The 56981-nt window shown below is 68.1% G+C and carries 55 protein-coding genes, 1 tRNA gene and 1 other RNA gene (1 of these 57 running past the window's edge); 35 read left to right on the top strand and 22 right to left on the bottom strand.

All coding sequences use genetic code 11. The features are described 5' to 3' along the window. Positions 1-870, top strand: partial view of a MerR family transcriptional regulator gene (locus ACWELJ_RS04965; RefSeq protein ID WP_452364866.1) — the 3' portion only. Its footprint begins 66 nt before the window's first position; the window shows 870 of its 936 coding nt (coding positions 67-936); its start codon lies off the left edge, out of view; its stop codon occupies positions 868-870. A gap of 92 nt (positions 871-962) precedes the next feature. Then, positions 963-2474, top strand: coding sequence for a multicopper oxidase family protein (locus ACWELJ_RS04960; protein ID WP_452364865.1), 1512 nt, complete (start codon positions 963-965; stop codon positions 2472-2474). A 43-nt stretch (positions 2475-2517) separates the two neighbouring features. On the opposite strand, the gene ACWELJ_RS04955 is transcribed toward ACWELJ_RS04960, so the two are convergent. Then, positions 2518-2916: a hypothetical protein gene (locus tag ACWELJ_RS04955; protein ID WP_452364864.1), complete on the bottom strand. Its 399-nt coding sequence runs from the start codon at positions 2914-2916 to the stop codon at positions 2518-2520. An 81-nt stretch (positions 2917-2997) separates the two neighbouring features. After that, positions 2998-3399 carry a hypothetical protein gene (locus ACWELJ_RS04950; RefSeq protein ID WP_452364863.1) on the bottom strand — a complete coding sequence of 134 codons (402 nt, stop codon included), beginning with the start codon at positions 3397-3399 and terminating at the stop codon, positions 2998-3000. A 311-nt stretch (positions 3400-3710) separates the two neighbouring features. Here ACWELJ_RS04950 and ACWELJ_RS04945 point away from each other — a divergent pair, with 311 nt between their 5' ends. Then, positions 3711-4589, top strand: coding sequence for a DMT family transporter (locus tag ACWELJ_RS04945; protein WP_452364862.1), 879 nt, complete (start codon positions 3711-3713; stop codon positions 4587-4589). Here ACWELJ_RS04945 and ACWELJ_RS04940 read toward each other — a convergent pair. After that, the gene (locus ACWELJ_RS04940) at positions 4586-5746 is read right to left on the bottom strand and encodes an AI-2E family transporter (protein WP_452364861.1); all 1161 of its coding nucleotides are present in this window, start codon (positions 5744-5746) and stop codon (positions 4586-4588) included. The two genes, ACWELJ_RS04945 and ACWELJ_RS04940, sit on opposite strands and share 4 nt — an antisense overlap. Before the next feature lie 195 nt (positions 5747-5941). Here ACWELJ_RS04940 and ACWELJ_RS04935 point away from each other — a divergent pair, with 195 nt between their 5' ends. The 3 genes from ACWELJ_RS04935 (at position 5942) to ACWELJ_RS04925 (ending at position 10196) form a co-directional block, all read left to right on the top strand. Continuing rightward, the gene (locus ACWELJ_RS04935) at positions 5942-6601 is read left to right on the top strand and encodes a phosphate signaling complex PhoU family protein (protein WP_452364860.1); all 660 of its coding nucleotides are present in this window, start codon (positions 5942-5944) and stop codon (positions 6599-6601) included. A gap of 226 nt (positions 6602-6827) precedes the next feature. Continuing rightward, complete coding sequence (locus ACWELJ_RS04930; RefSeq protein WP_452364859.1) at positions 6828-9218, top strand: MFS transporter; 2391 nt, start codon at positions 6828-6830, stop codon at positions 9216-9218. A 93-nt stretch (positions 9219-9311) separates the two neighbouring features. After that, positions 9312-10196, top strand: a complete 885-nt coding sequence (locus tag ACWELJ_RS04925) for an SGNH/GDSL hydrolase family protein (RefSeq protein WP_452364858.1) — start codon at positions 9312-9314, stop codon at positions 10194-10196. Between the two features lie 12 nt (positions 10197-10208). Here the strand turns inward: ACWELJ_RS04925 and ACWELJ_RS04920 are convergent, their stop codons facing one another. After that, positions 10209-12173, bottom strand: a complete 1965-nt coding sequence (locus ACWELJ_RS04920; protein ID WP_452364857.1) for a molybdopterin-containing oxidoreductase family protein — start codon at positions 12171-12173, stop codon at positions 10209-10211. Positions 12174-12388: 215 nt separating this feature from the next. On the opposite strand from ACWELJ_RS04920, the gene ACWELJ_RS04915 reads away from it, so the two are divergent. Together ACWELJ_RS04915 and ACWELJ_RS04910 are read left to right on the top strand one after the other, a co-directional pair. Then, the gene (locus ACWELJ_RS04915; protein ID WP_452364856.1) at positions 12389-12766 is read left to right on the top strand and encodes a hypothetical protein; all 378 of its coding nucleotides are present in this window, start codon (positions 12389-12391) and stop codon (positions 12764-12766) included. Positions 12767-13006: 240 nt separating this feature from the next. After that, on the top strand, positions 13007-13774 hold the full coding sequence (locus ACWELJ_RS04910) for a DUF6319 family protein (protein WP_452364855.1): 768 nt from the start codon (positions 13007-13009) through the stop codon (positions 13772-13774). An 80-nt stretch (positions 13775-13854) separates the two neighbouring features. Here ACWELJ_RS04910 and ACWELJ_RS04905 read toward each other — a convergent pair whose 3' ends face one another. Next, positions 13855-15372 carry a diguanylate cyclase domain-containing protein gene (locus ACWELJ_RS04905; protein WP_452364854.1) on the bottom strand — a complete coding sequence of 506 codons (1518 nt, stop codon included), beginning with the start codon at positions 15370-15372 and terminating at the stop codon, positions 13855-13857. A gap of 272 nt (positions 15373-15644) precedes the next feature. Between ACWELJ_RS04905 and galK the strand changes: the two genes are divergently transcribed. After that, complete coding sequence (gene galK, locus ACWELJ_RS04900) at positions 15645-16757, top strand: galactokinase (RefSeq protein WP_452364853.1); 1113 nt, start codon at positions 15645-15647, stop codon at positions 16755-16757. A 104-nt stretch (positions 16758-16861) separates the two neighbouring features. Here the strand turns inward: galK and ACWELJ_RS04895 are convergent, their stop codons facing one another. The 5 genes from ACWELJ_RS04895 to ACWELJ_RS04875 form a co-directional block, all read right to left on the bottom strand. After that, on the bottom strand, positions 16862-17584 hold the full coding sequence (locus ACWELJ_RS04895) for a hypothetical protein (RefSeq protein WP_452364852.1): 723 nt from the start codon (positions 17582-17584) through the stop codon (positions 16862-16864). Between the two features lie 134 nt (positions 17585-17718). Beyond that, on the bottom strand, positions 17719-19074 hold the full coding sequence (locus ACWELJ_RS04890) for a PepSY-associated TM helix domain-containing protein (protein ID WP_452364897.1): 1356 nt from the start codon (positions 19072-19074) through the stop codon (positions 17719-17721). Positions 19075-19424: 350 nt separating this feature from the next. Beyond that, positions 19425-20000, bottom strand: coding sequence for a hypothetical protein (locus ACWELJ_RS04885; RefSeq protein ID WP_452364851.1), 576 nt, complete (start codon positions 19998-20000; stop codon positions 19425-19427). A gap of 143 nt (positions 20001-20143) precedes the next feature. Then, positions 20144-21799 carry an acyl-CoA synthetase gene (locus ACWELJ_RS04880; RefSeq protein WP_452364850.1) on the bottom strand — a complete coding sequence of 552 codons (1656 nt, stop codon included), beginning with the start codon at positions 21797-21799 and terminating at the stop codon, positions 20144-20146. A gap of 226 nt (positions 21800-22025) precedes the next feature. Next, a complete protein-coding gene (locus ACWELJ_RS04875) occupies positions 22026-23681 on the bottom strand; it encodes an acyl-CoA synthetase (protein ID WP_452364849.1) in 1656 nt (551 codons plus the stop codon). A 469-nt stretch (positions 23682-24150) separates the two neighbouring features. Between ACWELJ_RS04875 and ACWELJ_RS04870 the strand changes: the two genes are divergently transcribed. Continuing rightward, complete coding sequence (locus ACWELJ_RS04870) at positions 24151-24957, top strand: SDR family oxidoreductase (protein ID WP_452364848.1); 807 nt, start codon at positions 24151-24153, stop codon at positions 24955-24957. Between the two features lie 9 nt (positions 24958-24966). Here the strand turns inward: ACWELJ_RS04870 and ACWELJ_RS04865 are convergent, their stop codons facing one another. Then, on the bottom strand, positions 24967-25914 hold the full coding sequence (locus ACWELJ_RS04865; RefSeq protein ID WP_452364847.1) for a serine hydrolase: 948 nt from the start codon (positions 25912-25914) through the stop codon (positions 24967-24969). 200 nt (positions 25915-26114) lie between these two features. Here ACWELJ_RS04865 and ACWELJ_RS04860 point away from each other — a divergent pair, with 200 nt between their 5' ends. Together ACWELJ_RS04860 and ACWELJ_RS04855 are read left to right on the top strand one after the other, a co-directional pair. Continuing rightward, a complete protein-coding gene (locus ACWELJ_RS04860) occupies positions 26115-26732 on the top strand; it encodes a GNAT family N-acetyltransferase (RefSeq protein ID WP_452364846.1) in 618 nt (205 codons plus the stop codon). Continuing rightward, entirely contained in the window at positions 26720-27085 is a 366-nt protein-coding gene (locus ACWELJ_RS04855; protein WP_452364845.1) for a VOC family protein, read from the top strand. The genes ACWELJ_RS04860 and ACWELJ_RS04855 overlap by 13 nt, the downstream gene beginning before the upstream one ends. Before the next feature lie 6 nt (positions 27086-27091). Here ACWELJ_RS04855 and ACWELJ_RS04850 read toward each other — a convergent pair whose 3' ends face one another. From ACWELJ_RS04850 to ACWELJ_RS04840, 3 genes are read right to left on the bottom strand one after another with little or no spacing between them, the layout of a single operon-like run. After that, on the bottom strand, positions 27092-27607 hold the full coding sequence (locus tag ACWELJ_RS04850) for an O-acetyl-ADP-ribose deacetylase (RefSeq protein WP_452364844.1): 516 nt from the start codon (positions 27605-27607) through the stop codon (positions 27092-27094). A gap of 54 nt (positions 27608-27661) precedes the next feature. Further along, entirely contained in the window at positions 27662-28324 is a 663-nt protein-coding gene (locus ACWELJ_RS04845) for a YdcF family protein (protein WP_452364843.1), read from the bottom strand. A 14-nt stretch (positions 28325-28338) separates the two neighbouring features. Further along, positions 28339-29103, bottom strand: a complete 765-nt coding sequence (locus ACWELJ_RS04840) for a GntR family transcriptional regulator (protein WP_452364842.1) — start codon at positions 29101-29103, stop codon at positions 28339-28341. Positions 29104-29324: 221 nt separating this feature from the next. On the opposite strand from ACWELJ_RS04840, the gene ACWELJ_RS04835 reads away from it, so the two are divergent. Both ACWELJ_RS04835 and ACWELJ_RS04830 read left to right on the top strand, forming a co-directional pair. Beyond that, the gene (locus ACWELJ_RS04835) at positions 29325-29723 is read left to right on the top strand and encodes a hypothetical protein (protein WP_452364841.1); all 399 of its coding nucleotides are present in this window, start codon (positions 29325-29327) and stop codon (positions 29721-29723) included. Positions 29724-29841: 118 nt separating this feature from the next. Continuing rightward, a complete protein-coding gene (locus ACWELJ_RS04830) occupies positions 29842-30423 on the top strand; it encodes a hypothetical protein (RefSeq protein WP_452364840.1) in 582 nt (193 codons plus the stop codon). Between the two features lie 239 nt (positions 30424-30662). Here the strand turns inward: ACWELJ_RS04830 and ACWELJ_RS04825 are convergent, their stop codons facing one another. Together ACWELJ_RS04825 and ACWELJ_RS04820 are read right to left on the bottom strand one after the other, a co-directional pair. Beyond that, positions 30663-31913 carry an acyl-CoA dehydrogenase family protein gene (locus ACWELJ_RS04825; RefSeq protein WP_452364839.1) on the bottom strand — a complete coding sequence of 417 codons (1251 nt, stop codon included), beginning with the start codon at positions 31911-31913 and terminating at the stop codon, positions 30663-30665. A 27-nt stretch (positions 31914-31940) separates the two neighbouring features. Further along, the gene (locus ACWELJ_RS04820; protein WP_452364838.1) at positions 31941-33329 is read right to left on the bottom strand and encodes an acyl-CoA dehydrogenase family protein; all 1389 of its coding nucleotides are present in this window, start codon (positions 33327-33329) and stop codon (positions 31941-31943) included. 235 nt (positions 33330-33564) lie between these two features. Between ACWELJ_RS04820 and ACWELJ_RS04815 the strand changes: the two genes are divergently transcribed. Continuing rightward, the gene (locus ACWELJ_RS04815; RefSeq protein WP_452364837.1) at positions 33565-33819 is read left to right on the top strand and encodes a hypothetical protein; all 255 of its coding nucleotides are present in this window, start codon (positions 33565-33567) and stop codon (positions 33817-33819) included. 98 nt (positions 33820-33917) lie between these two features. Here the strand turns inward: ACWELJ_RS04815 and hisN are convergent, their stop codons facing one another. Together hisN and ACWELJ_RS04805 are read right to left on the bottom strand one after the other, a co-directional pair. Further along, positions 33918-34703 carry a histidinol-phosphatase gene (hisN, locus tag ACWELJ_RS04810; RefSeq protein WP_452364836.1) on the bottom strand — a complete coding sequence of 262 codons (786 nt, stop codon included), beginning with the start codon at positions 34701-34703 and terminating at the stop codon, positions 33918-33920. Between the two features lie 110 nt (positions 34704-34813). Continuing rightward, entirely contained in the window at positions 34814-35410 is a 597-nt protein-coding gene (locus ACWELJ_RS04805) for an NADPH-dependent FMN reductase (protein ID WP_452364835.1), read from the bottom strand. 146 nt (positions 35411-35556) lie between these two features. Between ACWELJ_RS04805 and ACWELJ_RS04800 the strand changes: the two genes are divergently transcribed. From ACWELJ_RS04800 to ACWELJ_RS04755, 10 genes are all read left to right on the top strand, one after another. Further along, entirely contained in the window at positions 35557-36414 is an 858-nt protein-coding gene (locus tag ACWELJ_RS04800) for a helix-turn-helix transcriptional regulator (RefSeq protein ID WP_452364834.1), read from the top strand. 102 nt (positions 36415-36516) lie between these two features. Further along, the gene (gene prfB, locus ACWELJ_RS04795; RefSeq protein WP_452364833.1) at positions 36517-37635 is read left to right on the top strand and encodes a peptide chain release factor 2; all 1119 of its coding nucleotides are present in this window, start codon (positions 36517-36519) and stop codon (positions 37633-37635) included. A 48-nt stretch (positions 37636-37683) separates the two neighbouring features. After that, a complete protein-coding gene (locus ACWELJ_RS04790) occupies positions 37684-38532 on the top strand; it encodes a mechanosensitive ion channel family protein (protein WP_452364832.1) in 849 nt (282 codons plus the stop codon). Then, positions 38510-38686 (top strand): hypothetical protein, encoded by a 177-nt coding sequence (locus ACWELJ_RS04785; RefSeq protein ID WP_452364831.1) that lies wholly within the window; start codon positions 38510-38512, stop codon positions 38684-38686. The genes ACWELJ_RS04790 and ACWELJ_RS04785 overlap by 23 nt, the downstream gene beginning before the upstream one ends. Before the next feature lie 57 nt (positions 38687-38743). Continuing rightward, the gene (gene ftsE, locus ACWELJ_RS04780) at positions 38744-39433 is read left to right on the top strand and encodes a cell division ATP-binding protein FtsE (protein WP_452364830.1); all 690 of its coding nucleotides are present in this window, start codon (positions 38744-38746) and stop codon (positions 39431-39433) included. Further along, positions 39433-40338 carry a permease-like cell division protein FtsX gene (ftsX, locus tag ACWELJ_RS04775; RefSeq protein ID WP_452364829.1) on the top strand — a complete coding sequence of 302 codons (906 nt, stop codon included), beginning with the start codon at positions 39433-39435 and terminating at the stop codon, positions 40336-40338. The genes ftsE and ftsX overlap by 1 nt, the downstream gene beginning before the upstream one ends. 60 nt (positions 40339-40398) lie before the next feature. Next, a complete protein-coding gene (recQ, locus tag ACWELJ_RS04770; RefSeq protein WP_452364828.1) occupies positions 40399-42459 on the top strand; it encodes a DNA helicase RecQ in 2061 nt (686 codons plus the stop codon). Positions 42460-42491: 32 nt separating this feature from the next. Then, complete coding sequence (locus tag ACWELJ_RS04765; RefSeq protein ID WP_452364827.1) at positions 42492-42812, top strand: hypothetical protein; 321 nt, start codon at positions 42492-42494, stop codon at positions 42810-42812. A gap of 126 nt (positions 42813-42938) precedes the next feature. After that, positions 42939-43011 (top strand) — tRNA-Glu (locus ACWELJ_RS04760). Between the two features lie 364 nt (positions 43012-43375). Then, positions 43376-44053 carry a slipin family protein gene (locus tag ACWELJ_RS04755; protein WP_452364826.1) on the top strand — a complete coding sequence of 226 codons (678 nt, stop codon included), beginning with the start codon at positions 43376-43378 and terminating at the stop codon, positions 44051-44053. 40 nt (positions 44054-44093) lie between these two features. Here ACWELJ_RS04755 and ACWELJ_RS04750 read toward each other — a convergent pair whose 3' ends face one another. Next, positions 44094-44378 carry a putative quinol monooxygenase gene (locus ACWELJ_RS04750; protein ID WP_452364825.1) on the bottom strand — a complete coding sequence of 95 codons (285 nt, stop codon included), beginning with the start codon at positions 44376-44378 and terminating at the stop codon, positions 44094-44096. Between the two features lie 170 nt (positions 44379-44548). Between ACWELJ_RS04750 and smpB the strand changes: the two genes are divergently transcribed. The 10 genes from smpB (at position 44549) to ACWELJ_RS04700 (ending at position 54568) form a co-directional block, all read left to right on the top strand. After that, positions 44549-45025, top strand: coding sequence for an SsrA-binding protein SmpB (gene smpB / locus ACWELJ_RS04745; protein ID WP_154787106.1), 477 nt, complete (start codon positions 44549-44551; stop codon positions 45023-45025). A 103-nt stretch (positions 45026-45128) separates the two neighbouring features. Next, positions 45129-45501, top strand: a transfer-messenger RNA (tmRNA) gene (gene ssrA / locus ACWELJ_RS04740). A gap of 218 nt (positions 45502-45719) precedes the next feature. Beyond that, positions 45720-46115 carry a hypothetical protein gene (locus tag ACWELJ_RS04735; protein WP_452364824.1) on the top strand — a complete coding sequence of 132 codons (396 nt, stop codon included), beginning with the start codon at positions 45720-45722 and terminating at the stop codon, positions 46113-46115. A 311-nt stretch (positions 46116-46426) separates the two neighbouring features. Beyond that, positions 46427-47353: an ABC transporter permease gene (locus ACWELJ_RS04730; RefSeq protein ID WP_452364823.1), complete on the top strand. Its 927-nt coding sequence runs from the start codon at positions 46427-46429 to the stop codon at positions 47351-47353. After that, positions 47350-48234, top strand: a complete 885-nt coding sequence (locus ACWELJ_RS04725) for an ABC transporter permease (RefSeq protein WP_452364822.1) — start codon at positions 47350-47352, stop codon at positions 48232-48234. The genes ACWELJ_RS04730 and ACWELJ_RS04725 overlap by 4 nt, the downstream gene beginning before the upstream one ends. Next, positions 48231-49259: an ABC transporter ATP-binding protein gene (locus ACWELJ_RS04720; RefSeq protein WP_452364821.1), complete on the top strand. Its 1029-nt coding sequence runs from the start codon at positions 48231-48233 to the stop codon at positions 49257-49259. The genes ACWELJ_RS04725 and ACWELJ_RS04720 overlap by 4 nt, the downstream gene beginning before the upstream one ends. Next, positions 49256-50299, top strand: a complete 1044-nt coding sequence (locus ACWELJ_RS04715; RefSeq protein WP_452364820.1) for an ABC transporter ATP-binding protein — start codon at positions 49256-49258, stop codon at positions 50297-50299. The genes ACWELJ_RS04720 and ACWELJ_RS04715 overlap by 4 nt, the downstream gene beginning before the upstream one ends. Before the next feature lie 8 nt (positions 50300-50307). Continuing rightward, positions 50308-51837: an ABC transporter substrate-binding protein gene (locus ACWELJ_RS04710; RefSeq protein ID WP_452364819.1), complete on the top strand. Its 1530-nt coding sequence runs from the start codon at positions 50308-50310 to the stop codon at positions 51835-51837. Continuing rightward, positions 51834-53093, top strand: a complete 1260-nt coding sequence (locus tag ACWELJ_RS04705) for an amidohydrolase family protein (RefSeq protein WP_452364818.1) — start codon at positions 51834-51836, stop codon at positions 53091-53093. Before ACWELJ_RS04710 ends, ACWELJ_RS04705 begins: the two co-directional genes overlap by 4 nt. After that, positions 53066-54568, top strand: coding sequence for a chlorohydrolase family protein (locus ACWELJ_RS04700; protein WP_452364817.1), 1503 nt, complete (start codon positions 53066-53068; stop codon positions 54566-54568). Before ACWELJ_RS04705 ends, ACWELJ_RS04700 begins: the two co-directional genes overlap by 28 nt. Positions 54569-54578: 10 nt before the next feature. Here ACWELJ_RS04700 and ACWELJ_RS04695 read toward each other — a convergent pair whose 3' ends face one another. The 3 genes from ACWELJ_RS04695 to ACWELJ_RS04685 form a co-directional block, all read right to left on the bottom strand. Beyond that, complete coding sequence (locus ACWELJ_RS04695) at positions 54579-55559, bottom strand: ornithine cyclodeaminase family protein (RefSeq protein ID WP_452364816.1); 981 nt, start codon at positions 55557-55559, stop codon at positions 54579-54581. 26 nt (positions 55560-55585) lie between these two features. Further along, complete coding sequence (locus ACWELJ_RS04690) at positions 55586-56512, bottom strand: ABC transporter permease (RefSeq protein WP_452364815.1); 927 nt, start codon at positions 56510-56512, stop codon at positions 55586-55588. Next, on the bottom strand, positions 56509-56981 hold a 473-nt coding region (locus ACWELJ_RS04685), incomplete at its 5' end, for an ABC transporter permease subunit (RefSeq protein WP_452364814.1). The genes ACWELJ_RS04685 and ACWELJ_RS04690, both read right to left, overlap by 4 nt.

The raw sequence follows: 56981 nt of genomic DNA, 5'->3' as shown, positions 1-56981 counted from the left end.
ATCCGGTTCTACTCCGACAAGGGGATCGTGCCGCCGACCGATCACACCCCCACCGGCTACCGGCTCTACGACACCGCAGCCGCCACCCGTCTGGAACTGGTGCGCACCCTGCGTGAACTGGGCATCGACCTGCCCACCGTGGCGCGGGTGCTGGCCCGCGAGACCTCGGTGACCGCGGTCGCCGCGGCGCACGCCGACGCGCTCGACGTGCAGATCCGGATTCTGCGGATGCGGCGCGCGGTCCTGCGCGCGGTGGCCGAGCGGGGCTCCCACCGAGAGGAAATGGAACTCATGCACAACCTGATGCGCCTGTCGGAGGCCGAACGCCACCGGCTGATCGACGACTTCATCGACGCCGCGTACGGCGGCGTGGACGCCAACCCCGCCATGGTGGAGTTGGTGCGCACCAGCATGCCCGAGCTGCCGGACGACCCGACCACCGCGCAGATCACGGCGTGGATGGAACTCGTGGAATTGGTGCGGGACAACGACTTCCGTGAAGCGGTCCGGGGCATGGCCGAGTATCAGGCCCGGGAACGCGCCGAAGGCGACACCACCGGTCTGCACCGCGACCTGACCGAGGCGGTCCGCACCGAGGTCGGCGCGGCCCTCGCCGAGGGGTTGGGCGCCGACTCCGCGGCGGCTGCCACGGTGGTCGACGGGCTCGCGGCGCGCTATGCCGACACCTTCGGCAAGCCCGACGACGCGCGACTTCGCCGCTGGATCCTGGAACGGCTCGAGGTGGCCAATGACTCACGCGTGGAGCGCTATTGGCGGCTGGTGTCGGCGATCAACGGCTGGCCGGAACTGCCCGACATGGGGCCGGTGTTCACCTGGTTCGCCGCCGCCCTCCGCGCCCACCCGGCCTAGGGGATCCACCGGGGATTCCCTCGGGTGAATCAGGGAGTGATTGGGGGATCCGCCGGATCCGGGAAAGGCCGGTTCTTCCTACCGTTCGAGGCATGAGAGACAGGTCTCGGGTGCGGCGGGTTTTGGTCCGGCTGGGCGTGGTTGTGCTGGTCGTGGTCGTCGGGCTGATCGGCGCGACGGCGTGGGTGTACACCTCGGCTGAGGTATCCACTGTGGGGAAGGTGGATTTCGTGCGTCCGCTGGCCGTCCCGCCGCTGGCCCGGTCGGCCGTGGCGGCCGACGGGACGCGGGAGTTCGAGCTCGACATGCGGTCCGGCAGTACAGAATTCCGTCCCGGGCAGATAGCCGATACCTGGGGATTCAACGGCGACCATCTCGGGCCGACGCTGCGTGCGCGCCGCGGGGAACAGGTTCGAGTGCGGGTACGCAATGACCTGCCGGAGGCGTCGACCGTGCACTGGCACGGCATGCACGTGCCCGCCGCGATGGATGGGGGACCGCATCAGATGGTCGAACCGGGTGCGGAGTGGAAGCCGGAGTGGCGGGTCGAACAGCCCGCGGCCACCCTCTGGTACCACCCGCATCCGCACGGGGCCACCGAGAGTCACGTCAGCCGCGGGCTCGCGGGGATGTTCCTGCTCGATGACGACACCTCGGACGCGCTCGCGCTGCCGCGCACCTACGGCGTCGACGACCTTCCGCTGGTGGTGCAGGACGTCCGATTCCGCGACGGGCGAATGGATTTCAGCCACGGCGCGTTCCGTGACGCCGGATTCCTGGGCGACGAGGTCATGGTCAACGGCACCCTCGCCGCGTACCGCGAGGTGAGCGACGAACTGGTGCGGCTGCGGCTGGTCAACGCGTCGCCCGCGCGCATCTACAACTTCGGGCTGTCCGACGGCCGGGACTTCGCGCTCATCGCCACCGACGGCGGCCTGCTGGAGCGACCCGCCCAGTTGAAGCACGTGCAGCTGTCGCCGGGCGAGCGCGCCGAAATCGTGGTGCGCATGCGGCCCGGGGAACGCGTGACCCTGCGCAGCGACCGCCTCGACGCCGGACTCGACATGTTCACCAACCGATTCAGCGGCGGCGACGACCGATTCGACATTCTCGAACTCCGAGCCGCCGCGACTCTCCGCCCCGCACCGCCGCTGCCCGACCACCTCGCCACCCCGCGGACGCCGAAGGCCGCGGACTCGGTGGGGGAGCGGTCCTTCGAGCTGGAGTTCGGCAAGATCAATGGCAAGGCGATGGACATGAGCCGCGTCGACGCCACCGTGACCCGCGGCAGCACCGAGACCTGGGTCGTGCACAACGGCGACGGCACCCCGCACAACTTCCACGTCCACGACACACAATTCGCGGTCGCCGAGGTCGACGGCGGCCAACCGCCGCAGTCCCTCCGCGGCCCGAAGGACACCGTATTCCTCGCGCCGGGCGCCACCGTGAAACTGCTCGTCCGCTTCGACGGCCCCGCGGATCCCAACGCCCCGTACATGTTCCACTGCCACCTGCTCTGGCACGAGGACCTGGGCATGATGGGTCAGTTCGTGGTCGTGGACCCGGGACAACAGCCGGGAACACCGCACCACGCCGGGCACTGATCCGACCGAGAGGGCCTACGTATTCGAAACCCCTTCGCCGGGATCAGGTTTCGGCTAGGTGGAGTGCGAGCACCAGATGGTCACCGAGCCAAGTCTCGTAGGCGGTGGCGCTCCACCCGCAGCGGCGCAGTAGACGGTCGGCGGTATCCGGGGCGGTCAGCACCCACACGCTGTCGATGGCGGCCTGTGCGGTGATGGTCGCGGGCAGGCCGTGGCGCTGCCGCAGGGCGGTGACCATGTGCGTATTGCCGATTCGGCGTTCCCGTTCGATCGTGGCCGAGAACTCCAGTAGTGCGGGATCGGCGCCGGCATGGGCCAGCACGGTCCACACCAACGGGCCCACCCGTTGGTAGATCGCGCGGGTCCAGGCCGCGTAGGCGCGGGCGTGAGCGGCGGCATCGGGTGTGCGGCTCATCGCGAGGAACTCGGGCCGTTCGCTCATCGGCACGTCGGTATCGTCGCCGGCCAATTCCCCGCCCCCAATCACGAAGCCGCCGTGGCGAATCCGTAATCGGCGAGATCGTCAGCGCCAGCCCGGGCCCCTTCGCGCGACTCTGCGAACGCGCCAGCCGTGCGAGTGAATCCACGCGGTACTCCCTGTTCGCGCGAACCCGATGCCACCCTGAACGGGCTGCACCACTTCACCGCTGAAGTGGTGCCAAGGCCCGACGCCATTACGTCGCCCGATGCCGACGCTCTGCGTGCAGCCGTGGACCATCACATAGCGAGGGCGCACCCAAACGCGCTCGCCCCGATCGAACCACTCTCGCCGCGAACTCCTGTGCGGCATCAATCCCAACCCGCCGAATCTCAACTCCACGACGTCCGACATCGTGAAGCGTGGCCTGGTGGTCAGGCGAAATACCGTGAACCCGAGCGCGGCCACGATCACCACGCCGACCGCGATCCCAACCGCAGTGCTCATGCGCCTCCCTCACATGGATCGGACGATGGATCGAGGGTATCGCCGGACGAACAGTCATGTACGCCAATGGATTACCGCGGAGGAATCCGACCCGCGCGCCGGTGGCCCGGCTGGATCGTGAGGACGGCTCGTGAGGGTGTTGAGCGTCTCGGATGGGCGGTTGTCGGCTGCGCAGGTTCAGCGTGCGGCATCACTCACCGGGTGGAGTACTCGGCTCTTCGAAATACTTCGGCGCCCGGCCGCGTTCGGACGACTGGTTCAGCGTGTCGGCGGCGTGCCCTACGCTCCCCAGGGATCGGAAGGAGTGTGCGGTGAGTAAGCGCGGGTGGCTGTTGTTCCTGGGTATGGGCGTTATCTGGGGCGTGCCGTACGCGATGATCCGGGTCGCGGTGGGGGAGTTCGACCCGGTGTTCGTGGCGTTCGGGCGGACGTTGCTGGGTGCGCTGGTGCTGCTGCCGGTCGCGTTGTTCACGAAGGTGTTGTGGCCCGTGTTGCGCGAGTGGCGGTGGGTGCTGGTGTACACGCTGGTCGAGATCACCGGGCCGTGGCTGCTCATCGGGCACGCGGAGACGCGGCTGACCAGTTCGACGGTGGGGTTGCTCATCGCCGCGGTCCCGTTGATCGCGATCGTGATCACCACCCGGCTCGGCCACGAAGGTCTCGACCCGCGCCGGATCCTCGGTTTGGTGATCGGCTTCGCCGGCGTGACCGCATTGGTCGGCCTGGATATCGACATGTCGAATCTGGGCGCGCTGGCCGCCATCGGGGTGAGCGTGATCGGCTATGCCCTCGGCCCGATCATCATCGACCGCAAGCTGAAGGAACTGCCGCCGATCGGCGTGGTCACCGCGTCGCTGGTCTTCGCCGCGACCCTCTACCTGCCGTTCACGCTGTGGCGCCTGCCGTCCCATTTCCCGGCGGGCGCGACCTGGTCGGTGGTCGGGCTGGGCCTGCTGTGCACGGCGCTGGCGTTCGTGGTGTTCTTCGCCCTCATCGGCGAGGTCGGCCCCTCCCGCGCCACGGTCATCACCTACATCAATCCGGCCGTGGCCCTGCTGATCGGCGTCTCGCTGCTGAACGAGCCGCTCACCGCCGGCATGGCGATCGGCTTCCCGCTGGTGATCCTGGGCTCGATCCTGGGCACCGCGCGGACCAAGCGGCTCGAGGACGCCGTCCCGGTTCGCGCCTAGTCCCCGGAGTCCTCGGCGTCCTTCGCCGCGGCCTCATCCAGCTTGCGCTGTTTGCGTGCCCCGCCCTTGCGCTCGATCCGCGGATCCTCGCTGACCTCGTACCGCTTCACGTACTCCCCGAGAAACGCCTGCAAGGTGGCGGTCGCCGGAATGGCCAGCAGCGCCCCCACCGCTCCCAGCAGCGCCCCGCCCACGATCACCGACAGCAGCGCGATCGCCGGATTCACGTCCACCGTGCGCGCGGTGATGCGCGGCTGCAGCACATAGTCCTGAACCCACTGATAGACCACCACGAACAGCAGGATCCACACCGCGTCGAGCGGTCTGATGGTGAGCGCCACCAGGATCGGCAGCACGCCCGCGATATAGGTTCCGATGGTCGGCACGAACGAGGCCACCACGCCGAACCAGATGCCCAGCGCCACCGCGTTGGGAATTCCGAGCAGCGCCAGGAACGCTCCGTGCGCGATCGCCGAGATGACCGCCAGCAGCGCCCGCGAATAGAGATACCCGCCGGTCTTGTCGATGGCCAGGTCCCAGGCGTGCAGCACCGCACCCTGTTTGTCGGGCGGCAGCAGCGAGCACACCGAGCGCCGCAATTTGGGCCCGTCGGCGGTCATGTACACGCTGAACAGCGCGATCGTCAGGAACCGCGCCAGCCCGCCCAGCACCGTGCTCGACAGCCCCCACACATTGTTGGCCGCCCGCTCGGCATAGGAGCTGATGATGTCGGAGTCCTTGAACAGCCGATCACGCAACTGACCCAGGGTGAAGTTCTGGTGGAACACGCGATTGACCCAGCTCACCAATTCGTCGAGCAGCCGCGGCAGTTCGTTCACCACATGGGAGACGGTCTCGACCAGCAGCACGCCCAGCGTCGCGACGAACCCCGCGGTGCAGGCGAACACGATGATGAACACCACCGCGGTGGCCAGTCCCCGATTCACGCCGCGTCCGGCGAGCCCGTCCACCGCCGGTTCCATGGCCAGCGACACGAAGAACGCCACCGTCATCATGATCGCGATCCCGATCAGCTGGTGCGCCGCCCAATTGGCGAGTTCGAACAGTCCGAGCAGGGCCAGCGCGAGCACCATGGCGCGGGGGAGCCAGGCGGGCATGGCGGTCCGCTGCGGCGGGTCGGGGTTGTCGGCGGCCACGGGGCCAGTCTCGGTTACCGGCGGGGGTTTCCGGTCACGACCCACCGAAGCGGATGAAATCGAACAACCGGTGGACAAATCAGACAAATCTGGACGGTCTGTTTACTTCTGGTGAACGGAACCGAGACCCATTCGGAGAGAAAGGTTTTCCCGCGATAGTGTGCAGGTATGCGGGAGGGCGGCCAAGATATGCGAGTGCGCACGAAATTCTCCAGCGAACTGATGGCGCTGACCGAGGAGCTCGCGCATATGGCGCAGCTGACACAGGAGGCCTCCGAGCGGGCCACCACGGCGCTCCTCGGCGCCGACCTGACGGCCGCGTACGAGGTGTTCGCGCTCGAGGAGCAGGTGGAGATCGAGCACGCCAAATGCGAGGACCGGTCGGTCATCCTGCTGGCCCTGGAAGCCCCGGTGGCCCGTGACCTGCGGCAGGTCATCACCGCCATGCAGATCGCCGACGACCTGCTGGCCGTGAGCCGATCACTGAGCCGCGTCGCCGACGTGGTGGTGCGCCGCTACCCGAATCCGGTCGCCCCCGAGCACGTCCTGGACCTGCTGGTGGAAATGTCCGGCGCGGTCACGCATCTCGCCGCCGGCGCGGTGAGAGTCATTGCGGCGCAGAATCCGCCGCGCGACCGCGTACTGGTGCCGCGCGACGAGAACCTGGAGCGCCTGCGCGGACGCCTGGTGGAGCTGGCCGCCGACGACGGCTGGGCGCACGGCTCGGCCATGGCCATCGATATCGCCCTGCTGGCCCACCACTTCGAGCGCGCGGCCGACCACTGCGTGCGCATCGGCCGCCTCATTCGCTTCTTCCACACCGGTATTCCGCTCTACGCGCAAACGGAGGCGTAACCGCCACCTCCCGTGAGGGGCCCCGATCGGCGGGAGTAAGCTGCCCGAATTGCTTCATGGCGAGGTCTTTTCGAGTAGCACCGCACGCACGGCAAGCCGAAATCCGACAAGGGCCCCAAACATGCCAAACAGCTCTACCCAGGCATCGGTATCCACCCCGTCGCGGGTGGCAGCACCGGTCCGGGTCGCACCGTCCACCGAGAGAACGCTCTCGCACCGCCAGATCATGACCATCCTCTCCGGCCTGCTGCTGGGCGTCTTCCTGGCGGCGCTGGACCAGAACATCGTCAGCGTGGCGATCGTCCGCATCGCCAACAGCCTGCACGGCTTCGACAAACAGGCCTGGGCAACCACCGCCTACCTGATCACGGCCACCATCTCGACCCCGCTCTACGGCAAGCTGGCCGACATCCACGGCCGGAAACCCTGCTACCTCATCGCCATCGGCGTCTTCGTGCTCGGCTCGGTGGCCTGTACCTTCGCCACCTCCATGTACCAGCTGGCGGGCTTCCGCGCGCTCCAGGGCGTCGGCGCGGGCGGGCTCATGTCGCTGGCCTTCACCATCATCGGCGATATCGTGCCGCCCCGCGAAAGGGTCAGGTACCAGGGCTATTTCATGATGGTCTTCGGCATCGCCACGGTGCTGGGCCCGGTCCTGGGCGGCTTCTTCTCCAACGCCGACCATATTCTCGGACTGTCCGGCTGGCGCTGGGTGTTCCTGGTCAACGTACCGATCGGCGTCCTCGCGCTGGTGGTGGTCGGCAAGGTGCTCGACGTGCCCTTCGAGCGGCACCGCCATCGCACCGACTGGCTCGGGGCGATAACCCTTGCGGCGGGCACGGTTCCGCTGCTCATCGTCGCCCAGCAGGGACGCGAGTGGGGGTGGCGGTCGCCGCACGCGCTGCTCTGCTATGGCATCGCGGCCGCCGGCCTGACCGCGTTCCTCATCGTCGAACTGCTCATGAAGGATGCCGCGCTGATTCCCTTGCGGCTGTTCCGCAGTCGCACCTTCAGCATCGCCATCGGTGGCGGCTTCATCGTCGGCGTCGCCATGTTCGGCGCGATCGTCATGGTGCCGCTGTACTTCCAGGTGGTGCGCGGGTACTCGCCCACGCGCTCCGGGCTTTTCATGCTGCCGCTGGTGCTGGGGATCATGCTGGGCGCGCAACTGTCCGGGCTGGTCACCAAGTTCACCGGCCGCTACAAGGCGCTGCCGATCCTCGGCTCGCTGATCATCGCCGCCGGATCGGTGCTGTTCGCGCTGGTGCGCTTCGACAGCCCGCTGTGGCAGCCGCTGCTGTACTGCGGCATCATCGGTTTCGGCCTGGGCGGCTGCATGCAGACGCTGATCATCGCCGCCCAGAACGCCGGCCCGCGCGCCGACATGGGTGTGTCCACCGCGTCGGCCACCTTCTTCCGGCAGATGGGCGGCACCCTCGGGGTCGCGGTGTTCCTCACCATCCTGTTCAACCTGCTGCCGCGAAAGATCCTGGCGGCCTTCGGCGGTCACCTGCCGCCGGGCTTCGACGCCGCGCAACTGGGCCGGATCGAGGCCAATACCAGCGGCATCGCCGAACTGCCGGATCAGCTGCGCACACCCATCCTGACCGGATTCACCCACGCCATGGGCGGGGTGTTCGCGGTGGCCGCCGCGGTGGCGGTGGCGGCGGCGGTCGTCCTGCTGTTCATGAAAGAGATTCCGCTGCAGGACACTCCGGAACCGGTGCCGGTGGCCGAGGACGAGCCCGTCGAACCGGAGCCCGAACCGGAACCGTTCGTCTTCGAGGAGGCCCCGGGACTGTCGGTATCGGGCCGGGTGCACCGGGAGGACGGGCAGTCGGTGCCCGATACCGTGCTCACTCTGATCGACCAGCGCGGACGCCAGGTCTCGCGAGCCGTCGGCGACCCGGACGGGGAGTACCTGATCGGCGCGCCGCGCACGGGTGGGTACGTGCTGATCGTGTCCGCCTACGGCTATCAGCCGGCCGCGGTGAGCATTTCGGTCGGCAACCGCCCGCATCGGCTCGATGTCGCGCTGCTCGGCTCCGGCGAGGTGTCGGGCGTGGTGCGCTCGGCGGGCCGCGGCGCACCGCTCGGCGACGCGACCATCACCCTGACCGACCACTTCGGTGACGTGGTCGGCTCGGCCGTCACCACCGCCGACGGCGACTTCACCTGCCGCGGCGTGCTGGCCGGGACCTACACGCTGGTCGCGGTGGCCGAGCACATGCGGCCGTCCGCGGTCACCCTCACCGTGCCCGACAGCGGAATGCTGCGTCACGACATCGAACTCGCGCCGCGCGCGGTCCTGGCCGGATCGGCCTGCAACGAACGCGGCGACGGCATCCCCGACGCCCAGATCACCGTGCTCGACGAGGCCGGGGACCTGATCGCGGTCACCCGTACCGACGACACCGGCCGCTACATGGTCCCGGATCTGGCCGAAGGCCGCTACACCGTGATGGCCCGCGGCTATCCGGCCGCCTTCAGCCGGGTCACCGTGGCGGACGGCGAAGTGGCGCACGATGTCCTGCTCGGGTACGAGCGGATGGAGTCGAGCGCGGACCGCAGGGAGATGGTGGGCGCGGACCGCGGGGAGGTGGCCGACCGGGTGTGAGATTCGGCGAGCAGGACGACGGTCCAACTGCTAGGTTCCGCACTGAAAACAGTCCACTCTTCGGTATTGGGACTGATCCAGGGGAGACCAGACATGAAGACCTCGCGCGCACTGCTCACCGCCGCCGCCCTCGCCGCCGTCCTGCCCGCGGGGGCCGCGTCCGCCGAACCACCCGCCACCACCGTCAACGAGTATGTGGCCCTGGGCGACTCCTGGGCCGCCGACGCCACCCTCAGCCAAGTCACCACCGAGTCCACGCCCGCCTTCTGCGCCCAGAGTGCCCACGACTACGCCAAACAGGTCGCCGCGGCGCTGGCCGTGCCGGTGTTCCGCGACGCCACCTGCGGTGGCGCGGTCACCGCGAACATGACCGCGCCGCAGCACAGCGGGCTCGGCGAGAACGCGCCGCAGTTCGATCGGCTCACCGAATCCACCGACCTCGTCACCCTCGAAATCGGCGGCAATGACGCGGGTCTGGCGGCGGTCGTCACCGACTGCATCACCCTCGATCCCACGATCAGCCCCTGCACCGGCACCCTGGTGGCCGACGGCGTCGACCGGATGTCGGAGAACATCGCCAAAGCCGAACCCCGGGTGGCCGCCACCATCGCCGGCATCCGCGATCGCGCGCCACACGCCCGCATCCTGCTGCTCGACTACTTCGAGGGCATCGGCCTCGACGGCGGCTGCTGGCCGGTCATCCCCATCTCCGATCCCGACGCGATCTGGCTGGGGCAGAAGCTGATCGAACTGCACGACATGCTCGCGCGCGTCGCCGCCGCCGGCGGCGTCGACTTCGTCGACACCTACGACGGCAGCACCGGCCACGACGCCTGCAAGCCGGTCGGCACCCGGTGGGTGGAAGGACTGCTGCCGTTCTCGGGCAACCCGGTCGGGCTCGCCGTGCCCTTCCATCCGAACCAGCTCGGCGCGGACTACCAGGCTCGGCGCGTGCTGGAGACCCTCGCCGCCTCCTGATCGCCCGGCGGGTCAGGCTCGGCGCGTGATCCGCACCCGATTGTCGTGGAACACCGCGCCGCCACCGAAGTCCGAATCCCGTTCGGCGATGGTCGCGTTCACCGTCGCGCCGCCGGAATGCTTGGCCCAGCGGCCCTTCGGGGTCGCGGCCACCCCGGGGCGGACCATGTCGGAGACCTCGGCGACGGCCTCGAAACTGCCGCGGTCATTGCCGACGGTCACCGGATCACCGTCGGCGATACCGCGCGCGGCCGCGTCATCCGGATGGATGGTGACGCGCGGTTCGCCGGCGCGGCGGCGCAATTCGGGATTCGAACCGAACCCGGTATTGAGGAAATAGTGTGACGCGGCCGAGATGAGCACCAGGCCGTCACCGGGATCCGCGGGCGGGGTGTATCCGGCCACCGGGTCGTGACCGGCCGCCGCCACCCGGTCCGAGACGAACCGGAGCTTGCCGTCGGGCACCGGGCCCGGCTCGATCTTCAGGAACCCGTCCGCGCGCAGCCGGTCCACGTCGTACTGTTCGAGCAGCTGGTTCGCCAGTTCCTCATCGGACTCGTAGAGCGCCGGTTCGGTCAGCCCCAGGCGCCGGGCCAGCCGCCGGAAAGTCTCGGTGGTGGGCAGGCATTCGCCGGGCGGGGCCACCGCGGGCTCGTTCCAGACCAGATACAGATTGCCGTAAGCGGCCAGCACATCCAGGTGCTCGGGCTGCATGGTGGCCGGGAGGACGATATCGGCGTAGTCGACCGTGTCGGTCGAGAAGTGCTCCAGCACCACGGTGAACAGGTCCTCGCGGGACAGGCCCTCGACCACGCGGCGCTGATCGGGGTTGGAACCCACCGGATTCGCGCCGATCACGAACAGCGCGTGCACCGGCGGACCGTCCGGGTCCAGCAGCGCCTCACCCATCCGGGTCATCGACAGCGTGCGCACCGGACGCGGCAGCAGATCGAACCGGGTCAGCGCGTCGACGTCCAGGCGGAAATGGCCGCTGGTCGAATAGTGCAGCCCGCCACCGGGAATCGCCCAGTCGCCGGTGACTCCGGGCAGGCAGGCCAGGGTGCGCAGCGCCATCCCGCCGCCCGCGTGCCGCTGCATGCCCTGCGAGGCGCGGATGGCGGTGGGACGGGTGGTCGCGATCCGTTCGCCGAGCGCCACGATGCGCTCCACCGGCACCCCGGTGATGGCGGCGGCCCGTTCGGGCGGGTACTCGGCGATGCGGGCCCGGAATTCGGGCCAGCCCTCGGTGTGAGCGGCCAGGAACTCCTCGTCCTGCGCGCCCAGTCCGACGATCACGTGCATGAGGCCCAGCGCGAGCGCGGCATCGGTGCCCGGCAGCGGGGCCAGATGCTCATCACAGCGTTCGGCGGTCTTGGTGCGCACCGGGTCGATGGCGACGGTGTAGGCGCCGCTGTCCTGGATGAACTTCCAGACGTGATGGCCGGAGGTGAGCGGATTGGTGCCCCACAACAGGATCAGCTTCGACTTGGACAGGTCCTCCGGATCCATGCCGCCCGCGGTGCCCAGCGTGTACTGCAACCCGACGGTGCCCGCGACCGAGCAGATGGTCGGGTCGTGGCGGGACGCGCCGATCGCGTTGAAGAAACGCCGACCGGAAAGACCCTCCAGCCCTTGGATATAGCCGAGGCTGCCGGTGCCGTGGAACGGCCACACCGCCTCCCCGCCGTGCTCGGCGATGACGGCGCGGAGCCGAGTGGCGATCTCGTCGAGCGCCTCGTCCCAGCTGATCGGCTCGAAGCGGCCCTCGCCCTTGCGGCCGACGCGGCGCAGCGGGCGGGTGAGGCGTTCGGGGGAGTGGACCTGCTCGAGGTAGCGGTTCACCTTGACGCACAGCGCGCCCCGGGTGACCGGATGCTCCTTGTTGCCGCGCAGGCCGGCCGCCCGGCCGTCCTGGACGTCCACCACCCAGGAGCAGGCGTCGGGGCAGTCGAGGGGGCATGCGCCGAGTACCTTCACGTCCTAGATCGTATGCAGCGGCCCCGACACCCGCGAAAGGCGAGGATACGGCCGGTTTTCGAGTGCGACACGCCTATCCCGTCATGTGACGACACGCGGTCGAACTGGGGTAGTCTCGGCCCGCGGCTAATCAGCCGCAACAGGATTGCGGGGGCGGAAGTGCGCGGTGGAATGGGAGATTCATGATCACCCCCGGCCGAGGTCTAGTCGGTGTCGTGTCAGGATGCGCGGCGCTGCTGACCGGCTGCGCGCACGGCGGGCACAGCGAACCCACGCACGCGCACCAGCCCCATGCCGGGCAGTCCGTCGCCGATACCGCCGAGATGCAGCGCAGCGCCTTCGTCACCGCCTGTGCGGGCACGTCGGCGGGCTGGCAGGCGACCGCCGTGGTCAGCAACCGCGATGTGGTGGAGCACCGGTATCTGGTGGTGATCAGCTTCCAGACGCCCGAGTCCGCGGATCTGGAACGGACCCGCACCGAGGTGCTGGTGGCGCCGGGAGCGACCCAGGACTTCACCACCGAGACGCTGCTCGATCCGGTGGCCCGGCCACAGACCGTGCGGTGTGTGCTGCGCGGTGTCGAGCAACTCTGATCGATACTCGCTATTCGGGCGCGGGTCGGATGGGTCCGTCACGAAAGTTGCGCGGGGACAGGGGCGGACGCCTAGGATCACCAGCGCCGGCCATGCTCCGTGGGCCGCACCAGTAGGAATAGCTGAAGGATCACTGACCGTGCGTGGGTGACCAGGCGCGTTCTCCGGATGTGGATTTGTCGGTGCCATGGTGCATGCTCTTGGCACGCAGCTGTCCGCCCCGTCCGCCCCGGAGTGCCCATGTCGACCCGTACCAAGCCACAGCCCTTGTCGGATACCGAGATTCGGGAGATCGCCGCGGAAATCGACGCGGGCAGACCGCCTATGGTGTGGTTCACCGCGGCGGCGGTCGGCGTTCCGGAAGGTCGTTCCGGCAAGGTGATGTCCCTCGGCGATCCGTCCGAGGGCGATTTCCTGCAGGTGAAGCCGACGGGCTCGAAGGACGTGCTGTCCTTCGGTCCCACCGAGGTGACCCTGATCAAGCCGGCCCGGCAGAACCCGGCCAAACCGGCCACCGCGCCGACCTCCGCCGCCAAACCGGCGAGTGCAACCCCCAGAACGGCAACCAGGAAGGAACCGACCGTGACGATGTCGTCCCCCGCGACGATGCCGGCCGCCGCGCCGAGCACCCCGCCCGCTCCGGAAGCCACCCCGCAGCCGGCCGCCGAGCCCGCCGCCGAGGCCAAGAAGGCCGCGCGCCCGGCCCGCAATGCCGCCGCCACCGCGTCGGCCGCCCGCAAGCCCAAGGCTCCCGAGGTGACGGTCACCCTCAGCGGCACCGCCGAGGGCGAGTGGACCCTCGATGTCGTCAACGGCAAGAAGCGCACCATCCGCGGCCTGGCCGTGCCCAGTTCGGCCGTCTCGCAGGCCGCCAAGATCCTGCACCCCGAGGTATCGGAGGTGGTGGATTCCATCCTGGAGTCGGTGCGCGCCTCGCAGCGCGCCAAGGTCGAGCAGCTGCAGGCCGAGCTCGAATCGGCGCGTCGGCTACTGGAAGACCTGGCCTGAGCGCAGGGTTCTCCAGCCTGAGGGCTGACGGCCCAACCTTTTTCGTATGGGTTGGGCCGTACGCGGCCGCTACCGCGCGCTCAGACCGCGGATTCGCGCTGCCAGGTGAGCGGGCCCGGCTCGGGGCGGTTGCGCCGCAGGTCGTCGTGGAAGATGTAGCCGAGGGAGTATTCCTTGGCGTGGTACATGGCCGAATCCGCCTCGCGCAGTAGCTCGTAGACGGTGGTCTCGGTCTCGCGCGGTTTGGAGCACGCGATGCCGATACTGGCCGCGATGCGCACCTCGGCCGCGCTCAACTCGAACGGTTCGCCCAGCGTGGCCAGCAGGCGTTCGGCCAGCTGCAGGGCGTGCGGCCGGGCCAGCGGGGCCAGCACCACGAATTCGTCTCCGCCATAGCGGGCGGCCGCGTCATCGCGGCGGATCACCCGGCGGATGCGGGCCGCGGCGTTGGCGATGAGCTCATCACCCACCGCGTGCCCGTAACTGTCATTGACCCGTTTGAATCCGTCGAGGTCGATGAACAGCAGCGCCAACGGCTGTCCGGCCCACCGCTCCCGATTACGATGCAGCGCCCGCAGCAGGGCGGCGCGGTTCAGGAGTCCGGTGAGCATGTCATGGTCTGCCTGATACTGCGCGCGCCGCTCGCTGCGGGCGCTGCGTTCGATGGCGCGCTCGCTGCGTAGCAGCACTCCGGCTAGTAGGAGCGCGAACAGCGACGAGACCACGATGCGGTCCAGGGTGTCCAGGCTGGAGCCGACCACCGGCACCAGCGAGGCCACGATCATGACGATGGCGATGATGCTGGCCCGCTGCCGGGACCGGTGCGGATGGATATCGCGCGGCCCGCCCAGCACCACCATGCTGGGGTGCAGCGCGGCCGCGCCGATCAGCGTGAATCCCAGCTGCAGCGGCAGCAATTGGATCTGGCGGCCGATCACCGCCGAGCCCGCGGTCTCCAGGTTGTAGGCCAGATCACCGGCGAGGATGACCAGCATGGCCAGATGCACCAGGCGCAGTGAGGTTTCCGAGCGCGCCGAGGTGATCACCGAATGCACGATCACGGTGAGCAGCAGCGCGTCCACGATCGGGTCCGCCACGCAGGTGACGGTGGTGAAGTCCAGGTCCCGGGACATGTGCAGCACCGGTGAGATGAGGAAGGTCCACGACAGCAGCAGCGCGCCCAGCCCGATCAAGCCCGAATCGAGCAGCAGATCATGGTCGGTGCTGTTCTGGCGCGGGCGTAACCACAGCACCGCGGCCACCCCGACACAGCAGTAGCCGCTGAGGGTGAACAGGTCGTCGAAGGGGTGGCGCTGGGAATCGGAGATGTGGCGCAGCGCGGTGCCGATGGCGAATTGCACGGCGGCCGCGGAGAGCAGGTACCACGGCAGCGGATGGCGGGGCCGGAATTTGCGCACCCCCATGCCGATCATGGTGAGGCTGATGGCCACCGACACGAACAGCGTGCCCAGCGCCACCGCCTTGGAGTTGATCACCAGGGGCAGGCCGAGAATCAGTACGCCGCAGATGAACAGGACGGTGCGCCAGCAGATGTTGAAGCGCCATGGCCGTTCGGCCGGTTGTACGTCTGTTCCCACCAGCCCCCCTGTCCGAGCAGTACTCGAAAAGACACCGCCGATCATCAACCGTGTGTGTTGCGGTACGAGCATAGGTCCCCGCGCTGTGGTGGCGGAGTGCCCGGTCGAGAAAGGCGCTGCCACTAATTGGGCAACCGATCCGATCATGACATGAATGCGCGCGATCCGGAGCGGAGTTCGGCGAACCCGCAGGGCCGCTTTCGGCAGACTCGCTATGCTCCCCGCAGATCGAACCGTACGCCCCGCACGCCCCGGTGAAGAGGAGCCCGACAGTGGAATCGACGGCGGGACGCTGGTGGGCTCCCGGACGGGTCAACCTGATCGGCGAGCACACCGACTACAACGACGGCTACGTGCTGCCGCTGGCGCTGCCGCTGGGCACCACCTGCGCGATTCGGACCAGACCGGACGGCGTGCTGCGCATCGAATCCGCCCAGGCGCCCGGCGACCCGATCGACACCACCACCGCCGCGTTGTCCACCGCGGGCTGGTCCGACTTCCCCGCGTGGTCTCGCTATCCCCTGGGCGTGATCCGGGAATTCGAGCGCCGCGGCCACGAGATCCCCGGCCTGGACATCGCGGTCGACAGCACCGTCCCGATCGGTGCGGGCCTGTCCTCCTCGGCCGCCCTGACCTGCTCGGTCGCCATCGCCGTGCGGGACCTGTTCGCCCCCAGCGTCCCCACCGCCGACCTGATCGACATCACCCGGACCGCCGAGAACGTCTACGCCGGCGTTCCCACCGGCACCCTCGACCAATCCGCCTCTCTCCTCTGCACCCCCGGCCACCTGCTCTTCCTCGATACCCGCACCGGCAAGTCCGAACACCTCCCCTTCGACCTCGCCCGCCACGGCCTCACCCTCCTCATCGTCGACACCGGCGCACCGCACCGCCTCATGGACAGCGCCTACGCCACCCGCCGAGCCGAATGTGCCGCCGCCGCAGCCCAACTCGACGTTCCCACCCTCCGCGACGTCCCCACCGCCACCGAAGCCGACCGCCTCCCCGACCCCGTGCTCCGTCGCCGCGCCCGCCATGTCATCACCGAAAACGCCCGTGTCCTGCGAATAGCCGAACAATTGCGCTCCGGCGCGGACCCCCGCACCATCGGCCCCCTGCTCACCGCCGGCCACACCTCCCTCCGCGACGACTTCGAAGTCTCCGCGCCGGCCCTCGAGACAGCCGTGGCCGCGGCCCTGACGGCCGGCGCCCACGGCGCCCGCCTCACCGGCGCGGGTTTCGGCGGCAGCATCCTCGCCCTCATCGACGAGGGCCGCGCCGCCCAGGTTTCCGGTCGAATACGAGAAGCCCTGACCGTCAAGGGATTCACCGCCCCGCACATCTTCACCGCCACCCCCGCCGCCGGGGCCCGGCGCCTTGCCTGACCCCGGTGGTCGAGGCGTCCCGTTCGCCCGGGGCGCAGCGCCCGAGGCGTGCCCGCCATCCCATCGCCGGTACCGGGATCGGATGGCGGGCAGCGGGTTTCGGGCTACTTCGCCGGCTGGATCGACGGCTGGTTGATCGTCGTGAAGTACTGGACGGCGGCGGCGATGGCGACCGGGGCGGTGACGAAGACCTGGCCGGCGATGGTGCCGAGGAAGCCGACGGCGCTGGCGCCGATCAGGCAGCCGGTGCCGGCCGCGCCCAGGAGGGGGACGAACAAGGCGGCCAGCAGGCCGGCGGAGCCGATGGTGACAAGACTGGCGCCGGCGACGCCGCCGATCAGGCAGCCCAGGGCCGCGCCGCCGAGGCCGCCGGCCAGGGTGCCGACGGTCGCGCCCATGGAGAGGGTGCTGGTCATGCGGCTCCAGGCGGCCTGCTCGCGCTCGTAGTCGGACTTCCAGGGGGCGCTGTTCTCGAAGGGGAGGGCGACCGGCTGGTAGGTGGCGTGCGCGAGGTCGACCTGGGGCGTCAGCGTGGCGACGCGGTCGTGGATCTCGGTGGCGACCGGGAAGACGAAATCGTCCACGCGCAGCGACAGTTCGGTTCCGGCGACCGTGGTGCCGTCGGCGCCCTTGATCTTGAACACACCGTTCTCGACGCCCATCGAACCGGCGTCGGTGCGGATGACCAGGTCCTTCTCACCGGCGGTGGCGGTGTAGTTGATGGCACCGGCGTCCGCGGGGGCGGGTGCGGCGTTCACGGTTCCGGCGGTGACACCGAGGGCGGTGGTCACGAGGGCGGCGGAGACGGCGAACTTGTTGAGCTTCATCAGTTTTCGATCTTTCGTCGGTGCGGGTCAGAGGCCGCACGAAGAGGCGCAGGTCGCGTTCGCGACACCTGCGAAAGGGTGTGGTCGGCCGGCGGCACGGCCCGGAGGCCGTGTCGCTCAGCGAATTTCGGTGCCTAGGCGGTCTTGGCGCGCACGCGGGCTCCCACTCCCACGAGCACGTCGATCACCAGGAAGGCCAGCAGCGGCAGGCCGATCATCGGCGCGAACCAGCCGACCACCGCGGCGGCCGCCGCCAGCGGCAGCAGCACGATCGGCGGAGTCTGCGCGATCGCGCGGCGCGGAGCCTTGCCCACGGCCGGCTTCGCTTCCTTGGTCGGGCGACGCCGCCACCACATGAGGTAACCGCGCACGATCACCGTGCCCAGCCCGATCATCGCCGCCAGCAGCACCAGCTGATTGACCAGGCCGAACAGCAGGCCCATATGGAACTGGATGCCCCAGTTGGTCAGCTTGGCCATCAGCGGCCAGTCGGCGTAGGGCAGCTTGGCGGTGACATTGCCGGTCGCGCCGTCCACCGCGATGGCATCACGGGTGTACTGGCCCGGGCGGCGCAGTTCCTGTGCGACGAACGCCGTGCCGTCCTTGGCCGGAATGCTGATCTCCAGCGGCCCGTTCAGGCCGTTGGCCCGGGCGACGCCGTACACGGTGTCGGCCAGCGCCGCCTTGCCGGCCGGGGGTGTCGCCGCGGGCGCGCTGCCGTGCCCGTCGTGCTCGCCGCCCGCGGGCTTGGCCGGACCGGTCGATCCCGGCAGCGTGGCGTCCACCGCGGGGGTCTGCCAGCTCATGGCCTTGCGCAGCTCGGTCACGTTCTCGCCCGCGTACTTCGACCAGGTCATGCCGGTGGCCGACAGCAGCAGGATCAGCGGCAGGATCCAGACGCCCACCGCCGCATGCCAATTCAGCGTGCGCGCGCGGGGCCGCGACCGATCCGGGCGTAGCAGCCAACCGGCCGAGCGCTTCTCGCGCCGCGCCCGCACCCGCCGGTACCAGAGCACCAGTCCGGCCAGCGCGATCAGCCACAGCCAGGAGGCCGCGGTCTCGCTGTAGAACCGGCCGACCTTGCCCAGGTGCAGATCCTTGTGCAGCTTGTCGATCCAGGTGCGCAGGGGCAGCGCGCCCGAGCTGCCGTAGACGACGTCGTCGCCCACCGTTCGCGCGGTGACCGGATCGACGAACACGGCACGGCGTTCGGACTCACCCAGCGACGGATCGCTGAAGATGACGCGCGTGGTGTCACCGGCGTTCTGGCCGGGAGCGACCGCGACCAGCGCCAGCGCAGGCTCGGCCGCCTGTGCCGCCGCGATCTGCTCCTTCAACGGCTTGGCGGGCCCGGTCGAATCCGTGTGCAGCAGCCCGCTGGAGGTGATGTTCTCCAGCGTCGGCGAGATCGCGTACAGCGCACCGGTCACGGCCGCGATCAGGATGAACGGTGCCACGAAGACGCCCGCGTAGAAGTGCAGCCGCAGCATGAGCGCCTGGAAGGCATTGCCCGCGCCGCGTTTCGGGGGCTTCCCGGACGCCGGTGGTTCCGGCGTCGGGGCAGGGGAGGGTGGCGGTGTCGTCGCGACACCGCTGTCAGTGATTGTCACCAAAGGTCTTTCGGGTTCGAGTGAACACCCGGGATGCGGGGAACCCGGACACGTCGATGCGGTGCCGGTCCGGGCAGCCCATGACCCCCTCGTGGCGCGCACGCGACTGCCACCGCGGCGCACAGCGGTCATGGGATACCGGGACGCGGATGTCAGCACCGCGACGGTCGCGGACACACAGCGATGTCACACGGACGTGAAAGTCCGTGTGCCCGGATGAAAGTAAGGATTCAGACTCGAACGAGCGCGGGCGGACCACGCGTGCGGAAGACGTCGGCCGCGAAGATCCGCAGCACGACCAGATCCCGGTGCGGGATGGGCAGCAGTGGCGGCCCCGACAGCACCGGCAGTGAAATGGGCAGCGGCAGTACCCGGGCCAGCACCGTGGTGCCGATCCGGTAGGCCGCCTCGGCGCCCAGAATGACAACGGCCGCCACACACGCCGCCGTGACGTGCGCGGCCAGCATGGCCGGGCTCCACATCGAGGCGGTGTGGTGCATGTGGTGCATGCTCCCCGGCGAACCCCACATCATGGCGAAGTGGCCCAGCAGTTGCCCGCCGATCAGCGCGGCCAGCAGGCCGGTGACGGTGGAGCGCAGCGCGGGTACGCTCGCCACCGCCGCGCCGACCGCGGCGGAGACGGCGACCAGCAGCGTCAACGGCCCCGATTCCAGGGGCGCGGCCCCCGAGATCCAGCCGTGCGCGGCCATCGCGAGCGCACCGGAAACCGAACCGGCCGCCCCACCGCGCAGCACCGCAGCATCACTGCGGAATTGCGCCGTGCGGCGGCCGGATTCGAAACTCACGCGCTGATGATAGCGATCGCGCTGCGCTGGGACGCTCGTGCCCCGCTGCCGGGCGGCGGGGCACGAGAAACACTTGTCACGAAGGTCTTCCGCACCCGGTCGGGGCGCGGAAACCCGCTGGTGGCGAACCCGCGGCGAAGACCCTAGCGCTCTGTGACGTCCATCTCGATGAGCGGCTTGCGCAGCAGTTTGCCGGTGGCGTTGCGCGGCAGCTCGTCGAGGAAGATGACCTCGCGCGGCACCTTGTACCGGGCCAGGTTTTCCTTCACGTAGTCCTTGATCTCCTGCACGTCGCGCTTGGAGTCGGGACCGGGAACCACGATGGCGCGCAGCCGCTTGCCGAAATCGCGGTCGTCGACGCCGACCACGGCGGCCTCGAGGATGTCGTGCCGGTTGGACAGCAGGTTCTCGACCTCCTGCGGGAAGACGTTCTCACCGCCGGAGACGATCATGTCGTCGTCGCGGCCGTCGATGAACAGCAGCCCGTCGGTGTCGAAGTGGCCGACGTCGCCCGAGGACATCAGCCCGTCCACGTACTCCTTGGTGCGGCCGTCGGTGTACTGCTTGAACGAGTGCCCGTTCTCGATGAAGATCGTGCCGGTCACGTTGGGCGCGGTGATGCGCTTGCGGTTCTCGTCGTACAGCGCGACCCGGATGCCGACCGGCGCCTTGCCCGCGGTGGTCGGGGCCTTGCGCAGCTCGCTCGGGGTGGCCACGGTCATGACCGCGCACTCGGTGGAGCCGTACACGTTGTAGAGCGTCTCGCCGAAGTAGTCGAGGGTGCGGGTGACGACGTCCGGCGGGATGGCCGAGCCGGCCGCGAAGATGACGCGCAGGGTCCGCTTCGGGTCGTACTTGGCCAGGGTCTCCGGCGGCAGGTCGAGGATGCGCTGCAGCATGGTCGGCACCACGGTCAGGCCCTGCGCCCGGTACTTCACCAGGTTGGCGAGGGTGGTCTCGGGGTCGAAGCGGCGCTGCTGGAACACCACCCGGTTGCCGAGCGCGATCGACAGCGTGAACTGCGACAGGCCGGTGGCGTGGAAGATCGGGGCGGCCATCACCACGGTGCTGTTGCGCGGCAACGGGATTCGATCCAGGAACTGGGCCGTGATGAACGGCGACACCTTGTCGCGCGGCGCGCCCTTGGGGGTGCCGGTGGTGCCCGAGGTCAGGATGACCATGCCGCCCGGCTTCTCCGGCGGCGTCAGCGGCGCGGTGGACTGTCCGGCCGCGACCGACTCGATGGTCGGAATCGAGGGGTCGGCATTGTCCTTCTCGTCGACCCAGGTCAGGATGCGCGGAATCTCGGCCGGGATCGCCGACATCAGGTCGAAGAACTCGCTGTCGTGCAGCACCGCCTTGACCTTCTCGCGCACCGCCACATCGGTGAACTGCGGCTTGGCGAAACCGGTGTTCATCAGCACCGCGCGCACGCCCAGCTTGCCGGCGGCGACCAGGCTCAGCACCATGCCGCGGTGGTCGCGGGCCAGCACGCCGATCACGTCGCCGGGGCCCAGGCCCTGCGCGGCGAGGCCGCGGGCCAGCGCGGTCGACTGCTTGTCGAGCTGTTCGAAGGTGAGCTCACCACGCTCGTCGACGATGGCGGCGGACTTCGGATTGGTGTTGGCGGCGTGCACGACCGCGCCCGCGAAGGGGCCGAACTTCAACACGTTGATCGCCGAGCGCACCGCGTGATCGGGGCGCAGCGGATTGAACAGCCCCCCTCGGACCATGGCATTGACGCTCATAGCGGTATCGCCGGCCTTGCGTAGAACCGTGCCCGCCGATGGAAGTGACATGGGTACAACCTTCCGCGGTCCCCCTGCCGGACGAGTCCGCCGACGGACCACAACATCGAGATCCAGTGCGGTGCTAACCCTAGCAAGCACCGGCCGCGGGGATGTGGCCGAGGTCTCCGTTACTCGCGGTTACGAATAAACCTCGCAGCTCGTGGCGCGAATCCCAGGATTGCCACCGTGTCGCGGCCGGTCGGACCGGGAAGGTTGTGCAGGTCGCGGCGGCGGTTCAGGCGGCGGGCGGCACGTATTCGACCAGGACGCGGCGCAGCAGTTTTCCGGTCGCGTTGCGGGGGAGATCGTCGAGGAAGAAGACATCGCGCGGCACCTTGTAGCGGGCCAGGTTCGCCTTCACGTGTGCCTTGATCTCCTCGGCGTCGAGTTGCGCACCCGGTTCGGGAACCACGAACGCGCGCAGCCGCTTACCGAACTCGACATCGTCCACGCCGACCACGGCCGCGTCGAAGATGTCGGGTCGCTCCAACAGCAGGTTCTCCACCTCCTGCGGGAAGACGTTCTCGCCGCCGGAGACGATCATGTCGTCGTCGCGGCCGTCGATGAACAACAGTCCGCGGTCGTCGAAATGCCCGACGTCGCCGCTGGACATGTAGCCGTCGATGACCTCCTTCTTGCGGCCGTCGGTGTAGCCCTTGAACGGGGAACCCGACCGGATGAAGACGCGGCCGGTGACATTCTTGGCCAGCACGCGGCGGCCGTCGTCGTCGAACAGGGCCACCTCGCAGGTGAGCGGGGCCTTCCCGGCCGTGCCCGGAGCCACGGTCAGATCCTCCGGCCGCGCCACCGAGGCGATCGCGCACTCGGTGGAGCCGTAGAGGTTGTAGAGCACCGGGCCGAACACCTCGGCGGTGCGCACCGACAGCTCCGGTGACAACGCCGACCCCGCCAGCACGATCCCCTTCAGCGAGGAAGTGTCGTACTTCTGGCGAATCTCCTTGTCCAGCTCCACCATGCGATGCAGCATGGTCGGCACCGCCACCAGCATGTCCGCCTGGTGCTCGGCGATCAGGCGCAGCGTGCGCTCGGCGTCGAAGCGGCGGGCGGTCACCACCTTGTTGCCGAACGCGCACCCGGTCAGCCAGGTCGCGAAACCGGTGGAATGGAAGATGGGGGAGACGATCACCATCGTGCCCCGGTGCGGGAAGTCGATGCGGTCCACCATCTGCACGGTCGACAGCGGACCGGTGCGTTCGCGCGGCGCGCCCTTCGGCAGGCCGGTGGTGCCGGAGGTGAGGATGATGAAGCCGCCCGGCTTCTTCGGCGCGGGCAGCGGCGTCCGCGCGTTGGATTCGATCAGCTCGTCGAGAGTCTTCGCGCCGGACGGTATTTCGGCGCCCTCGTCGACCCAGGTCAGGATGCGGGGCAGATCCTCGGGCAGAGCGTCGAGCAGGCCCAGGAATTCGCTGTCGTGCAATACGACTCGCACGTTCTCGCGCTCGCACACCTGCGCGAACTGGGGTTTGGCGAAGCCGGTGTTCATCAGCGCCAGCCGCGCCCCGAGCTTGCCCAGAGCGGCCATGGTCAGGATCAGGCCGCGGTGGTCGCGGGCGAGCACGCCCACCACGGTGCCGGGGCGTACGCCGTTGCGCTGCAGGCCGCGGGCCAGGGCGTTGGACCGCTGATCCAGCTCGCGGTAGGTGAGCTCACCACGCTCATCGGCCAGGCCGGGCAGATCCGGGAACATGCGCGCGGCCCGGCGCACCGCCGTCGCGGGCGGGCCGAAAACCCGTGCGTCCCTGAGCAATCGCACCGTCTCGACCGGATCCGACGGGTCGCTCAACCCCAATTCTCGCAACCGCCGCAGTCCCTTGAGCGCCTCGCCGGTGTGCGCCATGCGCTGCCGAGTCGAATGCAGAACCGAGGCCATGCGGACCACCTCCGTTGACGAGACGCCCGCCGCCTCACCCGGCGGCGGTAGCGCCACCGTAACAGGGGCATGTGACGCCGGTTACACATTTCCGGTCACATCGGGCATCGGTATGATTCGCGAAATTCCCCGGATTGTTAACCCCGCCGTCGTGCGCACGTCACCCGCGTCGCCCAGGCTGCGTGTTTCCGATCCCGAAACCGATGAGGAACTCACATGGAACTGCTCGCCGTGCTTGCCAACATCGTCACCGCCCTGGGCACCGGAAGTGCCGCGCTGACCGCGCTGTAGGCAGAACGTGTGACCGCGCTGTAGAACGCACGAACAGCCCGCCGGAGGACCGGCGGGCTGTTCGTGTTTCCGGGGTGCTCAGGCCCGCGCCCGGTGTCTCGGCCCGAACCGGTCGCGAGCCCGCATCGAACCGCGCGAACCCGACCCCACGGCGGGGGAATCGCCGCAGAATCAGGAGATGAGCGACCTCTTCGATTACTCCGGCCGGACCGTATTCGTGGCCGGTGGCACCAGCGGAATCAATCTCGGTGTGGCGCTGGCGTTCGCGCGGGCGGGGGCCTCGGTGGGGGTGCTGTCGCGCTCGCCGGACAAGGTGCGCACCGCCGTCGACTCGATCGGGGAGAGCGGGGGCACCGTGCTCGGCTTCGCCGCGGACGTGCGCGACTACGACGGGGTGGCGCAGGGGATCGCCGCCATCTGCGGGGAGATCGGGGAGCTGGACGTGCTGGTGTCCGGGGCGGCCGGGAACTTTCCCGCCGCGGCGGACACCATGTCGGCGGGCGCGTTCGCGGCGGTCGTGGACATCGATCTGAAGGGCACCTTCAATGTGCTGCGCGCGGGCCGCGAGCATCTGCGCACGCCCGGGGCGTCGGTCATCACCATCTCCGCGCCGCAGTCGACCCTTCCGATGGCGATGCAGGCGCACGCGTGCGCGGCCAAGGCGGGCGTGGACATGCTCACCCGATGCGCGGCGCTCGAGTGGGGTCATCACGGCATCCGGGTCAACGCGGTGGTGCCCGGGCCGATCCAGGACACCGAGGGCATGGCGCGCCTGGCGCCCACACCCGAAATGGCCGATCTGGTGGCCGGATCGGTGCCCATGGGCCGCTACGGCACCGCCCAGGAGATCGCCGACTGCTGCCTGTGGCTGGCCTCGCCCTACGCCGCCTACGTCAACGGCGCGATCATCCCCGTCGACGGCGGCTGGTCGCTGGGCGGCGCGTCCGAGGTGTTCACCGCCATGCGAAACATGTTGGCGGGCTGAGCTTCCCGCTCAGTGCCCGCCCGCCGCGATCTTCTTCGGATCGATGAACGACTGCAACGGCGACAGATGCGTGTACGTGTCGAGCAACGCGCGGCCCAGCGCGGCGTGCGCTTCCACCACCGGATTCGTGGCCCCGTAATTGTCGGCGTCGGGAGCCTGATCGGCGAAGAACGAGAACACCACCGACGGTGCCCCGGCCTCGTCGAACATGACGCCCGTATCGTGCCGTTTGTCATCGGACGCACCGTGTTTGGTGGCGAAACGGGCCCGCTCCTGCGAGGACATATTGCGCCGGACACCGTCGGTGTAGCCGACCGACGTCCACGCCATGATCCGCAGCACCGCCTGCGTCGACTCCTGTGACAGCAACGCCCCCGAAGCCAGCCGGTACAACAGGTCATTGTTCTCGCGCGCCGTGGTGACGCCCAGATAGAACCGGCTCTCCCCGGGCAGCGGCACCACGCGAGTCTGCTTGAACCCCAGTCGATCCAGGGTCTCGTTGACCTGATCGCCCGACACGAACCGCGACAGCAGTCGCACCGCGGTGTTGTCCGAAACCTGCAGCATGGTGGTCAGCAGATTCGCGACGGTCAGCTGATCCCCGAACGCGGCCTGATTCAGATACAGCCCGCTGCCCTCGGCGATGATATCGGCGTCCAGCGTCGTGGTGTCCGACAGCTTCACCCGGCCCGCGTCCACTTCGGTCATGAGCGCCGCCATCACCGCCAGCTTCTGCACGCTGGCGCCCTCGATCACGAAGTCGGCGTCCTCCTCCACGACCGGCACCGGCGTCCCCGAGCCCAGATCGGTCACCAGGCAATGCCACCGGCCGCCGGCGACTCTGGTGATCGCCCGGTATTGCGCGTCGAACGCGGGACCCATCACCGGCACCCCGGCCCGGCCGACCGCGGCCGGTATCAACGCACCGGCAGTAAGTGCCCCCGCCCCCAATAGCATTCGCCTACTGAATCCACGCACCGCCGAAACCTATCCGCGCAGATCACATTTCGGCAACCGCCGCGCCGCGTCCGCACCGCCGGTTTCACCCATATGAGCTGGTCGACCGACCGTTACCGAACCTCGAGAGTTCGCTGTGTTTCCCGGATCGGCGGCCGCACCGGCCGGAACGAGATCGCCGCGACGCTCGTTGGCTGGGCATGACCTCATCGACGGGCACCGCGCGGCTGATCACCGACGCCGATGTTCCCACCGCGGTGGACACCTTGGCCCGCGCGTTCGCCGATTACCCCTACACCCGGTACGTGATCGACGCCGACAACCATGTGGAACGAATCCGCCGCTATCAGGAGCTGTGCCTGACCCGCATCGCGATGGTCTACGGGAAAGTATGGATCGTCGACGAGGGCCGAGCTGTCGCAGCCTGGTCCACCCCCGACCGGGACCCCGCGCCCGCCTTCGCCGAGATCGCCGTGGAACTGGACGAACTCATCGGCGACCGATCCGCGGCCGCGGCCGCCGCCGAAGCGGCCATCGAGCCCTACCGGCCACAGGAACCGGGATGGATGCTGCACACCGTCGGCGTCGCCCCCGAACATCAGGGCCGGGGACTGGGCAATGCCGGCCTCGGACCGGGGATCGAAGCAGCCGCTCGCGCAGGCTATCCGGCCTTCTTGGAAACCTCGAGCGAGGCGAATGTCCGCTTCTACCGCCACCTGGGCTTCGAAGTCACCGCCGATATCGTGCTGGCCGACAACGGCCTGCGAACCTGGTGCATGCGCCGCGAACCCCGTCAGGAGAGTCAATGGCATCGGTAAGAACGATCCAGGTCACCTTCGACTGCGCGGATCCCGCGCGCCTCGCTCAGTTCTGGTGCCAGGTATTGGGATACGAGCAGCAGGGATCAGCCTGCGTCGACCCCGCAGGTGTGGGCCCGCGCCTCTATTTTCAACAGGTGCCCGAAGGCAAGGTCGTCAAGAATCGGCTGCATCTGGACGTGCGCGTCGGCACCGGTCTCGTGGGCGCGGAGCGCGTGGCCGCCCTCGAGGCCGAATGCGCCAGACTGGTCGCCCTGGGGGCGGTTCGGCAGCGGCTGCTGCTCGCCGACGAGGTCAATGAATCGTGCCTGGTCATGCAGGACATCGAAGGCAACGAGTTCTGCCTGGACTGAGCCGAGTCAGGCTCGCCCCTGTGCACTGGCGAAGGAGTCGTAAGCATCCTGGCTGAACAGTACGAAACGCACTTCCCGCACCGCGGTGTCAGCCGCTCGCACCGTCTCGATCGCGATCCGAGCGCCATCATCGATCGGCCACCCGAAAATGCCGGTGGAGATGGCCGGGAACGCCACCGTCCGCGCACCCAACTCATCCGCCACCCGCAAGGATTCGCGATAGCAGGAGGCCAGCAGCTCGGACCGATCATCCCGCGCCGACCACACCGGCCCAACCGTATGAATCACCCACCGCGCGGGCAGATTCCCACCGATCGTCGCGACGGCCGCCCCGGTAGCCAGCCCCTTCCCATAATGCGACGCCCGCAGTTCACGGCACGCGGCCAGAATCGCCGGACCCCCCTTCCGATGAATGGCCCCATCAACACCCCCACCCCCGAGCAGCGACGAATTCGCCGCATTCACCACAGCATCAACCTCCTGCTCGGTGATATCCCCCCGAACCAGCACCAGTTCGACCATCCACCCATTCTCCCCGGACCGAGTAGTCCGGCACGCGTCGCCCCTGAACCCTCATCACCCCTCGTCCAGTACCCGACGCGTGAATCCGGCTCCGCAAAGCCTTCGGTATGCCGCTGTCACCTCGCCCGGCACATCCTGCTCGATTGCCCACCCTTCGGCCGGATAGATCCATACCCGCTGAGTGTCGCCGACCAGCATGTTTATCACTCGCTCCACATCACCGATACTCGCCACGTAGTCGTCCAATGCGAGCGGAAGCGACCCACACGTGATATCGACTCCGGGCCAACGCTTTCGGCAGATCGCATAGCTCCGTCGCTGCTGGTACGGCCGGGAGATCAACATCACGGAGGAGGTCGAGTCGAGAAGTCCATGCTGGTCGAGTAGGACACGGGAGAAGTCGATGTTGTCGCCGGTGTTCGTAGCCCTGGGCTCAACAAGGATCGCCTCGGCCGGCACCCCGAGCCGGACGGCGTGCTCTCGAAAGTGGTTCGCCTCGCCGCGGGGAAATCGTTCTACGGTAGTCGGGGCGTTCGCCCCGGTGAACACGATCAGCGGGAACATGCCCGCGTGATACAACTCGGCTGCGTAAGTGGCGACGCCGATGTCATGACCACCGAGCCCGATGCCCACATCGACCGGTCGTGGCGTGTGATGCATCTGGTTGTAGTCCCAGAGGGTTTCGACATCCGAACGGAACTCTGCGGGCAAGGTCATCGGTAACGGTTCCTCTACTCGGGCAGCGCAAAATCGTATATCCACGAAAAGCGCGATGCCGCATGGACGCCGCGGGCAAACTCGACTAGAAGATCATCGGCTGTGTACGTCTGCCGTGTCAGGATCATCACCGGTTCGCCGGCGGGCAGTTCCAGCGTTTTGCTCTCCTCCGGGGTCGGCATCCGGGCGAAGATCGTTTCCGACATGTGGTCGGGCTCGTAGCCTTGGAGTGTGAGTACCGCGAACCCGCCACCCGGACCGGCCGGGCCGGGTGTGGCATCCACCAACGGTGTTCCTTCGACGTGCTCCCGAAGGTAGTAGCTGGTGAGGGTGTGCGTCGGTTGGCCCGCGTCCCGAACGATCCGGGCGCGTCGGTAGACAAGCGTCGCCGGCTCGAGTCCGAAGGCCTCTGCGACTTCCGCATCGGCTTCGACCAGGTCGACAGTCTGTGTCTGATCGGTGTGCTCCCAGGAGCGGCCGGAGGCCTCACGATCGGCGATGAAAGCGACGGTATCTCCGTACTTCCACTTCCTCTTGGAGTACCGCTCGGTGCCGAGCCTCCGAAGTGGCGGTCGCTCACGAACGACGGTGCCGCGCCGCCGGATCGCGGTCACGAGTCCCTCGGCTTCCAGCAGGCCAACCGCCTGGCGAACCGTCTTGATGTTGACGCCGTAACGCTCGGCCAACTGCTCCTGCTTGGGAAGCGTTGCGCCAGGCTGGTATTCGCCGTCGTTGATGGCCTGACGCAGTCCGGCCGCAACTTCTCGGTATCCGCTCATGTCGCTAAGGGGTGCTCTCCGGTCGCTGGTATGCGAACTGATCGTGCTTAAGAGTAGCTCTATTCTCATCGCAACCGTAGCAACCGCATTAGAACCAGCTCTATTGCTTGGTGGCCGACGGGGTGCTTGAATAGAACCACCCTTAATATCTGGATCTTTCGAACAGGTGGGCAGGAGTTGAGGTGGGCGGAAGGACAAGGGTCTTCGTGTTCCCTGGGGGCTTGTTGGAAGTCGCGTCCTACAGCGATGCGACGGACGACGGCGCCGGGATCTACCTGGAGTGTTTCGGATCGAGTGATCGCGATGACGAACTGGAAGGGGAGGTAATGCGGTACAGGCCAACGGCGTTGGGATATCTGAGGACGGATGTATCTGGTATCGGCCAGCTTTGGGATGAGAGTCAAATCCGCCAGACGGCCACAAGACTCGGATTCGACCTCGCCGCCATCGTCCTCTATGACCCCCTGACCGGCCGTCCGCCACTGGCACGGCTGAAAGCTCAGGCAACCCGTCTCGCCGCCGAGGCCGTCATCGTCCCCGGCCTCGCCCATTTCGAGGATGGTCGAATCCCGCCGTCGATCACCCCCAAACTTGACGTAATCACCGTGACTCCCGAGTAGACCCAGGCCCGGGCTGCCGCCGTCGGGAGCGGTCGGCCCAGCGTTCCGGTGAGTTCGACGGCAGGCCGTCGAGACGCCGAGACCTCGGCAGATCGGTTGTTGTGGATAGTATTTGGGAGTGTTATCGCAGTTGCTGGGCACGCTGAGCGGAGTGGTGATCGGTGGTGCGATCACCTTTCTGGCGTCGTACGTCAACGAACGGTCCAAATGGAACCGAAGCCAGGGGACGCGTTGGGACGAGCGTCGACTACAGGCGTACTCGGACTATCTGATCGTCACCAGAGCTATGCACACTATGGCCGCACGCATCGTTCGCTTGCGGGCAGGTGAGATCGACCAGCACGGTGCGTCACTGCAAGAAGTGCTGGTTCAGCTGGGTGAACTCGAGCGTGAGCGCACCCAGCGGTGGCAGGAGGTACAGTTGCTCGGCAGCCCTGCTGCGGTGGCGATCGGTGACGAACTCAACAGGTGTACATGGACATTGGAGTGGTTCGCATACGGCGAACTCACGGGCGACACAGACTGGCTGCTGATCGTTCGTGAGGCGTATGTTCTGCGCAAGGAGTTCAGTGTCGCGGTCCGCGGTGATCTGGGCGTCTCTGAGCCCAACATTGCGGTGCCAGAGTGGCGTGATGCGTGGACACCACACAACCACATGATCGAGGTCCGCCAAAGAGCGCGGCCGCTCCCGCAATCCTAGAGGCGTGTATCGACCCGTGCAGCCCCCGAGGTTCGGTCGGTCCGCAGTCTGAAGAACAATCCGGCGATTGATGTGCCACTCCTCCGCGGTCGATGCGGCGGCCTCGGTGTGGGAGCTACCTGCGGACGGCCTGGAGACGGCCCTGACCGTTGAAAATGATCAATGTGAGTGGTCTGGAGACGAGAAAACCGGTGCGAGGCAGAGAGGCTGCTCGCACCGGTTTTCCGTTGTGCCAGAACTTACTTCAGCTTGTCGCTGCCCAGGCCGAGGACGCGGCGGGCGACGATCAGCTGCTGGATCTGCTGGGTGCCTTCGAAGATGTCGAGGATCTTCGAGTCGCGGCCCCACTTCTCCAGGAGGGTGCGCTGGGAGTAACCCGTGGCGCCCGCGAGCTCGACCGCCTTGAGGGTGACATCGGTGCCCATGCGGCCGGCCTTGGCCTTGGACATGGAGGCCTCGAGGGAGTTGGGCTTCTTGTTGTCGGCCATCCAGGCGGCGCGGAGGGACAGCAGGTAGGCCGCTTCCCAATCCGCTTCCAGGCGAAGGAATTCCGCGGCGGCGGCGTGCTGGTTGTTGGCGGGGGTGTCGTAGGAGATCTCGACGCCCGCTTCGGTCAGCACGGTGCGGAGTTCCTCGAGGGCGGCGCGGCCGACGCCGACCGCCATGGCGGCCACCAGGGGGCGGGTGTTGTCGAACGTCTGCATGACGCCCGCGAAACCCTTCTCCACGTTGACTTCCGGGGAACCGAGGATGTTGTCCTTCGGGATGCGGCAGTCCTCGAAACGGATCTCCGCGGTGTCGGACGCCTTGATGCCGAGCTTGTGCTCGAGGCGGGACACGGTGAGGCCCTTGGCGTCCCGGGGAACCACGAAGGACTTGATGGCGGCGCGGCCCAGGGACCGGTCCACCGACGCCCACACCACGATGTGGGTGGCGCGCGAGCCGGCGGTCACGAAGATCTTGGTGCCGTTGAGGACCCACTCGTCACCGTCGAGGGTGGCGGTGGCGGTGACCGCCGCGGAGTCCGAGCCGAAGGACGGCTCGGTGATGGCCATGGCGGCCCACACCTTGCCGAAACGCGCCAACTGCTCGTCGGTGGCGACCGCGGCGATGGCGGCGTTGCCCAGACCCTGGTAGGGGATCGACAGCATCAGGCCGACGTCGCCCCACGAGGTCTCGAGCGCGTTCATCAGCGCGGACATATTGCCGCCGTTGGTGTTTCCGAGCAGCTCGGTGGCGTGCGCGTCTTTAGAAGACCCAGCGCCCTCGGTGGACTCGCCGGCCTTACGGCCGCCGGTGGCGCCGGAGACGTCGGCGGAACCCGAGTCGGACAGGCCCTCGACCATGGCGGCCATGGTGTCCAGCTCGACCGGGTATTCGTGCTCGGCCAGGTCGTACTTGCGCGACGCGGGACGGAAGATCTCCTGCGCGACCTGGTGGGCCTGGTTGGCGCTGGCCCGCAGCTTCTTGGGGAGTTCGAGATTGATCATGAGTGGTCTCTCCGTTGAGAAGTCGGGTCAGAGGAGAACGACGCCCTCGGCGACGCCCACACCGCGCAGATCGCGGTACCAGCGCTCGACCGGGTGTTCCTTGGTGAAGCCGTGGCCGCCGAGCAGCTGCACGCCGTCGAGGCCGATCTGCATGCCCTTGTCGGTGGCCAGCTTCTTGGCCAGCGCCGCCTCACGGGCGAAGGACAGACCCTGCTCGGCGCGCGACGCACCCCGCAGCGTCACGAGACGAAGACCGTCCAGCTCGATCGCCATGTTCGCGACCATGAACGCGACCGCCTGCCGGTGCGCGATCGGCTCACCGAACGCCTCCCGCTCCTTCACGTACGGAATCACGTAGTCCAGCACGGCCTGACCGGTGCCGATGGCCAGCGAGGCCCAGCCCAGGCGGGCCAGCCGCACGGCGTCGGCGTACTCCTCGGCGCGCACCGCGCCCTCGGAGTCGCCCAGCAGGGCGGTGGCCGGAACCGCGACATTGTTCAGGATCAGGCGACCCAGGCCCGCGGCCCGCATACCCATGCTCGGGTCCGCCTCGATCACGACGCCCTCGGTGTCGGACTCGACGATGAAGAAGGTCGGGCGGCCGTCCAGCTCGGCGGCGACGATGAACAGCTCGGCGTCACCGGCGGCCGGGACCAGGGTCTTCACGCCGTTGAGGCGGAAACCGCTGGGGGAGCGGGTGGCCTTGGTCTTCAGCGCGAACGGGTCGAACAGCGCCTGCGGCTCGGAGATGACCACCGAGGACTGCGGCACGTTCTCGCCCGCGTAGGCGCCCAGGTAGCTCTTCTGCTGCGCGTCGGTGCCCCACTGCGACAGCGCGACCGCGACACCGCTCGGCGCCAGGATCGGCAGCGCCAGGCCCATGTCGCCGTACGCCAGCGCCTCGGCGACCAGGGAGTTGGTGACCGCGCCCCGCTCGGAGGCCGCGCCCTCGAGCTCCTCGGGCACGTTGATCAGCGTGACGCCCAGCTCGGCGGCCCGCTCCAGCAGGTCGCGCGGCGCCTTGGCCGAGTTGTCGGCCTCGTAGGCGGCCGGGCGCAGGATCTCGCCGGCGAAGTCGCGCACCGTCTCGACGATCATCTGCTGCTCGTCGGTCGGGGTGAGGTCGAAGTAGTCCTTCTTGCGAGACTCGTTGGCGGGCAGCCGCTTCGGAGCGCCACCGCCGGCGACCTTCTCGAACGCGCGGGTCGCGGCGCCGAGGGTGCGGAATCCGGTCTTGGTGCCCTCGTAGGTGAGCCGCTCGATCGGCTTGCGCAGGTTGTACTTCTCGGCCAGGTCGGACCCCGTGATGGTCGTCATGACCCGCATCGCCGCGCCCATCCAGTCGCGTTTGACCGGGTTGAGGCCAACGGCGGACGTATCCCGCTTCGTTGCGGTGTCTCGAGTGCTCATAATCACCAGTTTTCTATCGAGGAGGTGGGTGATCCTGCCCAGCAATCTTACTCCTGAGTAAGACTATCTTACTTCAGAGTAAGAACTGTCGTCGAGTGTTGTCGAATCGCGAGGTCAGAGCGGTGGTTCAGACTTACTGACCCGTAATGCCCGAATCCTGTGAAATAAATGCACTTCAGAAGATAGCGAAGTGGGCTAGGGTCGGCGGCGCACAACTCGTTCCTGATGGAGGTTCGTACATATGAAGATCGCGCTCGGAACCGTGGGCATGATTGCCGCCGGTCTCTTCCTCGCCGCCCCCAACGCCAGCGCCGACGTGCAGCTGCAGCCGATCGACGTCGGCATCACCGGTTCCGGCATCGGCACCGGCTCGGGCACCAGCGGCTGCGGCGGCGGCATCAACAGCGAGATCGGCCTCGGCTCCGTCGGCGTCGGCTCGTCCGTCCCCGGTGGCCCGTACATCAACCTCGGTTCGGTCTGCGTTCCGCTGGGCTGATACCCCCGAGGCGTCGCCACGCAGTAGTCGAGGCGTAGCGACGCGCCCGGCAGCGGGACCGCAGCCCGTGCCGGGTACCCCCGTACGAATCTCTCCGATCAGGCCTGCAAGGCCGCCAGAACCTGGTCTTGCAGATGCGAATTGGTCGCGACCGCGCTCCCGCCGTGCGGTCCCGGCTTTCCGTCCAGGGACGTGAAGGTGCCGCCCGCCTCGCGGATCAGAATGTCCAGCGCCGCCATGTCCCACAGCGACAGTTCGGGCTCGGTGACGATGTCGACCGCACCCTCCGCCAGCAGCGCGTACCCGTAGAAGTCGCCGTATCCCCGGGTGCGCCACACCTCGTCGGTGAGCGCGATCAGCTTGGCGCGCCGCCCGATCGCCCGCCAGCCGGTCAGGCTGGAGATCGCCAGACTGGCCGCGCCCAGCTCCGCCACCGCGGACACCGAAATGGCCTTGGGCTCACCGTTTTCGAACGTGCTCCAGGCGCCCTGGCCCGCGGCCGCCCACCAGCGCCGCGACAGCCCCGGCGCGCTCACCACGCCCACCACCGGCACGCCGTCCTCGAGCAGCGAGATGAGCGAGGCCCACACCGGCACGCCGCGCACGAAGTTCTTGGTCCCGTCGATCGGATCGATCACCCACTGCCGGCCGGTGAATTCGGCATCCCCGCCGAATTCCTCGCCGAGCACCAGATCGTCGGGGCGCTCGGCCGAGAGCACCTCCCGCACCATCCGCTCGACCGCCAGATCCGCGTCCGACACCGGCGTCAGATCCGGTTTCGAGTCGATCTTCAAGTCGAGCGCCCCGAACCGCTCACGGGTGATCACATCGGCCGCGTCGGCCAGCCTCAGCGCAAGTTCCAGGTCAGCGGAGTATCCGGTCACCCCGAGCACGTTAGTCCTCCCCCGTTAACGCCGGGTGTCCCGCGTCCCGAACGACCGATGGCACACCGGTGAGCGGAGATCAGCTCGCTCGCGGTGTGCCACGCGGTCGGTCAGGCCGGGACGGCGGCCCGGCGGGCGGTGCCGAGGGCCGTTGCCCACCAGTGCAGCTGGGTCAGTAGACGGTCGGCGGCCTCCTCGAATTCGGCCGGGTCGAGCAACGCGCCGGACTGATCGAACAGCAGGTAGTAGCGGGAGAAGGAGATGTAGTCCTTCAGCGTGTGGGCGTTGAGTTCGTTGAAGACCGCGCGCAGGCCCTCGATGGCCAGCAGCCCGCCCGATTTGCCGCTGTAGCCGACGAATCCGACTGTCTTGCGATCCCATTCGGCCAGATGCCAGTCGATAGCCGTCTTGAGCGACGAGGGGAAGCTGCGGTTGATGTCGGGCGTGACGATCACGAACGCGTCCGCCGCCGCCAGTCGCGCCGCCAACTCGTCACCATTGCCGGGGCGAACCGGATTCGGCTCCATCGCCAGCGGGATCGCGGGCAGTTCGTGCGGCAGGTCGTAGTCGGCCAGATCGATCACATCCACCTCGAACGCGCCGTGGACGCGGGCCTGCGCGGCGAACCATTCGGCCACCACCGGTCCGAAGCGGCCCTCCCGGACGCTGCCGATGATCACCGCGAGGCGCGGGGACGTGCTGGTCATGATGGTCTCCTTCGGGGATCCGGTGCGGCTCGGTCGGCCGCTCGGGATCAACTCTGCGAGTTCGCGAGACCGGTAGGGAGACCACGCTGAGAGTGGTAGTGCCAGGGACACCCTCGGACCCGGTCCCGGTTGTTACCGTCGAAAGCGTGAGTGAGAACGAGCTGGGTCTGTTCCTGCGCCTGCGCCGCGAGGCCGTCACACCCGCCGAGGTGGGTCTGCCGACCGGGCCGCGGCGGCGCACGCCCGGATTGCGCCGGGCCGAATTGGCCACGCTCGCGGGTGTTTCCGTGGAATACCTGACTCGGCTCGAGCAAGGCCGCGACCGGCGCCCGTCCTCGCCGGTGCTGATCGCGCTGGCCGACGCGCTGCGCCTGACCCCCGCGCAACGGCTGCACCTGCTCGGGTTCGCGAAGGCCGGGGACCCGAACTTCAACTGCCGCGGCGGTTCCGGGCCCAACCGCCGGATCCGCCCGGCCGTGCAGGCCATGCTGGATCAGCTCGAGCCCGCACCCGCCGCCGTGATGAACCGCCTCACCGAGATCCTCGCCGTGACCGACGGCTACCGAGCCCTGTTCGGCCCGATCGGCATGCTCGACGCCGGCCTGCCCGGCAACTACGCACGCTATGTGCTGTGCGACCCGCGCGCCCGCGAGTTCTATCCCGATTGGGAACACAAGGCGGACAAGGTGGTCGCGACCCTCAAACAGGGTCCCGGCCGCAACGACCCGCATGTGAACGCGCTGCTCGACGAGCTCGCCGAGACCCTCGGGCCGGAATTCACCGATCGGCTCGACACCATCCCCGGCCTGCCGGATACCAATGGCGTCGGCCGCCTCGAACATCCCGAGGCCGGGTCATTGCGCCTGGCCTACGAGACCCTGCACTTCTCGGCGGACGACGACCAGACCCTCATCGTCTATCTGCCGGCCGACGACGCCACCGCCGCCGCCCTCGACCGACTGGTCGGTCGCCGTCCCGGCGGGCTGCGCGCCGTCGCCGGGTGACTCGCGGCGATAGTCCCTGGTGGCGGTCTCGCTCACGGCTCGGCGAAGCCGGGGAACGCCGAAGTTAGGGCGCGGTGCGGCGGGACGGTAGATTTGGAAACCGTGCATCCTGACGTCTCCGCTGATCTGGCCGAACTCGACACCACTCTGAAGACCATCGAGTCGGTGCTCGATATCGACGAGCTGGCTCGCCGCATCGACGAGCTGGAACACCAGGCGGCCGACCCGGAGCTGTGGAACAACCAGGAGCACGCGCAGAGCGTGACCAGCGAGTTGTCGCACGCCCAGGCCGAACTGCGGCGGGTGCGCGACCTGCGGCAGCGGCTCGAGGACCTGCCGGTGCTCTACGAGCTCGCCGAGGCCGAGGAGGGCGCGGACCGCACCGCGGCGCTGGCCGACGCCGACGCCGAGCGGGCCACCCTGCACGCCGACGTCGAGGCGATGGAAGTCCGGACGCTGCTGTCCGGCGAGTACGACAAGCGCGAGGCGCTGGTCAACATTCGGTCCGGCGCGGGTGGCGTGGACGCCGCGGACTGGGCGCAGATGCTGATGCGCATGTACGTGCGCTGGGCCGAGGGCCACAAGTACCCGGTCGAGATCTACGACACCTCCTACGCGGAAGAGGCGGGCATCAAGTCTGCGACCTTCGCGGTGAAGGTGCCCTACGCCTACGGCACGCTGTCGGTCGAAATGGGCACGCACCGACTGGTCCGTATCAGCCCGTTCGACAACCAGGGCCGCCGCCAGACCTCCTTCGCCGAAGTCGAGGTGCTGCCCGTCGTCGAGACCACCGACCACATCGAGATCCCCGAAGGCGAGGTCCGCGTCGACGTGTACCGGTCCTCGGGCCCGGGCGGCCAGTCGGTCAACACCACCGACTCCGCGGTCCGCCTGACCCACATCCCGACCGGCATCGTGGTCACCTGCCAGAACGAGAAGTCGCAGCTGCAGAACAAGATCTCGGCCATGCGCGTGCTGCAGGCCAAGCTGCTCGAGCGCAAGCGGCAGGAAGAACGCGCCCAGATGGACGCGCTCAAGACCAACGAGGGCGCCTCCTGGGGCAACCAGATGCGCTCCTACGTGCTGCACCCGTACCAGATGGTCAAGGACCTGCGCACCAACTACGAGGTCAACAACCCCTCCGCCGTGCTCGACGGCGACATCGATGCTTTCATCGAAGCCGGAATTCGCTGGCGCATGCGGGAGCAGTCGGCGAACTAGATCAACTCGGCTTGCCCGCTCCGCACGGCGGAGGGGAGCGGAGGCGCTATGAATACAGAATTCGGAAATTGGCTGCGGTCCAGCGGCTTGGAAATCGTGCTGCTGGTCGTGGGCACCATGCTCTTCAGCCGCGGCGCGAACTATGTGCGGGACAAGATCACCCGCCGCATCGACGCCGGATTCCACAGCAGTGACTCGCTGGTGCGGTCGGAGGCGTCGAAGCATCGGCACGCGCTGGCCCAGGTGATCACCTGGGTGGTGCTGTCCATCGTCTACTTCCTGGTCTCGCTGGAAGTGCTGCGGCGCTTGGGTTTCGAGCTGGGCGGACTGGTCGCCCCGGCCGCGGTGCTGGGCGCGGCGCTGGGTTTCGGCGCGCAGCGCATCGTGCAGGATCTGCTCGCGGGATTCTTCCTCATCACCGAAAGGCAGTACGGCTTCGGCGATGTCGTGCGGATCGCGGTCAGCGGGAACTCCGCGGAGGCCGAGGGTACGGTGGAGGACGTCACGTTGCGCATCACCACCTTGCGCAGCGCGGACGGCGAAGTGGTCATCGTTCCCAACGGTCAGATCGTGAAAGTGACCAACCTGTCCAAGGATTGGGCGCGCGCCGCCATCGATGTGCCGGTGCCCGCCACGTCCGACATCAACAAGGTCAACGAAGTCCTGCGCGATGTCGGGGCCAAGGCGTTCTCCGATCGCAAGCTGAAGGCCCTGCTGCTGGACGAGCCCAGCGTGATGGGTGTCGAAGATCTCACCGTCAATCAGATGAACATCAAGATGGTGGCCCGGACGCTGCCGGGCAAACAGTTCGAAGTCGGGCGCGAGCTCCGTGTGCGGGTGGCCGCGGCACTGCGCCGGGAGGGTATGAGTGTCGGTGTCGATCAAGCGAATCCGTAAGTCCACCGCGATCCTGATGGCGGTGTGGGTCGCCACTTTCGGGCTCTACGTGGTCGTCAAGCCCGCCGGACACGAGTCCAAGAGCACCCCGCCGATCGTGAATACCGTGCTCAGCAACTATCTGCCAAACACCTCGGAGCACACCCAGCGCTGACTCCGTGCCCGCGCGGTGTAGTCGGCGGCGCGGTCGCCCTGGCTACACTGGCTCCCCGTGATAACCCTGCGCAACGTCACCAAGTCGTATCAGACCTCGACGCGGCCGGCGCTGGACAATGTCTCCGTCGATATCGGAAAAGGCGAGTTCGTCTTCGTTATCGGGCCCTCGGGCTCCGGAAAGTCCACGTTCATGCGGCTGCTGTTGAAGGACGAGAAACCGACCACCGGTGAGGTGTGGGTCGCCGACTTCCGGGTCGACCGGCTGCCGGGACGCAGGGTTCCCAAGCTGCGCCAGCGCATCGGGTGCGTCTTCCAGGACTTCCGGCTGCTGCAGCAGAAGACGGTGGAACAGAATGTGGCGTTCGCGCTGGAGGTGATCGGCAAATCGCGAGCATTCATCAATCGGTCGGTGCCCGAGGCGCTCGACATGGTGGGGCTCGCGGGCAAGGCCGACCGGCTGCCCGGTGAACTGTCCGGCGGTGAGCAGCAGCGCGTCGCGCTGGCCCGCGCCTTCGTGAACCGGCCGCTGGTGCTGCTGGCGGACGAACCGACCGGCAACCTCGACCCCGAGACCAGTCAGGACATCATGATGCTGCTCGAACGCATCAACCGCACCGGAACCACGGTGGTCATGGCCACCCACGACAACACCATCGTCGACGCCATGCGCCGGCGCGTGGTCGAACTCGATCGCGGACGCATCGTGCGCGACGACGAGATGGGCGTCTACGGGGTGGGCCGGTAATGCGCGCGGGATTCCTGTTCAGCGAGGTCTTCACCGGCCTGCGCCGCAACGTCACCATGACCATCGCCATGATCCTCACCACCGCGGTGTCGCTGACCATGCTCGGCGGCGGTCTGCTCGCGGTCCGGATGGCCGACAAGATCCAGGACTACTACGTCCAGCGTGTGGAGATCCGGCTGTACCTCGACGATCAGGTGTCGAAGTCGGATCCGGACTGCACCGGCCAGCCGTGCGCCTCGCTCATGGCTGACCTGAAGAAGCACGACTATGTGGCGAACGTGCAGTTCATCAATAGCGCGGACGCGGTGAAGGAGGTCAAGGAGACCACCTTCAAGGATCAGCCGGGTCTCGCCGACGAGGTGAGCAAGGACGGGCTGCCCGCCTCGTTCCGGGTGAAGCTCGACGACGTCACCAAGTACCGGTCCATCTACGACGACTTCTCCAAGCGGCCCGGCGTCATGACCGTGCTCAATGACATGGACATCGTGGACCGGCTGGTCAGCTTCTTCGTCGGATTGCGCAACGCCGCCTTCGGATTGGCGGCGCTGCAGGCGCTGGCCGCCCTGATGCTGATCGCCAATATGGTGCAGGTCGCGGCGCTGGCCCGGCGGACCGAGGTCGGCATCATGCGACTGGTCGGCGCCACGCGCTGGTACACGCAGCTGCCGTTCCTGCTGGAAGCCGTGCTGGCCGCGCTGGTCGGATCGGTGCTGGCCATCGGCGGGCTGTTCGTGGCGCAGCCGCTGGTGATCAACCGGGCGCTGGGTTCGCTGTTCAACGATCAGGTGCTGCCGCGGATCACCGGCGACGACATCGCGGCCGTGGCCATGATCGTCACACCGATCGGTATCGGATTCGCCGCTCTCACCGCGTATGTCGCCTTGCGGTACTACGTGCGCGAGTGACGGGGTGCGAAGTTCTCGACCGGGCACCGGGCGTCGGAGGGTGTCCGTAGGATTGCCGTCGTGAGTGCGCCGGAGGTCGAGACCATTGACGGGAACCTGGGTGATGCCGGAAGTGATCCGGCACACCAGGTTTTGCGGAAGACGTTCGGGTACGACAATTTTCGCGGGCCGCAGCGGGAGATCGTCGAACAGGTGATCTCCGGCGGCGACGCCCTGGTGCTCATGCCCACCGGTGGCGGCAAGTCGCTGTGCTATCAGATCCCGGCGCTGGTCCGGCCGGGCGTGGGCGTGGTCGTCTCGCCGCTCATCGCGCTCATGCAGGATCAGGTCGACGCGCTCACCGCGGTCGGCGTGCGCGCCGGCTTCCTGAACTCCACGCAGTTCCCCGACGAACGGCGCACGGTCGAGGCGCAATTCGTGGCGGGGGAGCTGGATGTGCTCTACCTCGCGCCCGAGCGGCTGCGGCTGGACTCCACCGCCCAGCTGCTGGACCGGGGCAAGATCTCGGTCTTCGCCATCGACGAGGCGCACTGTGTGTCGCAGTGGGGCCACGACTTCCGGCCCGACTATCTGGGCCTGTCCATGCTGCACGAACGCTGGCCGGACGTGCCGCGCATCGCGCTCACCGCCACCGCCACCGAGGCCACCCGCAAGGAGATCGCCGAACGGCTGGATCTGACCGAGGCGCGCGGCGCGAAGCACTTCGTGGCCAGCTTCGACCGGCCCAATATCCAGTACCGGATCGAAGGCAAGAACCGGGCCGAGCACCAGCTGCTCTCGTTCATCCAGAACGAGCACGCCGGGGACGCGGGCATCGTCTACTGCCTGTCGCGCAATTCGGTGGAGAAGACCGCCTCGTTCCTGACCGCCAACGGTGTCGAGGCCGTGCCGTATCACGCGGGACTGGACAATCGCACCCGCGCGACCAATCAGGCTCGCTTCCTGCGCGAGGACGGTCTGGTCGTGGTGGCCACCATCGCGTTCGGCATGGGCATCGACAAGCCCGACGTGCGCTTCGTCGCCCATCTGGACCTCCCGAAATCGGTGGAGGGCTACTACCAGGAGACCGGTCGCGCCGGGCGTGACGGGCAGCCGTCCACCGCGTGGATGGTCTACGGCCTCAGTGACGTTGTCCAGCAACGCAAGATGATCGACTCCTCCGACGGCGACGCCACGCACCGCCGTCAGCTGCAACTGCACCTGGACGCCATGCTCGCGCTGTGCGAGACCGTCCAGTGCCGCCGGGTCCAGCTGCTCGCCTACTTCGGCCAGCAGGGGCAGCGCTGCGGCAACTGCGACACCTGCCTCAACGCGCCCGAGGCGTGGGACGGCACCGTGCCCGCGCAGAAGGTGCTCTCCACGGTGCTGCGGCTCAAGCGGGAACGCGGCCAGAGCTTCGGCGCGGGCCACATCGTCGACATCCTGATCGGCAAGCGCAATCCGAAGGTGGAACAGCACGCCCACCACGAGCTCAAGGTCTTCGGCATCGGCACCGAGCTGCGCGATATCGAATGGCGCGGCGTGATCCGCCAGCTGCTGGCCCAGGGGCTGCTCGCCGTGCACGGCGACTACGGCGTGCTGACCCTCACCGAATCCAGCAACCAGGTGCTGTTCGAGAAGCGCGAGGTCATGCTCCGCCGCGAACCCGAACGCACCAAGGCGGCCCGAACCTCCAAGCCCGCCAAGGGTTCCCGCCTCGCCGCGGGCGACCTCAGCAAGTCCGACACCGACCTGTTCGAGAAGCTGCGCGCCTGGCGCGCCGCCACCGCCAAGGAACAGGGCGTACCCGCCTACGTCGTCTTCCACGACGCGACGCTGCGCGACATCGCCACCCGTAAACCCGCCTCGCTGTCCGACCTCGCGGGCATCTCCGGCATCGGTGAGAACAAGCGCGCGAAGTACGGCGAGGGCGTGCTCGAGGTGATCGCCGCGGCGGGTGGCTCCGACGCCGGGGGTGGCTCGGCGGCGTCGGCGCCTCGCTCGGCTGACCCGGCCGCCGGTTCCGCCAGACAAGCGCCTGGCTTCGCTGCGCAGCCGAGCGGCTTCGCCGCGGCCGACGACATCCCGTGGCCCGATGAGGCGCCGCCGGACTTCGGCGATCTGCCGCCGGACTACCAGTAGAGCCGCGAACCATCGAGAGGACGGTCGCCGCCATGACAGTCGACATGCCGCAGGTCGCGGCCGAAATCCTGGCCCGCCTGCGGGATGCCGGGTTCCCGGCCGAGGGGTCGCGGAACCGGCAGGTGCTCGCATTGGCCGAGGAGACGGGCGAGTTCGTCGGGGCGTACCGCCGCTGGTCCGGACAGGCCCGCCGCACAGGCACATTCGAGGAGATGCGGGCCGAGCTGGCGGACGTGGTCATCTGCGCGTGGCTGACCGCCGCCGAACTCGGGATCGATCTCGAGGCCGCGATCGGGGACAAGCTCGAAGTGATCTTCGAGCGCGGCTGGCGTGACGAGGTCCCGGAGAGCTGATCACGGCGTCCGTGCGGGCGAGTCCTGTGGCCCTCCGCAAGCCCGTCAACAGGCGATTTGGTTGCTGGGCGGCGGCAGGATAAGCTTTCGGAGCTGCCGCGGTCCACGGATCGCAGCGAGCGACCTGGTCCCGTCGTCTAGCGGCCTAGGACGCCGCCCTCTCAAGGCGGTAGCGCGGGTTCAAATCCCGTCGGGACTACTGTGAAAGGCCCTTCAGTGAAAACTGAAGGGCCTTTTCGCATTTCACGACCCTCTTGTCCGCGCCCGGAAAATCGTTGGCGCGCAGCGCGATGCGCTGGCTACCTTTGATCTCGGCCGCTACCAAGGGGCGCACCGGAGATCTCCGGACCGCGTTCCCCGCATCGGGGGCGGCCACTCCCTGGTGACGCAGATTCCATCTGCCGAGGTTCGACTCCTTGACGTGATGCGCCCTGACCGGTCGTGGGCGGTGTCGCGGCTCTGCGAGCTCTCCGTCCCCGGACGGGGGAGGCTCCCGCCGCGTGCCGTGATCGGTCAGGGCGTGTCCGGTCGTGCCCGATGCCAAGTGAGGGAAGGAGATTGGGATGTTCACGAAGACGATGTTCACGAAGACGTATGCGACTGTCATGGATTGGCAGCGCACCCTGCTGTACCGCGACGGCGTCCTGGAGCGGACGCTGGAGCCGGGCCGGCACCGCTACGACGAGCAGCGCTGCAAGCTCGTCACCGTCGATATGCGCCCGCGGATGCTCCAGGTCGTCGGCCAGGAGCTGCTGACCTCGGACGGCCTGTCGCTGCGCGCGAGCTTCGCAGCCGACTGGGTGGTCACCGATCCGGTGGCGTTCACCGTCGCAGCGCAGAACGCCGAGGTGGTGCTGTACGGCGCGGTTCAGGAGGTCGCGCGTGACCTGGTGGCCGCGCACACCCTCGACGAGCTGGTCGCCGATCGCGCGCTGCTCGGTTCCGGGACGGCGACGGTCGCGGCCGCGGTCGAGCGGCTCGGCATCCGGGTCGACGCCGTGCGCGCCAAGGACCTCATGCTCCCGGGCGAGCTCCGCAAGGCCGCCCTGGAGACGGTCCTGGCCCGTGAGCGCGGTCGGGCCGAGCTCGAGCGGGCCCGCGCCGAGGCGGCCGCGCTGCGGTCGCTGGCCAATACGGCCAAGCTGCTCACCGACAACCCGGTGCTGCTGCGCCTGCGCACCCTGCAGGTCGCGGCGTCGCCGGGCGCGAAGGTCGTGCTCGACTCGCGCGAGACCGTCTGAGGTTCCCGGCCGGAACGGTGTGTTCTGGCCGGGATCCGCCTCAGGCCAGCGCGGAGGTGTGGTTCTGTTCCCACACCTGGATGTGCGGGCCGAACTCGCTGAGGAAGGCCTGCACGTGCGGGGTCGAGCCGTGATCGTCGAGGGCCTGGCGGGAATCCCAGTGCTCGAAGCACAGGAACAGTGACGGGTCGTCGTTGTCGCGGTAGAACTCGTAGGTGTGGCAGCCGGGCTCGGCCAGGGTGGGTGCGGTGAGCGTCAGCATGGCCTGCGCGACCTGGTCGGCGGCGGCGGGATCGACCTTGATTCGGATGAAAGCCGTATGCACGGAGGTCCTTTCGAGGAGAGTCGCTGTGAACTGGCTCACGCCAGCGCCGGTTTCATGATTAACACCGGGGCACCCGGTCCGGACTGGGCGCGTCCCGGCCACCGGAACCCGGTCGGACGATCCGTAAGCTGGTTGGGAATTCCGACCGGCGACGGGACGATAGAGGAGACATGAAGGAAAAGGGGCGCAAGGTCATCGCCAGCAACAAGAAGGCGAGGCACAACTACGCGATCCTCGAGACCTACGAGGCCGGGGTCGCGCTGGTCGGCACCGAGGTGAAGAGCCTGCGCGAGGGCAAGGCCTCGCTGGTCGACGCCTACGCCTCCATCGACGACGGTGAGGTGTGGCTGCGCGGCCTGCACGTGCCCGAGTACGGCCACGGCACCTGGACCAACCACGCCCCGCGCCGCACCCGCAAGCTGCTGCTGCACCGTCGCGAGATCGACAAGCTGCTCGGCAAGACCAAGGAGTCCAGCCTCACCCTGGTCCCGCTGTCCATGTACTTCTCCGACGGCAAGGTCAAGGTCGAACTGGCCCTCGCCAAGGGTAAGCAGGACTACGACAAGCGCCAGGACCTGGCCCGACGCGACGCCGAACGCGAGGTCACCCGCGAACTCGGCCGCCGCATCAAGGGCATGCGCGGCTGAGTAGCTCGCCCGCGCGTTAATGGAATGAACCAAGGTTTGTGCGGTGTTAGGATAGGTAGCCCGGTGAGAGCCGGGAAGTTCATCTGAATCGGTGAACACAGACGGGGCTGAACGGTTTCGACTGCGTACGTTGATTCAGGGGAAGCGTGTCGGTGCAGGCAGGAGACCACCGTATAAGCGTCGCTGTAACCCTATAAGCGCCGATTCTCATCAGCGCGACTACGCTCTCGCTGCCTAAGCAACGAAGCGTGTCTGTCAGCCCGGGTTCGCCCTCGACCCGGTCCCTGGCATCAGCTAGAGGGCTCTACCGTCCGGCGCGGTCGCGGCGCCGGATGGGACACCTAACAGCGACTGGGATCGTCATCTCGGCTTGTTCGCGTGACCGGGAGATCCAAGCAGAGGCATAGCGAACTGCACACGGAGAAGCCCTGAAGATGCGGCGGAGGACCCGGGTTCGATTCCCGGCAGCTCCACCTCGAAGGCCCCTCGCCACCAGGTGAGGGGCCTTTCTCGTGCCTCCCGTCTCGCCGAATATCCAGCAGCGCCGGTCATCTCGACCGCGCCATCCATGTCAGTGGACGTATCAGGTTGTCGTCAGGGCGGTGTCAGGCTGCCCGGCCACAGTGTGTTCATCGAAGAGAACGACCGGGACCGAACCGGTTGGGATCACCCAAGATTCGAAGGAGAACACGACATGTCCATCACGCTGACCGACCAGGACAAGAGCACCATCCGCACTGCCGCATACGGCGCGGTCGCCCTGCTTTCCGCTGCCGGTGCGCCGCACAAGGGCAGCAGCCAGGGCTCGATCGCCCTCACCTCGGCGACCGGCGTGGTCGGGCATGTGTTGTCCACCCGGGCCCGTGACATCCACCTGGAGGGCAAGAGTGTCGCCGAGTTGGCTGATCAGGTGCTGCCCGCGCTGACGGCGGCGATCACCGTGCTCGGCGCGCAGGACCCGGCCGAGGCCGCCAACTTCCGCGCCACCGTGCTGGTCGCGGTCGAAGCCACCGCGCAGGCCAAGGGTGTTCCGAGCCCGGCGGTGACCGCCATGGCCGGCAAGATCGCCGTTGCGCTCGACGCCGTGTAACCCCCTGGCCACGCCGATCTCAGTCGGTCGGACGTGGGTGCAGGACAGTTGAATACCGGATCATTCGGTGCCACCCGACTCGTCTACGACGTCGTGCGCTGAACGAGGTCCCCTCACCCTGGGTGAGGGGACCTCGTTCGTGTTCGAGTGGCGGCGTTCGATTCCTGCGTTCGATGTGCCCGAATGTTTCGAAACATCGCAATTCGCAGGTCATTTCGTATATCTCATCGTTCACGGCTGCGAAACGCCCGGATGACGACGTGGATACCGGCCAATCCAATTCTGTAGGCCGCGTGTCCGGATGAGAAGAGTTGAGCTTGGTCGTCTATCTACTGCGCCGCTTGCTGCAGGCGGTGATCACGGTGTTCGTGGTGGTTTCGCTGGCCTTCGCGCTCGGACGGCTGACCGGTAGCCCGGCGGCCACCCTGTTGCCGGAGACGGCGAGCGAGGCCGATATCGCGGCGCTCGCCGCGAAGCTGGGCTTCGACAAGCCGCCGCTCACCCAGTACGTCGACTATCTGCGCGGAGTGCTCGCCGGGGACTTCGGCGATTCCTACCGGCAGCAGGGCACCTCGTCGATGGCGATCGTCGCGGAGCGGTTGCCGGCTTCGCTGCAGCTCGGGACGGCCGGGTTCGTGCTCGGAATCCTGCTCGCCTTCCTCGCGGTGCTGACGGTGCATCTGACCGAGATCCGGTCACTGCGCGGCGTACTGCTCGGGCTCGGTGCGGCGCGACTCGCGGTGCCGGACTTCTTGTTCGGTCTGCTGTTGGTGCTGATGTTCTCGGTGACCCTGGGTTGGCTGCCGTCGCTGGCGAGCGCGAATCCGCTGTCCATCGTGATGCCGGCGGTCACCATCGCGACCGCGCAGTTCGTCGTGTATGCCCGGCTGCTCGACAATTCGCTGACCACCGAGAGCGCACAGGACTATGTGCGCACCGCGTATGCCCGCGGCGAACGGCGCTCGACCGTGGTGCTGCGCGAGGTGCTGCCGAACGCGCTGCTACCGGTCCTCACGGTTTCGGGCATCAATTTCGGCACGCTGCTGGGCGGGCTGGTGATCGTCGAAAGCGTCTTCGCCTGGCCGGGTCTGGGCCAGTTGATGCTCACCTCGGTGTTCAGCCGGGACTTTCCGGTCGTGCAGTCCGGGCTGGTCGTCATCGCGACCATCTTCGTCGTCGTCAATCTCGCCGTCGACATCCTGTACGGCTTCGTCGATCCGAGAGCGAGAGTCCGATGATCAGAACCGCCTTCGCCCGCATCAGGTCCGCTCGCGATCTCGCCGCATTGCTCGGCGTCGCCATGGTTCTCCTGGTCGTGCTGTTCTCGCTGCTGTATCCCCTCACCGACGGTTACAGTCCGTACTCGCAGGAGTTGGCCGACGCGTTCACGCGGCCGTTCACCACGGCACGATATCCGCTCGGCACCGACTCGCTGGGCCGCGATCTGGCCAGCCGCCTGGCGCTGGCGGGCCGGATCACCCTGGGTCTGGTCGTGGTCATCGTGGTGGTCAACTCGGTCATCGGCGTCATCATCGGCACCGTCTCGGGCTACTTCCGCGGCGCCTTGGACAGCCTGCTGATGGGGTATGCCGATGTGCAGCTCGCGGTTCCGATGAGCCTGGTCATCATGGCGTTGTCCGCGGTGCGCGGACCGAGTGTCGGGCTCATGGCCACCATTCTGGGATTGACGTTCTGGGTGGGGTATGCCCGAGTCGGCCGTTCGGTGGCGCTGGGTCTGTCCACGCGCGACTTCGTCATCGCGCCGCGGCTGTTGGGCGCGAGTTCGAGTTGGGTGATGCGCAAACACATCGTGCCGCACGTGCTCGTGCCGGTGGGCATTCTGGCGACCGCCGATCTGGGGAACGTCATGATCATGATCTCGTCGTTCGACTACCTCGGACTCGGCGTGCAACCACCCACTCCCAGTTGGGGGTTGATGATCACCGACGGGCAGAAGTATGTGCGGCAGGCGCCGTTCCTGACGCTGGTTCCGGCGACCGCGCTGCTGCTCGTCATCGCCGGAACCCTGCTGATCAGTCAGCGATTCACCGCCGAGGGCAGCGGATCGCACCAGGGGACGGGCGCGCGGTCGCCGTTCCGGAAGGCGGTGACGGCATGAGCGGCAACCGATCCCACGACAGCGTCCCGCTGCTCGAGGTCACCGACCTCACCATCGGCTACGTGACCGGATCCGGCGAACGCGTGGTGCTCGTCGATTCCGTTTGCCTTTCCCTCGAAGCGGGTGAAGTGCTCTGTCTGGTCGGCGAATCCGGCTCCGGCAAGTCGGTGACCATGCTCGCCGTGCTGGGCTTGCTCACCCCGCCGCTGACCGTCTTCTCCGGCAGCGTGAAGTTCCGCGGGCGCGAGCTGATCGGAGCCGACGAGGCCACCATGCGGCGGCTGCGCGGGGCGGATCTGGGGATGGTGTTCCAGGATCCGATGACCTCGCTCAATCCGGTACGCCGGGTCGGGACGCAAATCGAGCGGGCACTGGCGATCCATCAGCGTCTCGATGCCAAGGCCCGTCGCCGTCGAGTCGTCGAACTGCTTGCCGAAGTGGGCATCCCGCAGCCCGAGCAGCGCTCCCGCGCCTATCCGCACGAATGGTCGGGCGGCATGCGGCAACGCGCTGTCATCGCCATGGCGATGGCGAACGATCCGGCGGTGTTGATCGCCGACGAACCGACCACGGCCTTGGATGTGACCATTCAGGCCCAGTTGATGGATGTGCTGGCGACCGCCCGGGCACGCGGTGACGCGGGCATGGTGCTCATCACCCACGACCTCGGACTCGTCGCCCAGCACGCCGACCGCGTCGCGATCATGTACGCGGGCGGGGTTGTCGAGACGGGCACGGTCTGGCAGGTCTTCGACCGCGCCACCCACCCGTACACCCGCGGACTGCAGCGCAGCCTGCTCGGCCAGGAGCGCGCGGAGGCCCAGGGCCGCGCCTACGCCATCCCCGGCTCACCGCCCGCTCCGACCGATCGGCCGCCCGGCTGCCGGTTCGCGCCACGATGCGAATTCCCGGGCAAGAACAGCGAATGCGAGACGGCCACACCCGTGCTGGTCCCGCTGGATGCCGAGCACGCGATCGCCTGCCCGCCCGCTCACGCCCACATCGGACAGGAGGCATCGGCATGAATCCGGCAGCTGTTCCCGAAGCGGTCATCCGGGTCGAAGACCTCGCCGTGAGTTTCGACATCCGTCGCGGACTGCGCCGGCCACGGACCCTGCGGGCCCTCGACGGAATCACCTTCGAGGTCCGTCGCGGCGAAACCTTCGGCCTGGTAGGCGAATCCGGAGGCGGCAAATCCACGCTGGTGCGCACGCTGTTCGGGATCAACACCCCGGCGGCCGGTCGCGTCTGGATACTCGGCCGGGACCTGCGGACCCTGACGCCACGGGCGCGACGGGCCCTGCGGAACCGAGTGCAGTTGGTCTTCCAGGACCCGTACTCCTCGCTCGACCCGCGCATGACCGCGCACGACATCGTGGCCGAACCGCTGCGCATCACCGGCGGATACACGCGCGAGCGGGTGGTGGAACTCCTGGACCAGGTCGGTCTCACCGCGGACGCCCTACCGCGCCGCCCCGCCGAGTTCTCCGGCGGGCAACGGCAACGCCTGGGCATCGCACGCGCGCTCGCGCTGGAACCGGAGGTACTGGTCCTCGACGAACCGGTCTCCGCGCTCGACGCCTCGGTTCAGGCGCAGGTGATCAATCTGCTGCAGGACCTGCAGGAGCGGCTCGGACTCTCCTATCTGTTCATCGCACACGATCTTTCGGTGGTGCGGCACATGGCGGACCGAGTCGGCGTGCTGCATCTGGGAAAGCTGGTCGAGATCGGCGAGACCGAAGCGGTTTTCACCGATCCGAGCCATCCCTACACCCGCGCGTTGATCGCGTCGGCGCCCGTTCCCGATCCCCATCGGCGCGGCCGTGATGCCGCGGTGCTCGTGCGCGGCGAGATGCCCGATGCCTCGAACCCACCGAGCGGGTGCACCTTCCGCACCCGATGCCCCGGCGCGAGGGACATCTGCGCCGAGCGGGAACCCCCGCTCACACCGCTGGACCCGGCCGACTCGCTCGATCTGCTCGGCCGTACGGGTCATTCGGTCGCCTGCCATTTTCCTGTCTCGACTACTCGGCCCGCGAAATCCCTTTCCCTCCTCAGTGATTAGGAACATCCGTGAGATTCAAGATCCCCGTCGCCATGGCCGCGCTGACCGTCCTGGCCGCCTCCGTGGCGCTGACCGGCTGTGCGCCGGCCGGCAGCTCCGGCACCTCGGCCAATGCGATCGTGGTGGGCGCGGTCGCCGAGCCCGAACATGTCCCCGACCCGATCGTCGATGGCTCGCTGGCCGGCTACAACTACTATTTCGCCGCCTTCGATCAGCTGGCCCGCTTCGACAACGACGGCAAGATCACACCGCTGCTCGCCACCGGCTGGGAGCCGAACGCCGACTTCACGAAGTGGACGTTCACGATTCGCGACAACGCCAAGTTCCACAATGGTGAGCCGGTGAAGCCCTCCGACGTCGCCTTCACCTACAACACGATCAAGGCGACGCCGTCCGGTGATCCGGCCTCCTATATGGAGATGTTCCAATCCGCCGCCGTCGGCCCGCAGAACACGGTCGTGTTCACGCTGAACGCCTCCTACTCCGCGTGGCCGAGCATTGTCACCGGCGTCTCGATCGTGCCCGAGAGCGTGTACACCAAACTGGGTTCCGCCGGCTTCGCCGCCGCGCCGGTCGGCTCGGGACCGTTCGTGTTCGATCACTACACCCGCGGTGTCGAGTACGTGGTCAAACGCAATCCGAACTACTGGGGCGATGTGCCCGCGGTGGAGAAGGTGACCTTCAAGACGGTGAGCGACGCCGATGCCCGCCTCAACGGGGTGCAGTCCGGCAGCCTGGATGTGGCATTGATCGCGCCGAATCAGGTTTCCGCACTGACGGGTTCGTCGAATGTCACCCTCACATCGAAAGTGTCCAACGGTGTCACCTTCCTGGGCATGAATTCGTCGGGAGGGCCGCTGGCGAACGAGAAGGTGCGCCAGGCCATCTCGGTGGCCATCGATCGTGAAAGCATCGTGAAGAACGTGCTCGCCGGAAAGGCGTCGGTCGACAATCAGCTCATCGCCGCGAATGTGGGCGGCTACGACCCGACCTACCCGCACGCCACCTACGACCCGGCCAAGGCCAAGCAGTTGCTCGCCGAGTCCGGCTACACCGGTCAGGAGATCCCGTTCCAGTACGCCACGAACGGGCGCATCCCGCTGAGTTCCGAAATCGCGCAGGCGATTCAGGGCGACCTCGCCAAGGTCGGACTCAAGGTCACCCTGCAGGGCACCGATCAGGGCAGCTTCTCGCAGATCATCTACGGGACGAAGACCGCGAAGGGCCTGTACCTGAACACCTACGCGCCCTCGACACTGGACGGCGACGCGCCGGTGTCCTCCATGTTCGGCGGACAGCAGAACGACTACGCCATGCTGCCCGCCACCGCCGCGCTGGTCGCCAAGACACGGACCGTCAGCGGACAGGACCGGATCAACGCCTACCGGGAGCTGTTCCAGTTCAATGATGCCCACGCACTGCTCATCGGCCTGTACACCCCCGACACGAACTACGCGGTGAACCCCAGGCTGAACTGGACGCCGCGGGCCGACGGCATGATCACCGCGCACGCCGCGACCTTCCGGACCGCCGCATGAGCGACCTGGTCATCGGCAATGTCCATCCGTGGGGCGGAAAGCCGGTCGACCTGATCATCGAAAACGGGGTGGTGGCAGCGGTTTCCGAGGTGGTGACGGCGGCACCGGCCGACCGCGGCCCCACCGTCGGTGACCACCTCGAAGGGAGCGGGCGGCTCATCCTGCCCGCGCTCTCCGATGTCCATCTGCACCTGGACTCCAGCTGTCTCGGCCTGCCCGTCCGCCCCTACACCGGCGCGCCCGGCCGCTGGGGCCGGATCATGAACGATCGGGAGCACTGGCGATCGGCGGAACGCACTGTCACGGAACGGGCTTCCTTCACCCTTGCCGTGGCAGTCGCCAACGGGGCCACCCGGATCCGCACCCACGCCCAGGTGGATGCCGACTCGCGGTTGGACAAGCTCGAGGGCGTCCTGGCGGCACGGGAACGCTATGCCACTGTCGCCGATGTGCAGATCGTGGCCTTTCCGCAGGTCGGGATCCTGCGCGAACCCGGCGTCGTGGATCTGCTCGACGCGGCCCTGCGCGCGGGCGCGGACCTCATCGGCGGCATCGACCCGTGCGAGATCGATCGTGACCCGGTGCGGCACCTCGACGCCGTCTTCCTGCTCGCCGAACGGCATCGGGTCGGGGTCGACATCCATCTGCACGAGGCCGGTGAGCTGGGCCTGTTCACCCTGTCGCTGATCCTGGAACGGGTCGAGGCGCTCGGCATGCGAGGGCAGGTGACGATCTCGCATGCCCGGTGTCTCGCGAGCGGGTTGCCCGGCGTCGCGGAGATGATCGCGCGCTTGGCGGCGAACGACGTGGCGATCACCCACGCCGCGGGCGGGAACGGCTGGGAGCTCCCCTTGCTCGAGCTGGCGGCGGCGGGTGTGCGGGTCGGGGTCGGCATGGACGGCCAGCGAGACTTCTGGTCCCCGTACGGCACTGGCGACATGCTCGATCGGGCCTGGCAGCTGGCCTTCACCAACGGGTTCTCCAGCGATACGGAGATCGAGCACGCGCTCGCCGTCGCCACCTGGGGCGGTGCGGGGGTGATCGATCGCGGCCTGAGCGTCCTCGATCGGCTCGGGCTGCACCCCGGGTTCGAGCCCGGGGATCCCGCCGAATTCCTGCTGGTCGATGCGATCAGCCCGACCGGGGCGGTGATGGATCGGCCCGCCGGGCGGACGGTCGTGCATCGCGGGGCGGTCGTCGAAGTCGACACCGCCCTGGAGGGTTTCGAATGGCCGGGCAGCGGGGCCGGGAGGTGAGCGGGCGTCGCGGCGTCCGGGCCGCGCATGTGCTCGCCTATTCGGATGGCGGGCACGTGCTGCTCGAGAATGCGGAGGTCGTGGTCGACGGGACCCGCATCCTCGCCGTCGGACCGCGTGGGGCGGTCGCGGTGGACGAGGTGATCGAGCTGGGTGAGTCCCTGCTCATGCCGGGCTTCATCGATCTCGACGCGCTGACCGATATCGACCACGCCCTGATCGACTCGTGGCAGTCGCCTGAGCTCGGACTCGGACTGCAATGGTCCCGCGACTATGCCGAGCGGCGGCGGCGAGCCGTATTCGACAGCGCCGAACGGGCTTTCATCCGCGAATACGGGTTCGTTCAGCTGCTGCGACACGGCGTCACCACCGCCATGCCCATCGCCTCGGAGGTGCACAGCGACTGGGCGGAGACCTTCGAGGACGCGGTGGCCATGGCCGAGACCGCCGAGCGGCTGGGGCTGCGGGTCTACCTCGGGCCGAGCTACCGCTCCGGGGTGAATGTGGTGGACGACAACGGGACCCGCTCCCTGTATTGGAACGAAGCGCTCGGTCTCGAGGGATTCGACGGGGCCGAGCGGTTCCTGGACTGGGCCCGGAACAACCCCTCGGACCTTGTGCACGGGGTCCTATTGCCTTGTCGCATAGAGACACTCAGCGAAGACCTGCTGCGGCGGACCGCGAAGCTCGCCGCGGAAGCCGGGGTGCTCGTCCGGCTGCATGCCCTGCAGGGGCTCGTCGAGCGCCGGCTCGTGCTGGAGAAGTTCGGCGCGCCGCCGCTCGAGGTATTGGATCGGGTGGGTCTGCTCGGTCCGAAACTTCTGCTGCCGCACGGGATCTACGTCGATTCGCACCCGCTCGTCGGCCTCGGGACCGATGCCGACGTCGCGACCATGGCCGCCGCGGGCGTCACGATCGTGCACTGCCCGCTCACCTCGGCGCGTTACGGCGCGGCCCTGGACAGCTTCGAGCGTTATCGAACGGCCGGTGTCGGTCTGGCGCTCGGCACCGACTCGTTTCCGCCCGACCTGATCCGGGGCATCGACATCGGCGTCGCGGTCGCCAAGGTCGGTGCGCACCGCCTCGACGCGGCCGGCTACGGCGACTATCTGACCGCCGCGACGCTGGGCGGCGCGACCGCCCTCGGCCGGACCGACCTGGGCCGAATCGCGGTGGGTGCCACCGCCGACCTGGTTGCTTTCCACCTCGGCGACTTCCGTGACGGGGTGCTCGACGATCCGGTCCGCACGATCTGCATGAACAGCACCGCCCGCGCGGCGACCTTCTCGATGATCGCCGGGCGCATCGTCATGCGGGATGGCGAAATGCCGGGCGCCGATCTGCCCGGTATGGCCCGCCGGGCCCAATCCCTGTTCGACCGCATGCGCGAGGCGTACTCCGAAAGAGACTATCTGCGACGGGAAACCGATGACCTCTTCCCGCCGTCGTTTCCCCGAACGCGGTTCACGACCTGAGCGTATGCGTCTATGCGCTGAGGTCGATTTCGGTGCCGACCCCGTCGGCTCGGGCCTTGTCGATGATCAGGCGGGCGGTGACCAGGTCCTGGAGGCCGATGCCGACGGAGTTGTAGAGGGTTATCTCGGTGTCGGTGGTGCGGGCGGGGGTGGCGCCGGTGATGATGTCGCCGAGTTCCGTGGTGACGGAGGATTTGTCGATGGCGCCTTCGGCGATGGCGAGGAGGGTGTCGCCGGATTTGGTGAGGGTGGTGGCGGTGGAGTCGACGACGACCCGGGCTCGGCGCATGGCCTCGCCGTCCACTTCGCGGTGGTCGCTGCGCGGGGGTGCGCCGACCGCGTTGACGTGCAGGCCGGGGCCGAACCAGGCGCCGCGGACGATGGGGTCCTTGGACGGGGTGAGGGTGCAGAGGATGTCGGCGGTGCGGGTGACCGCTCCGGGGGATGCCATGGCTTCGACGGTGAGGTCGAGATCGGCTATGGCCTTGCGGAATTCGTCGACCGTGGCGGCGGTGCGGGACCAGACCAGGACGGTGTCCAGGGCGCGGACTCGGGCGATCGCGCGAGTGTGCTCGACGGCCAGGGCGCCGGCGCCGATCAGGCCCAGGGATGAGCTGTGCTGGCGGGCAAGGTATTTCGTGGCGACCGCGGTGGCCGCCGCGGTGCGGACGGCGGTGACCAGGCGGCCGTCGATGAGGGCTTCGCAGCCGCCGTGCTCGGCGGAGGTCACCACGATCACCGAACGCTGGACGGGGAGTCCGCGCTCGCGATTGGCGGGGATGTCGGCCAGCAGCTTCACCGCCGCCGCGCCCGCGGACTCGGCGGCCGCGACCATGGGAATGAACGCCGCCCCGCCCAGGGCGATGGCCGGTGGGGCGGGAACGACGGCGGTGCCGCGGGCGAGGTCGGCGTGGGCGCGTTCCACGGCGGCCAGGACCTCGCCGCGATCGAGCACGGCGCGCACATCGGAATGCGACAGGATCAGAGTCAACGATGCTCCTCGAGGACGGATGCGGGTCAGGCGGTGCGGGCGAAAGCGACGGTCAGGTCGCGCGGGGAACGGCTGTTGCCGACCAGACCGCTGACGGCGACGATGGCGATCAGATACGGCAGCATCACCAGTAGGGCGAACGGGATGTGGAAACCGAGAGCGGGGAGCGCGAACTGCAGGGCCTGGGCCAGGCCGAAGAAGACCGACGCCAGGATCACCCCGAGTGCCCGCCAGCGGCCCGCGATCACCGCGACGACGGCCAGATAGCCGATGCCGCCGGTCATGTTGTCGCTGAACGAATGCACTTCCGACAAGGCGAGCTGGGCGCCGCCGAGACCGGCCGCGACGGCGGCCAGCAGGACACAGGCGCAACGGATCACGCGCACCGGCAGGCCGGTGCGGTCGGCGGCGACCGCGTCCTCACCGATGGCGTCGACGACGAGCCCGAGCTTGGTCCGGCGCGCGAACACCACCGCCAGCGCCGCGACGACCACCATGCACAGATAACCCAGTGCCGTCTGCCCGAACAGTGCGGGCCCGACCACCGGGACGCGGTGCAGCAGCGGGATGCGCACCGGGTCGAAACCGGGCGCGCTGTGCCCCTTGCCGTCGGCGAGCAGCAGCCGGGCGCCGTAGGTGGTCGCGCCCAGCGCCAGCGCATTGCTCGCGATGCCGACGACAATCTGATCGGCGCGCAGCGCGACACTCCACACCGCCTGCAGCACACCGAAGATCGCCGCCGCCGCGACCGCCGCGATCGTGCCCAGCACCGGTGAGCCGGTGGACACCGCGCCCAGCACCCCGGCGAACGCGCCCGTCAGCATCATCGCCTCGAGGCTCAGGTTGAGCACGCCGGCGCGTTCGCTGACCAGCTCGCCGCTCGCCGCCACCAGGATCGGCAGGGTGAAACCGATTCCGCTGGTGGCGATATCGGTGACTGTGTTAAGGCTCATCGAGTCGCTCCCGTCAGTTCGGGCGTGGAAACATCTTGGGTGTCAACTATTTCCACCCTCGGCCGCCGCATGGTCCAGACGGCCGCACCGGCGATGAACACGATCATCAGCGACTCCACGACCGACACCGTCGAGGCGGGCACGTTCGCCGCCAGCTGCAGATTGATGCCGCCGGAGACCAGGAATCCGAGCAGCGTCGACACCGCCGCGACCGCGGTCAGCGAGCCGCGGGCCAGAAGCCCCACGACCAGCCCCGAGAAGCCGTAACCGGACGAGAATCCCTCGGCCAGCACGAAAGGCGCTGTGGCCACCAGCAATCCGCCCGCCAGACCCGCGAACGCGCCCGCCCCGGCGAGACTGAGGAAGCGCAGCCGGTCGACCGGCAGACCGAGGCGGGCCGCGGCGTCGGGATTGCGTCCGACCGCGCGCAGCCGGGTGCCGAGCGCGGTGTGCCGCACCATGACCGCGG

This window comes from Nocardia sp. NPDC004582 (assembly GCF_053602115.1).
The sequence above is the reverse complement of the archived record's forward strand: the minus strand, read 5'-3'. Positions and strand labels throughout refer to the sequence as shown.

Excerpts from the sequence above, each read along its gene's own strand:
- smpB (WP_154787106.1), top strand. The coding sequence starts at position 44,549 with ATGAAGGAAAAGGGGCGCAAGGTCATCGCCAGCAACAAGAAGGCGAGG.
- ACWELJ_RS04880 (WP_452364850.1), bottom strand. The coding sequence starts at position 21,799 with ATGTCACTTCCATCGGCGGGCACGGTTCTACGCAAGGCCGGCGATACC.
- ACWELJ_RS04790 (WP_452364832.1), top strand. The coding sequence starts at position 37,684 with ATGAATACAGAATTCGGAAATTGGCTGCGGTCCAGCGGCTTGGAAATC.
- ACWELJ_RS04825 (WP_452364839.1), bottom strand. The coding sequence starts at position 31,913 with ATGATCAATCTCGAACTCCCCAAGAAGCTGCGGGCCAGCGCCAACCAG.
- ACWELJ_RS04910 (WP_452364855.1), top strand. The coding sequence starts at position 13,007 with ATGTCGACCCGTACCAAGCCACAGCCCTTGTCGGATACCGAGATTCGG.
- ACWELJ_RS04720 (WP_452364821.1), top strand. The coding sequence starts at position 48,231 with ATGAGCGGCAACCGATCCCACGACAGCGTCCCGCTGCTCGAGGTCACC.
- ACWELJ_RS04955 (WP_452364864.1), bottom strand. The coding sequence starts at position 2,916 with ATGAGCGAACGGCCCGAGTTCCTCGCGATGAGCCGCACACCCGATGCC.
- ACWELJ_RS04765 (WP_452364827.1), top strand. The coding sequence starts at position 42,492 with ATGACAGTCGACATGCCGCAGGTCGCGGCCGAAATCCTGGCCCGCCTG.
- ACWELJ_RS04895 (WP_452364852.1), bottom strand. The coding sequence starts at position 17,584 with ATGAAGCTCAACAAGTTCGCCGTCTCCGCCGCCCTCGTGACCACCGCC.
- ACWELJ_RS04755 (WP_452364826.1), top strand. The coding sequence starts at position 43,376 with ATGTTCACGAAGACGATGTTCACGAAGACGTATGCGACTGTCATGGAT.
- ftsX (WP_452364829.1), top strand. The coding sequence starts at position 39,433 with ATGCGCGCGGGATTCCTGTTCAGCGAGGTCTTCACCGGCCTGCGCCGC.
- ACWELJ_RS04855 (WP_452364845.1), top strand. The coding sequence starts at position 26,720 with ATGGCATCGGTAAGAACGATCCAGGTCACCTTCGACTGCGCGGATCCC.
- ACWELJ_RS04870 (WP_452364848.1), top strand. The coding sequence starts at position 24,151 with ATGAGCGACCTCTTCGATTACTCCGGCCGGACCGTATTCGTGGCCGGT.
- ACWELJ_RS04815 (WP_452364837.1), top strand. The coding sequence starts at position 33,565 with ATGAAGATCGCGCTCGGAACCGTGGGCATGATTGCCGCCGGTCTCTTC.
- ACWELJ_RS04865 (WP_452364847.1), bottom strand. The coding sequence starts at position 25,914 with ATGCTATTGGGGGCGGGGGCACTTACTGCCGGTGCGTTGATACCGGCC.
- ACWELJ_RS04875 (WP_452364849.1), bottom strand. The coding sequence starts at position 23,681 with ATGGCCTCGGTTCTGCATTCGACTCGGCAGCGCATGGCGCACACCGGC.
- ACWELJ_RS04690 (WP_452364815.1), bottom strand. The coding sequence starts at position 56,512 with ATGAGCCTTAACACAGTCACCGATATCGCCACCAGCGGAATCGGTTTC.
- ACWELJ_RS04840 (WP_452364842.1), bottom strand. The coding sequence starts at position 29,103 with ATGAGCGGATACCGAGAAGTTGCGGCCGGACTGCGTCAGGCCATCAAC.
- ACWELJ_RS04950 (WP_452364863.1), bottom strand. The coding sequence starts at position 3,399 with ATGAGCACTGCGGTTGGGATCGCGGTCGGCGTGGTGATCGTGGCCGCG.
- ACWELJ_RS04845 (WP_452364843.1), bottom strand. The coding sequence starts at position 28,324 with ATGACCTTGCCCGCAGAGTTCCGTTCGGATGTCGAAACCCTCTGGGAC.
- ACWELJ_RS04930 (WP_452364859.1), top strand. The coding sequence starts at position 6,828 with ATGACCATCCTCTCCGGCCTGCTGCTGGGCGTCTTCCTGGCGGCGCTG.
- ACWELJ_RS04860 (WP_452364846.1), top strand. The coding sequence starts at position 26,115 with ATGACCTCATCGACGGGCACCGCGCGGCTGATCACCGACGCCGATGTT.
- ACWELJ_RS04890 (WP_452364897.1), bottom strand. The coding sequence starts at position 19,074 with ATGCTGCGGCTGCACTTCTACGCGGGCGTCTTCGTGGCACCGTTCATC.
- ACWELJ_RS04715 (WP_452364820.1), top strand. The coding sequence starts at position 49,256 with ATGAATCCGGCAGCTGTTCCCGAAGCGGTCATCCGGGTCGAAGACCTC.
- ACWELJ_RS04700 (WP_452364817.1), top strand. The coding sequence starts at position 53,066 with ATGGCCGGGCAGCGGGGCCGGGAGGTGAGCGGGCGTCGCGGCGTCCGG.
- ACWELJ_RS04805 (WP_452364835.1), bottom strand. The coding sequence starts at position 35,410 with ATGACCAGCACGTCCCCGCGCCTCGCGGTGATCATCGGCAGCGTCCGG.
- ACWELJ_RS04960 (WP_452364865.1), top strand. The coding sequence starts at position 963 with ATGAGAGACAGGTCTCGGGTGCGGCGGGTTTTGGTCCGGCTGGGCGTG.
- ACWELJ_RS04850 (WP_452364844.1), bottom strand. The coding sequence starts at position 27,607 with ATGGTCGAACTGGTGCTGGTTCGGGGGGATATCACCGAGCAGGAGGTT.
- ACWELJ_RS04725 (WP_452364822.1), top strand. The coding sequence starts at position 47,350 with ATGATCAGAACCGCCTTCGCCCGCATCAGGTCCGCTCGCGATCTCGCC.
- ACWELJ_RS04925 (WP_452364858.1), top strand. The coding sequence starts at position 9,312 with ATGAAGACCTCGCGCGCACTGCTCACCGCCGCCGCCCTCGCCGCCGTC.
- ACWELJ_RS04705 (WP_452364818.1), top strand. The coding sequence starts at position 51,834 with ATGAGCGACCTGGTCATCGGCAATGTCCATCCGTGGGGCGGAAAGCCG.
- ACWELJ_RS04735 (WP_452364824.1), top strand. The coding sequence starts at position 45,720 with ATGTCCATCACGCTGACCGACCAGGACAAGAGCACCATCCGCACTGCC.